The organism is Flavobacterium sp. TR2, from assembly GCF_025252405.1.
GTDB lineage: Bacteria > Bacteroidota > Bacteroidia > Flavobacteriales > Flavobacteriaceae > Flavobacterium.
Genome location: NZ_CP104307.1, coordinates 3,805,394 through 3,863,064, shown reverse-complemented (window position 1 = coordinate 3,863,064; position 57,671 = coordinate 3,805,394). Strand labels below are relative to the sequence as shown.

Annotated in this window: 35 protein-coding genes (2 of these 35 running past the window's edge); 19 read left to right on the top strand and 16 right to left on the bottom strand. The window is 36.5% G+C overall.

The window, feature by feature from the left end; genetic code table 11:
- Positions 1–2,407 carry the 5' portion of a molybdopterin cofactor-binding domain-containing protein gene (locus N4T20_RS16925; RefSeq protein ID WP_260670298.1) on the bottom strand. Its footprint begins 2,180 nt before the window's first position, so the window shows 2,407 of its 4,587 coding nt (coding positions 1–2,407); the start codon lies at positions 2,405–2,407; its stop codon lies off the left edge, out of view.
- Between the two features lie 651 nt (positions 2,408–3,058).
- Here N4T20_RS16925 and N4T20_RS16920 point away from each other — a divergent pair.
- The gene (locus N4T20_RS16920) at positions 3,059–4,036 is read left to right on the top strand and encodes an ornithine cyclodeaminase family protein (RefSeq protein WP_260670297.1); all 978 of its coding nucleotides are present in this window, start codon (positions 3,059–3,061) and stop codon (positions 4,034–4,036) included.
- Positions 4,029–5,096, top strand: coding sequence for a proline racemase family protein (locus tag N4T20_RS16915; protein WP_260670296.1), 1,068 nt, complete (start codon positions 4,029–4,031; stop codon positions 5,094–5,096). The genes N4T20_RS16920 and N4T20_RS16915 overlap by 8 nt, the downstream gene beginning before the upstream one ends.
- A gap of 77 nt (positions 5,097–5,173) precedes the next feature.
- On the opposite strand, the gene N4T20_RS16910 is transcribed toward N4T20_RS16915, so the two are convergent.
- A complete protein-coding gene (locus tag N4T20_RS16910) occupies positions 5,174–6,151 on the bottom strand; it encodes a GlxA family transcriptional regulator (RefSeq protein WP_260670295.1) in 978 nt (325 codons plus the stop codon).
- Between the two features lie 142 nt (positions 6,152–6,293).
- Between N4T20_RS16910 and N4T20_RS16905 the strand changes: the two genes are divergently transcribed.
- Together N4T20_RS16905 and N4T20_RS16900 are read left to right on the top strand one after the other, a co-directional pair.
- A complete protein-coding gene (locus N4T20_RS16905) occupies positions 6,294–6,605 on the top strand; it encodes an EthD family reductase (RefSeq protein ID WP_260670294.1) in 312 nt (103 codons plus the stop codon).
- Positions 6,606–6,845: 240 nt separating this feature from the next.
- A complete protein-coding gene (locus N4T20_RS16900; RefSeq protein ID WP_260670293.1) occupies positions 6,846–7,088 on the top strand; it encodes a hypothetical protein in 243 nt (80 codons plus the stop codon).
- 29 nt (positions 7,089–7,117) lie between these two features.
- Here the strand turns inward: N4T20_RS16900 and N4T20_RS16895 are convergent, their stop codons facing one another.
- The 6 genes from N4T20_RS16895 to N4T20_RS16870 form a co-directional block, all read right to left on the bottom strand.
- Positions 7,118–7,624: a DNA-deoxyinosine glycosylase gene (locus N4T20_RS16895; protein WP_260670292.1), complete on the bottom strand. Its 507-nt coding sequence runs from the start codon at positions 7,622–7,624 to the stop codon at positions 7,118–7,120.
- A 235-nt stretch (positions 7,625–7,859) separates the two neighbouring features.
- The gene (gene bioB / locus N4T20_RS16890) at positions 7,860–8,849 is read right to left on the bottom strand and encodes a biotin synthase BioB (RefSeq protein ID WP_260670291.1); all 990 of its coding nucleotides are present in this window, start codon (positions 8,847–8,849) and stop codon (positions 7,860–7,862) included.
- Positions 8,850–9,117: 268 nt separating this feature from the next.
- Positions 9,118–11,130 carry a hypothetical protein gene (locus tag N4T20_RS16885; protein ID WP_260670290.1) on the bottom strand — a complete coding sequence of 671 codons (2,013 nt, stop codon included), beginning with the start codon at positions 11,128–11,130 and terminating at the stop codon, positions 9,118–9,120.
- A gap of 59 nt (positions 11,131–11,189) precedes the next feature.
- Positions 11,190–12,626, bottom strand: coding sequence for a hypothetical protein (locus N4T20_RS16880; RefSeq protein WP_260670289.1), 1,437 nt, complete (start codon positions 12,624–12,626; stop codon positions 11,190–11,192).
- A gap of 87 nt (positions 12,627–12,713) precedes the next feature.
- A complete protein-coding gene (locus N4T20_RS16875) occupies positions 12,714–14,411 on the bottom strand; it encodes a RagB/SusD family nutrient uptake outer membrane protein (protein WP_260670288.1) in 1,698 nt (565 codons plus the stop codon).
- A gap of 20 nt (positions 14,412–14,431) precedes the next feature.
- Complete coding sequence (locus N4T20_RS16870; RefSeq protein ID WP_260670287.1) at positions 14,432–17,626, bottom strand: SusC/RagA family TonB-linked outer membrane protein; 3,195 nt, start codon at positions 17,624–17,626, stop codon at positions 14,432–14,434.
- A 929-nt stretch (positions 17,627–18,555) separates the two neighbouring features.
- On the opposite strand from N4T20_RS16870, the gene N4T20_RS16865 reads away from it, so the two are divergent.
- Positions 18,556–20,760, top strand: coding sequence for an alpha-galactosidase (locus N4T20_RS16865; RefSeq protein ID WP_260670286.1), 2,205 nt, complete (start codon positions 18,556–18,558; stop codon positions 20,758–20,760).
- A 532-nt stretch (positions 20,761–21,292) separates the two neighbouring features.
- Here N4T20_RS16865 and N4T20_RS16860 read toward each other — a convergent pair.
- The gene (locus tag N4T20_RS16860) at positions 21,293–22,138 is read right to left on the bottom strand and encodes an AraC family transcriptional regulator (protein ID WP_260670285.1); all 846 of its coding nucleotides are present in this window, start codon (positions 22,136–22,138) and stop codon (positions 21,293–21,295) included.
- A 179-nt stretch (positions 22,139–22,317) separates the two neighbouring features.
- Between N4T20_RS16860 and N4T20_RS16855 the strand changes: the two genes are divergently transcribed.
- From N4T20_RS16855 to N4T20_RS16815, 9 genes are all read left to right on the top strand, one after another.
- Entirely contained in the window at positions 22,318–23,232 is a 915-nt protein-coding gene (locus N4T20_RS16855) for a dihydrodipicolinate synthase family protein (RefSeq protein ID WP_260670284.1), read from the top strand.
- A gap of 199 nt (positions 23,233–23,431) precedes the next feature.
- Positions 23,432–25,015 carry an aldehyde dehydrogenase (NADP(+)) gene (locus tag N4T20_RS16850; RefSeq protein WP_260670283.1) on the top strand — a complete coding sequence of 528 codons (1,584 nt, stop codon included), beginning with the start codon at positions 23,432–23,434 and terminating at the stop codon, positions 25,013–25,015.
- Between the two features lies 1 nt (position 25,016).
- Positions 25,017–26,027: a 4-hydroxyproline epimerase gene (locus N4T20_RS16845; protein ID WP_260670282.1), complete on the top strand. Its 1,011-nt coding sequence runs from the start codon at positions 25,017–25,019 to the stop codon at positions 26,025–26,027.
- A gap of 433 nt (positions 26,028–26,460) precedes the next feature.
- Positions 26,461–27,696, top strand: a complete 1,236-nt coding sequence (locus N4T20_RS16840; RefSeq protein ID WP_260670281.1) for an NAD(P)/FAD-dependent oxidoreductase — start codon at positions 26,461–26,463, stop codon at positions 27,694–27,696.
- Positions 27,697–27,699: 3 nt separating this feature from the next.
- Entirely contained in the window at positions 27,700–29,001 is a 1,302-nt protein-coding gene (locus tag N4T20_RS16835) for an aminopeptidase P family protein (RefSeq protein ID WP_260670280.1), read from the top strand.
- 1 nt (position 29,002) lies between these two features.
- Positions 29,003–31,162: a S9 family peptidase gene (locus tag N4T20_RS16830; RefSeq protein WP_260670279.1), complete on the top strand. Its 2,160-nt coding sequence runs from the start codon at positions 29,003–29,005 to the stop codon at positions 31,160–31,162.
- 248 nt (positions 31,163–31,410) lie between these two features.
- Positions 31,411–34,617, top strand: coding sequence for a SusC/RagA family TonB-linked outer membrane protein (locus N4T20_RS16825; protein WP_260670278.1), 3,207 nt, complete (start codon positions 31,411–31,413; stop codon positions 34,615–34,617).
- 11 nt (positions 34,618–34,628) lie between these two features.
- Positions 34,629–36,089 carry a SusD/RagB family nutrient-binding outer membrane lipoprotein gene (locus N4T20_RS16820; RefSeq protein ID WP_260670277.1) on the top strand — a complete coding sequence of 487 codons (1,461 nt, stop codon included), beginning with the start codon at positions 34,629–34,631 and terminating at the stop codon, positions 36,087–36,089.
- Positions 36,090–36,351: 262 nt separating this feature from the next.
- Positions 36,352–40,203, top strand: a complete 3,852-nt coding sequence (locus tag N4T20_RS16815; RefSeq protein WP_260670276.1) for a M43 family zinc metalloprotease — start codon at positions 36,352–36,354, stop codon at positions 40,201–40,203.
- Between the two features lie 846 nt (positions 40,204–41,049).
- On the opposite strand, the gene N4T20_RS16810 is transcribed toward N4T20_RS16815, so the two are convergent.
- Positions 41,050–42,267 carry a M24 family metallopeptidase gene (locus tag N4T20_RS16810; protein ID WP_260670275.1) on the bottom strand — a complete coding sequence of 406 codons (1,218 nt, stop codon included), beginning with the start codon at positions 42,265–42,267 and terminating at the stop codon, positions 41,050–41,052.
- A 208-nt stretch (positions 42,268–42,475) separates the two neighbouring features.
- On the opposite strand from N4T20_RS16810, the gene N4T20_RS16805 reads away from it, so the two are divergent.
- The 5 genes from N4T20_RS16805 (at position 42,476) to N4T20_RS16785 (ending at position 48,747) form a co-directional block, all read left to right on the top strand.
- Positions 42,476–43,756, top strand: a complete 1,281-nt coding sequence (locus N4T20_RS16805; protein WP_260670274.1) for a S28 family serine protease — start codon at positions 42,476–42,478, stop codon at positions 43,754–43,756.
- A gap of 326 nt (positions 43,757–44,082) precedes the next feature.
- Positions 44,083–44,685, top strand: a complete 603-nt coding sequence (locus N4T20_RS16800) for a murein L,D-transpeptidase catalytic domain family protein (RefSeq protein WP_260670273.1) — start codon at positions 44,083–44,085, stop codon at positions 44,683–44,685.
- A 230-nt stretch (positions 44,686–44,915) separates the two neighbouring features.
- Positions 44,916–45,941, top strand: a complete 1,026-nt coding sequence (locus tag N4T20_RS16795; protein WP_260670272.1) for an NAD(P)-dependent alcohol dehydrogenase — start codon at positions 44,916–44,918, stop codon at positions 45,939–45,941.
- 416 nt (positions 45,942–46,357) lie between these two features.
- On the top strand, positions 46,358–46,864 hold the full coding sequence (locus tag N4T20_RS16790) for an acetolactate synthase small subunit (protein ID WP_260670271.1): 507 nt from the start codon (positions 46,358–46,360) through the stop codon (positions 46,862–46,864).
- Positions 46,865–46,962: 98 nt separating this feature from the next.
- Positions 46,963–48,747 (top strand): mechanosensitive ion channel family protein, encoded by a 1,785-nt coding sequence (locus N4T20_RS16785; RefSeq protein ID WP_260670270.1) that lies wholly within the window; start codon positions 46,963–46,965, stop codon positions 48,745–48,747.
- Positions 48,748–48,819: 72 nt separating this feature from the next.
- Here the strand turns inward: N4T20_RS16785 and N4T20_RS16780 are convergent, their stop codons facing one another.
- From N4T20_RS16780 to N4T20_RS16755, 6 genes are all read right to left on the bottom strand, one after another.
- Positions 48,820–50,175 (bottom strand): hypothetical protein, encoded by a 1,356-nt coding sequence (locus tag N4T20_RS16780; RefSeq protein ID WP_260670269.1) that lies wholly within the window; start codon positions 50,173–50,175, stop codon positions 48,820–48,822.
- Between the two features lie 81 nt (positions 50,176–50,256).
- Positions 50,257–51,330 carry a LuxR C-terminal-related transcriptional regulator gene (locus N4T20_RS16775; RefSeq protein WP_313771875.1) on the bottom strand — a complete coding sequence of 358 codons (1,074 nt, stop codon included), beginning with the start codon at positions 51,328–51,330 and terminating at the stop codon, positions 50,257–50,259.
- A 176-nt stretch (positions 51,331–51,506) separates the two neighbouring features.
- The gene (locus tag N4T20_RS16770) at positions 51,507–54,722 is read right to left on the bottom strand and encodes a TonB-dependent receptor (protein ID WP_260670268.1); all 3,216 of its coding nucleotides are present in this window, start codon (positions 54,720–54,722) and stop codon (positions 51,507–51,509) included.
- 300 nt (positions 54,723–55,022) lie between these two features.
- Positions 55,023–56,390 carry a sensor histidine kinase gene (locus tag N4T20_RS16765; RefSeq protein ID WP_260670267.1) on the bottom strand — a complete coding sequence of 456 codons (1,368 nt, stop codon included), beginning with the start codon at positions 56,388–56,390 and terminating at the stop codon, positions 55,023–55,025.
- Entirely contained in the window at positions 56,374–57,072 is a 699-nt protein-coding gene (locus N4T20_RS16760) for a response regulator transcription factor (RefSeq protein WP_260670266.1), read from the bottom strand. The genes N4T20_RS16765 and N4T20_RS16760 overlap by 17 nt, the downstream gene beginning before the upstream one ends.
- A 15-nt stretch (positions 57,073–57,087) precedes the next feature.
- Positions 57,088–57,671 carry the 3' portion of a bestrophin family protein gene (locus tag N4T20_RS16755; protein WP_260670265.1) on the bottom strand. The gene runs 334 nt beyond the window's last position, so 584 of the gene's 918 nt are visible here — the last part of the coding sequence; its start codon lies off the right edge, out of view; it ends in the stop codon at positions 57,088–57,090.

Sequence of the window (57,671 nt, the reverse complement as noted above, 5' to 3'; positions counted from 1 at the left end):
AAATGCTTCCTTTTGTGATTGCTTCAAGAAAATCGAAAATTGGTTCGCTCCAATCTCCCGTGTATGGGCTTCCTGGTTTTGTGTAGTTTACATATTTTTCTGAAACCTCTGCCGCAATTTTGATGGCTTCCTGCTCATTTGCGGCAAGCACCATAGCAATAGATTGTCCCACATAGTTTACTAATTCTTCTGCGAAAAGCGGTTGGTCATTTCCCATTCCCTGAAAATTACGCGCCCCGTTTTTAATGTTCTCATGGGTAATAATATCTGTAAAAGAAGGATATTCCTTTTTGAGATGCATTCGCAATTCCTCAATCTTGACTTTTTTACCATTTATTGAAAAAAAGTAATTTTTCAATGCTTTGCGGCTTTGCACAAATGCACCGTTTAAAGTTTGAGGTGGTACAGGAAGCTCATGTGTATAGTGAATCTGTCCTGAAGTTTGATACATGGCCGTAACCTTGATATATGGCTGTGCGACTGGAGCTTTGTAATTTTGCGTTTTATAATTTTGAACGCCATCGCTCACAGGCCAGTGTCCCCATTTGTTCTCTGACGCTGAGATTAAGTTTTCTGGAATTTTGACTCCCTTAGCAACTAGAGCATTTATAATGGATTTATAAAAGAACGAAACAGCCAATTGTGTACGGTATTCTGGTGTGAAACCTTCATCAGGAACTTCTTCCATACGAGCCTCCACTTCTTCGAGTTTTTGACGGACTTCTTCTGCCAGAATTATAGAAAGGCTATTCACATCTTCCAGTTCTAGCTTTTTATTTAGCATTGCTGCTTCGGTCTTTGCTGCTCTCCACGGATATGGCGCAATACCGCCTAAAGTAATTACGGCTGACTCAATAATGCATTCATCATTAATATTAAAATTGGTCGTCGCATTGACAATACTATGAGAGTTGACTTCACGAAGTGCCACTTTTTGCGCAAAAACAATAGCATTAGATTTTTTTACAGGAATCTCATAGGATTTCAAAACAATTTGGTCAGCAAGTTTCGGTTCTCCTATAATTGCTTGAAGAAGTTCTTCGGCTGTTTTGGTGTACGCTTTAAATTGGCCGTTTTTCTCCAAATAGTAGCTGATTTTTGTCTCTAAAGCATATAAAGTCGTAAAAAGATCCGAAGGGAATGGCTCGCCTGTGCCCTTTGGAATGTGCTTGAGAACCAGCATGGTATTACCGCCAATTGTTGCGGCATTACGCACAATGCGTCCAGCGGTTCTGCGTGCCATATAGTCTAATGCCTCTAGCGCTGTAATATTCAATTTGGATTTATTCTGACTGCCTACGCTGTCTCCAATTTCTTTAGAAAGCAATTCAATCAAGTCACTGTAAGTAGTGCTGGCTGATAATTGAAAATGATCATTTACTATTTCACTTTTCTCATTTAATTCTGGGATAAAACGAATATCAACATATTGGGTTTTTGGAAGATATTCATTTTTGTAAATTCCGTAAGAAGTGTTGGCGTGCACTAATCTAACGTCTTCGTTTTCATTTAGAATTTTTCCTAGTTCCTCCAATGTAGCTGGAGTTGTCCAGCGATTGATTGAAATGCCTTTAGGCGAATGCTCCGCTTCTTTTGGGAAAGGAATTTCTAGTTTGCCTGGCAGCTGCGCTTTACCAACAGGATCGAGCGTGCAGGACATTCTCTTTTTTTCGTCAGCAGAATCCCAATCGGAAGCAAAAGTTTTCATTCCGGTAAGGATGGATCGATAGCCTGTACATCGGCACAAATTGCCGTCAAAAGCCTGTTCGATTTCTTTCTTGGTTGCGTTTTTGTTGTTGATTATGAATTCGGACATATTCATCACAAATCCAACGCTGCAGTAACCGCATTGGCTTCCGTTGTTGAGCGCCAATTGATATGCGACTGGATTTATCCCTGAGTGGGTTTCTTCAGAAGGAAAATTAGAGACTTCCTTTATGAGTTCTATTTCTGCAGTGCAGGATCCGTCTTGAGTGTTTTTGGCAATGTTTTCGAAAACAGCAATACGTTTTTCGTCAGCTTTTTTTTCTGCTTCATCCAATACGGGAGAATAGTCTTCTCCAAGAGGGGCAGCCATACGTGTCGAGCTGGTCTTTTGCACAAAATGCTCTGGGTCAGGTTTACGAGCTGCGCCGGTTCCTTCAATAGTAGTGATAGAAAGTCCTTCTATGGCACAAACAGGTCGCAGGCAGGAGTTAATGGCCAGATGGCTGGTCTTTTTTTCTTTAGAGTCCCATTGCGATAAAATAACCGTGCAGCCGCCGCATCCGCCTTGTCCGCATGGTTTTTTGGGACCGCAGAGCCCTACTTCGGGAGATCTTAAATAATCAATTAAAAGCAAATCAGGTGATGGATTTTCTATAACCGCGGGTTTCCCGTTTAAAAAGAAATTTACCTTGTTTTTCATAGCAGTAGAATAGTTGATTTGGTTCTTGAATTTTTCTAAACTTTTAAAAAATGGAATAAGATTATTATGGAATTCAGATTGTTAAGAGCTGAAAACCCTGTAATAATTCATACAGATATTTTTTGGCGTAGAGGTTTTTCTGTGTAATTGAAATAGGAGTGTAGAAATGGGGATTTTAATAGGTTCTTTCCAAAGAAAATGACAATCTAGCTGATCAGGAAATACAAGATGCTGGAATTGGATATTAATCTGTAAATATTCTATTATTAAATCATAACAAATGTAATGTGGCGGTTTAAATTATCAGCAGGTAATAATACCTGTTTTTCTAAGATTAACCCTATAAATTGTTTTCTTGAATGCATTTGAAGGATAAATCCTTTACTGTTGGGTATTTTACAAATAGATAGTATAAAGACTAGACGGGTAAGTATAAAAAGCAGTGCCGAATTTTTTGAACCTAGATAAAGAACCCCAATAGGAGTCATTTTTTGAAAGAAGATGTGGTTTTGTAATGTAAGAAATTGCGGTTGCAAACTGAGATCAATTTGTACTATATTAACCTTAAATTGACCTATCTTATCTGATTACCGATGAAATAGTATTGCAATAAAATAATCTTCTATTTTTAATGAAATTTCAACAAAATACATGGAACCAATACAGTTTATTTCAGATCATTTCATTGAAGAAAAATGCAATTTTAAAGAACTTATAGAAAAACTCCGGACTGGTTTTTCGACCCCAGGCATTAACGTGCCTATGCGCCATCATCATGATTATCCTAACCCAGAAGAGGGCAAAGATTCTACATTGCTGCTTATGCCGGCATTTCAGGCAGGTAAGGATTTGGGAGTAAAAATAGTTACGGTAAGTCCCAATAATGGTAAATATGATTTGCCCTCCATTCAAGGAACTTATATCTACTTGGATGGGCACAAAGGAAATATCAAAGCAATACTTGAAGCAAAATCGCTTACAGGCAAACGAACTGCAGCGACATCTGCTTTGGCTAGCAGTTATCTATCGCGAAAAGATGCCTCGTCTATGCTGATGATTGGAACAGGAGCATTAGCTGTAAATTTAATTCAGGCGCACGCAAGTGTTAGACCCATAACAGAGGTTTATGTTTGGGGAAGAACGATCGAAAAGGCACAATTGGTTTGTGATGCCCTTGAAGGTTCTTCATTTGTCTGCAAACCAGTTTCAGCTATAGAAGAAGTCATTTCTCAAGTAGATATTATTTCGGCGGCAACTTTGTCACCCGTTCCGCTTGTTTTTGGAAAATGGCTGAGAGAAGGCCAGCATTTAGATCTTGTTGGGGCGTATAAAAAAGATATGCGTGAGGCAGACGATGAAGCAGTTCTAAAATCTAGTCTTTTTCTAGATACTTATCAGGGCGGACTAAAGGAAAGCGGTGATATTTTGATTCCGCTCACAAATGGAATCATCACGAAAGAGACCATCAAAGCAGATCTGTTTGAACTGTGCAGCAATGCAAAACAAGGCAGAACTTCTGATGCTGAAATTACCTATTTTAAATCCGTTGGACACGCTTTAGAAGACCTTGTTGCAGCTGGATATTTTTATGAAGAATATAATAATTTAACAACACAAAAAAATGTCTAATACCTACCAAAATATTTGTACTAATATAGATTATAAAGCTGATGATGCTGTACTGCAGATCAAAACGATTGATATGCACACAGGCGGCGAGCCATTGCGCGTAATTATTTCTGGTTTTCCAGAACTGAAAGGGAGCAATGTTTTAGAGTACCGAAGAGATATAAAAGAAAACTACGATTTTTTAAGAACAGCATTGATGTTTGAACCTCGCGGCCACGCTGATATGTATGGCTGCATTTTGCTTCCGCCAAATGATGAGGATGCAGATTTTGGGATTCTTTTCATGCACAATGAAGGATATAGCAGTATGTGCGGCCATGCCATAATTGCAATAAGCACATTGGCGGCAAAAATGAAATGGATAGAGATAAAAGAGGGAGAAAATGAATTGAAAATTGATGCTCCGTGCGGACGAATTTTCTCGTTTGTCAATGTTTTGAATGGCGAAGTAACAGGGGTTAGATTCCATTGCGTACCAAGTTTTGCTGTAGGACTTGATCGTATTGTAAACATAGACGGCATTGGCAAAGTTACCTATGATTTGGCTTATGGAGGCGCGTTTTATGCGTATGTCGATTTGAGAAAAAATACACATTTGAATTTTGGATTGACTGAGGAAAATTATAGAGCCATTATTCAGAATGGAGTAGACATCAAACACGCTGTAATGAATCAGGATAAAGAAATTCTTCATCCGTTTGAGGAAGATTTGAGTTTCTTATACGGAACCATTTTTATCGATGAGCCAATGAATACGGGCAATCACAGCCGAAATGTTTGTGTTTTTGCCGATGGCGAAGTCGATCGTTCTCCAACAGGATCTGGTGTTTCTGGAAGAATTGCTATAGAAAAAGCCAGAAATGCCATCAATTTGAATGAATTTATTACAATTGAAAGTATAACAGGAAGCACATTTATAGGTTCTCTCGTGAGGGAAGAAAAATTTGGACCTTTCAGAGCTGTGATTCCGCAAGTTGAAGGAACGGCTTTTGTAACAGGAGTAAACACCTTTTTAATAGATCCAAAAGATCCAATGAGAAATGGTTTTATACTGAGATAGTTTATCCATTTTATATGCAAAACTCTCGAAGAATGTTTCGAGAGTTTTGCTTTTTATAGCCAATAAAAAGCGTTGGACTAAGCTGCGCCTTTATGGTATTTCTTTTTATATTCTATTGGCGGAATTCCTGTAATTTTTTTAAATGCGTCGCGAAAGGCTTTTACATCAGAATAGCCTACTTCGTACATCACTTCATTTACCGTTTTGCGGTCTGTTTCAAAAGCTTTTTTGGCCGCTTCTATTTTTACTCTTTGCTGATATTCGCCAGGAGTATTTCCCGTAGCTTTTATAAATCTGCGGTCAAAATTTCTTCTGCTGACATTAAATTTAATGGAAAGATCATTCATAGAAAGCTTTTCTCCCAAATTTTGTTCGATATAAGACTGCGCATGGAGCACCATTTCGTCTTCATGTTTCTTTTGGCCGGAGAAAATAATAAACTGTGACTGCGTACTTCGGTTCATTTCGATCTGAAATACCTTTGCACAGTAGACAGCAGTAGTTCGGCCATAATATTTTTCGATAAGGTAAAGCATTAGATTCAGAAAAGAATAAGCGCCGCCATTGGTATAAATTCCATTCTCATCAGTAATCAGTTCATCAATCTGCAGATTTATTTTAGGAAACATCCTGCTGAAATTTTCTTTGACAGACCAGTGCGTAGAACAGCTCTTTCCGTCAAGAAGTCCAGATGCGGCTAGCATAAAGGCTCCCGTACAGATCGTGGCAATTTCAGCGCCCTTTACGTATTGTTTTCGCAGCCATTGCACAAGTTCTTCATTATGTTCAAGGGCTAGATTGTAATTGTGATTTAATGACGGGATAATAATAAGATCGTTTTTAACAACCTGCGAAATATGAACGTGAGGTTTTACCGTAAAGATTCCTTCATTAAATTCTACTTTTTCAGAAATTCCTGCCAGCTGGATATGAAACAATTCTTTTTTGCCATTTGCTTTATAAAATGCATTTGCCTTCTTAAAGATTTCGTATGCGCCAGATATGCTTGAGAGATTATTGTCTCCTTCAGGAACTAAAATGGTAAGCTGTTTCATTGTTTTTTTTACTTATAAAGGTACTAAAAGTTATTGTCCAAATGCACCACTAAGAATGTCTAGTTTTCATATCAGACAGTATGCTTTTTGCTTTTAATTTTACTGTTAAAAATGGTTTAATCTTATAAACAAATCAAATATTATGGCAAAAATGACTGTAATTTACAAAACACCAAAAGACATCGACTTATTCAATAAACATTATTTCGAAGTGCATATTCCATTAGCGAAGAAGCTTCCAGGATTGATAAGGTATGAAATAAGCAAAGGGCCGGTTTTTTCAACCACAGGGCATTCAGATGTCTATCGTGTGGCAAATTTATATTTTGAATCTTTAGATATGATGATGGAATCTTTTAAGTCGGATATTGGACAGCAATGCGCCGCTGACCGCAGAATTCTGGCCAGTGATAACGAGGTGCAGATTTATGTGTATGATGTAGAAAATACCTGATCTGCCATTGTTGCATTTTAACGGCTGCAAGGTTCATTTTACTATTTCTCGTTTCAGATTATAATCTGAAACCATTTCAGGAGGCTCAGATGGAAAGATTAAAGTTTTTCAATTTAATTTTAAGTATTCTTTCGACACCATTAATTTTTTATAGAAAAAGAGCTGATTATAATTGAGTATGTAAGTATATAATGAACCTGTAAGGTAAAATAAAGTATTAATTTAAATACAACCAGACCTATGGCCGCTATCCCTGACGAATTGTACAATGTTAAATTTGCAGCGTATTTTGATTCTATGAAAGAATTGTACATACTTGATCAAAAATTTAAGGTAATATGCGATGCTTACTGTGCAAGTACTGCTAAAACCGAACTTTACAAAGATAGGAGCGAGAAAAACCACCGTCGTAAGATGAAATTTGAGAATCTGTCAAGGGAATTGGAAGAAGAAATACTTTTCTACATCATGCGTAACAGGTAAATTGTCTTATTGCATCATTCAACTTGTAACTAATAGTTATTTTTTATAGAAAGCCTTATTTGCGATACAGCTTTCCACTGTTCCATTTTTTCTGCTGCTGTTAAACCTGCATTGAGTCCGCTAGTGGAGGGCAGAGTCATATAAGTCACATTTTTCTGCGGTACAGCATATTTTTGAAAGTATTTTGCGGCGGCTTTACTTTCAAAAAAGACATACTTTATGTTAGGAAACTGTTTATGCAGGTTCTCAAAATCGTTAATTGTTTCTTCTGTTATGGTGGCATCGCTGCTGCCTTCTCTTTTGCAGCTTTTAAGAACATTCCAAAGACCAATGTTGTGTTTTTTAAGCAATGCTTTTCGATCTTCGTAAGAAGTGCTGAATTCTTCCTCAAAAACAGCAAACAGAATTTTCCAGAAAAGGTTGCCTCTGTTTGCATAATATTCCTGCTTGGCAATAGACTGTTCGCCCGCCATAGTGCCCATAATTAGTATAACTGTAGCATTGTCTATCAAAGGCTGAAGGGCTTTTTTTAGCATAACTTTTCTGTTTCATTTTTTGCTTTGTAAAATTAGCGATAAAGATTTGAAACCAGCGCAATCAAATCATAAAGGCATTGCCAGTAAGGTTTTGCTTCATTTTTTTGTTTTGATTTTCTTGAAACCTTCTAAAATTAAACTGAAAAGATGTGCAAATCGCTTTGCACATCTTTTAATGTTTCTAAGATTTTTTGCCATTCTTAGAAGTTTCATGATGATCAAAATCCAGTATTTTTTAAATCACCGAACAGCTGCTTTTATTTTCTTTAACCAAAGGTTTTAGACCAAGATTCTGAAACATCTGCATATCTTCAGACAGCCCTGGGTTTGGCGTTACCAATAAAGTTTCGCGTTCTCCGGTAAAAATAGAATTGGCGCCCGCCATAAAACACCAAGCTTGTTCTTCTTCGGTCATTTCGATGCGTCCGGCACTTAAGCGCACTATAGAAGCAGGCATAACTATACGCGCAGTGGCGATCATACGAACCATGTCCCAAAGAGGCACTTTCGGATTGTTTTCTAAAGGAGTTCCTTTTACTCTGGCCAATGCATTTACCGGAACAGATTCAGGATGAACAGGCATGGTTGCTAAGGTTAGCAGCATCGAAATTCTATCGCCATCAGATTCTCCTAAACCAATGATGCCGCCCGAGCAAACTGTGATTCCTGCTTTTCTGACGTTATTTATGGTATCAAGGCGCTGGTCAAATTTGCGTGTGCTGATTATTTCATCGTAATAACTTTCTGAAGTGTCTAAATTATGGTTGTAAGCATAAAGGCCTGCTTCCTGAAGACGAATGGCCTGCTCTTCGGTAAGCATTCCGAGAGTGCAGCAAACTTCGAGTCCAAGATCGTTTACGCCTTTTACCATTTCTATCACACGGTCAAAATCTTTGTTATTTCGGACTTCACGCCATGCTGCAGCCATACAGAAGCGGGAAGAACCGCCTTCTTTTGCTTTTTGTGCGTGCGCAAGAACCGTTTCTGTCGGAAGAAGCGCTTGCACTTTTATATCGGTGTGGTAACGTGCCGCCTGTCCGCAGTAAGAGCAGTCTTCAGGACAGCCGCCTGTTTTTACAGAAAGCAATGTGCAAACCTGTATTTCTGATGGTTTATGCCAATTGCGGTGTACAGTCGCAGCCTGATAAACCAGTTCTAATAAAGGCTGATCGTAGATAGCTTGAATTTCTTCTTTTTTCCAGTCGTTTCTTACTTGCTTATTCATTTTTTATTTTGTTATACTTTATGATTTGGGTCAAATGTATTATTTTACTGTATCATCAAAATGTACCACTTTTTATATTATGGGTGGTCCGGTTAAAATGGCTTATCGATTTTATTGAAGCAAATCGCCTTAGAAGGTCTTTAATTTTGCGCTTGAAATTGGAGTGTGGAGCCTAGACAATTTATTTTGCTATAGATTAAAAACAACAAACCTCCAAGAAAAATATTCTGGAGGCTTGTTTCTAAAAACAATAATTCAAAAAAAAAAATTATAACTCAATGTTTATTGTACTGCCATCTTTGATGACCTTATTAATTATCAGCTTTTTTCCGTCCGTTATTTTTAACTTTAGATTTTTGCCAGCTCTTTCAACCGCAATATCAAAATCGCGTTCAAAAGCATGAATGTGGTTTAGTTTCATGCTCGGCCAAGATTTAGGAAGGCGAGGGGTAAGGTCAAAACTGCGCAAACCTGTCGGACGAATGCCAAATAATCCTTCTGTAAAAATTCGGCAATACAAACCGCTTTCAGCCGAAAGATGACGCTGATCGCCTTCTGGATAAGCTTCCACCGGATATGGCACGTGATCGCCCAATAAGCGTCGGTTCGAATAATAATGCAGGAAATCAAGCGCTTTGTCTGTTTCGCCAGCAGCTAGCACGCCTCTTAAGGCGTACAGAGTAGAACGGTCCCAGAATATTTTATCTCCTGCAACGCTTGCAAGACCATCTTTAGTCCATAATCTTGAAGAAAATAACGCGTCTATTGTTCCGTCTTTGCGATCGTAAATGCCCATAGTAAGAGGCGTACAGATCCAAGCTCTTAAAATGTCATTTCCATTATAGTATCTGTAGGTTTCAAAACCTTCAACTTTAGCGCCAAAATATTTTTCAATTGCCGTTTTTAGTTTTGCGGCTTCATTTTTATATTCTTTAAGCTGTGCTACATTTTTTCCTAAAACTTGGCCTAAATATATTGCCGAGTTTAAGGCATCGTAATATAGCGAAGAAGTATTAAGATTGGCTTTTCCTGCCGGAAGTCGTCCTTCAAGCTCGTCAGAATCAGAAGCAACCACACCATCTGAATTTATTTTTCTGCGGCAATATTCTAAGCACCATTCAATCAGTGGCCATAATTGTTTTGCTTCATCTGAATTTCCTCTCGAAAGCGCGTAGCGTGCAGCTCCATAAGCAATCATAGCGCCATCTCCGCGATCTCCTGCACCTGCCCAAATATCGGTTCCTTCGGCAACAATAGAACTCGGAATAGGTTTGTACTCCTTGTTCATAAATTTTGCAAACTGAAGATAAGCGTTTAGCGATGCCTGATTTCCGTATTCATATCCTAAATAAGGAAAGAATGGGCCAATATATTCTGCTTGATCATTTGCCCAAATGGCCGCATAATAAGATTCTCCGCCCGGGCCGTGCATTGGACCGCCTTTGGTTTCAAAAATGCTTTCGGCCGCTCTGATTTTAGCGAAAGCAAATTCGGTATTCAAAACCTGATCGGGCGTTTCCAGTATCAATTTGCTCCATATTTCAGCTATGAATGCGGTGCGTTTGTTTTTTTCTTCTTCGACATTTACAGTCGGAACAGATTCGTTTGCTTTAACGCCTGAATAGACAACAGAAAAGCTAACGGTTTCATTTGGCTTCAGATTAAAACTGCCATTATTAAAAAGGTCTGCGTGTATCGCATAACTTCCTTCTGTGCCTTTAGCAGGATCTGTAGCATAAATGGCGTTCGATTTTGGAATTTCTACGATACAGTTCTTTTCAGAGCTGTTCTTTATAGTATAGATTTCATTATAAACGGATAAAGCTGTAGAGGGAAAAAACTGTCTGGTAAGTTCCAGATTATTGCCTGTTTTACTTTTAACCAATAATGTTCCGTTAAGTGTCAGAGAGACTGTTTTTTCAGCAGGAATTGGCTTGTAATTTACGGTAACAAGGTCAAAAGCATCCTGCGCAAACTGACGTGTCAAGCTCGCGTGCGTATTGTTGGGAATGGTTCTCAGCATTGGCCAGACTAAACTTCGGGTAGCATGAAAAGAACCATCTGCTGCAACACCATATCTTAAAACACACGAGATTTTTTTACCGCTCATTTCGATATGGTCATCATGCGGAATAGTATTATTTATTTGCCACGTGATAGAACCGTCAGTATTGATTTGCCAGCGCTGGTCGTCCTGCGAAAATGCCTTATTTGTAACAAAACAAAAAGCAGTTAAGGCAAATAAAAAGGATTTAAGTTTTTTTCCAGAAGTAATCTTCATTGCGTTTATTTTTTAATTGTTTATTCATTGTATTAGTAGTACGCAGGATGAGTTGTTTTTTAGCGACAGGCTGCCGTTATTTTCTGTCCAGGATTAACACGGATTGTAATAGCAGTGTAGGGATTTCCCTTCTGATCCTTTTCATGAGTTACGGCAGCTTTTTTGTTATTTATAAAAATGGAAGCATAATTTCCAGTAAACATCGCTTTCCATTCTATAAAATTATCGCCTTTGTTGTGTAGTGTTGTTGTTGTTTGGTTTTGGTGTGCTACAGCCAATGTTGTATGTAACACGGGTAAATTATCGACCTCAGAAATGCTCTCTTTTTTTCCGCGATATAATGTTGTCACTGTTTTTTTTGATGCATCTGGCTCTATTCCCATACAGCCATGTACGATGCCTTCGATCACGCCGTATGAAACTTCTGGATATTCTCTTCTTTTGGTTTCAGGATCGGTTAGGTGCAAAATGTATTCGTATGCTTTATCTTCATGACCATATTTGTATAAAAGAAAAGGAAGATAAGAAGCATTTTCGACATTGCTTTTTTCTGAAAGAATATGCTTAATCGTTTTTTCTATTCTGTCAGCATCTTTCAAAGCATCGAACCATAATAAAAACAGTTCTCCAAAATCTTTGCTGAATTTGCCGTCAGCAGTATAAATTACATTGTAAGCCGAAGCTTTTTGATCCCACCAGATTTTTTCTATATGCTGCTGGTATTGAATGGCCTTTTTTTCAAAAAAAGCTGCTTTTTCAAATTCTCCTTTTTCTTTTAAAATAGAAGAGTAGGTGAGCAGTCCTCGGTAAATTGCCGCTACCAAATCGACACCCATTTTTAGGCCTGGAATGTCTTCAGAATAAGAAGCCAGTCCGCGGCATTTATGAAAATCGTCTTTGATGTTAAACGGAACAGGACTGTTTGCAAATTCTGGTCTGGTTAATAGCGAATCGACTTCAAGAACCCAGCGTTCTATGTATTGCGTTGAAGATTTTTCGAAGAAATTTTCAAACTCTGGATTTTTTATATAACCTTCATCACCTGTCCATAAATACAATCTCCAGCAGGCAAACATGACATCAAAATTGCTGTTCAGATTGTACCAGAATTCTTTATCATTTCTGTAATCTTCGGGAGCAGGTTTTCCGTATTTATTGATTTCCCAATACGAGCACCAGTCTTTGCTCTCTGAAATATTTTGGGCAAAAAGCGAAAGCATATTTTTGTTCTCCTTTTGCAATCCCAGTATTTCTGCGCCAATGCTTTGATGCGATACGTCGCGCATACAAAATGCTGCTCGCGCAGGAAGAGCCGCTTCATACCACGGTCCAACAGGATCTTTAGCATCTCCTTTATAACTCAAGGCCATACTTTTGGCACGGTCAAAAGCCAGCTGAAGCGCAGGATCTGTAGATTTGAAAGTAACGGTTTCTTGACTATATGCATTCAAAAAGAAACAGCAGTTAGCCAGTAAAACTATAAAATGATTTTTCATAAAGCTATTTTCGATTTGGATTCTTCTAGTTAAATTTTAAAAGCAAACCCATCCCCCTAGATGGGTTTGCTTAATTGGTTATAGTTTTTAATTATAACCTGGGTTCTGGGGTAAACCTGTTCTGTTAATTTCGTCTCTCGGAATAGGAAGCAGATAGTGTTGGGGTTTGAAAATCCTTTCCTGTACTTTGGAATAAGTGTACGTCTTAGAACCATCACTGTTTTTGGTAATAATAACTCCCATAAGAGGTTTATTTTCTGTTTCTTCGGCAATTTTCCAACGGCGCACATCATAGTAGCGGAATCCTTCAAGACATAATTCAACTTGTCTTTCGTTACGAATTTTATTCTCTAAAGCTGCTCCAGTCAAACCAGTTAAAGGATTAGTAATTCCAGCACGCTGTCTGATTAAATTAAGATATTGGATTGCAGTTGCTTCATGACCTAATTTAAACTCTGATTCAGCATAGTTCAAATAAATTTCTCCTAAACGAGATATAATCCAAGCTTTATTGGTTTGCGTTTCGTTGTTGTAATTGTAAGTTGTATCGCAATATTTACGGAAAGTGTAACGTGTTTTACTAGCGTTCCAAGTATCCCATCCTTGAGGAGAATCTAAACCGCCTTCGAAAAATTCGGCTTTATTGGAGCTTCCTGCATCGTAACGATCTTGAAAGAACTCAGGTTTTCCGTACGCGCGTCCGTCGTAAACGATATTTTTATAAAAACGCGGATCTCTGTTTACATAAGGCTTTTGAGGATCATAGCCAGAAGTTGGGTCAGTAATGTCTTTTCCGTCAGCAGTTCCATAAGCATCGATATGGCTTTGGCTTGGCGCAAAGTTTGCCCATCCGTGAAAACCGCTTGGCGAATTGAACATTTCTACACCATTAAAAGCACTCCATTGAGGATCTTTGCTAGATAAACGAGAGAAAATAACTTCTGAATTGTTGGTTGTAAACAAATCTTCGTACTTTTTATCGTAAAGCGAATAGATATTTAAATCCATAACCGCTTTTGCAGCGTCTGATGCTTTTTTCCATTTTGCCAAATCATTAGAAGGGTTCCATTGCGGACTTGCTGCATAAAGCAATGTTCTCGATTTAATGGCAAGAGCGGCACCTTTTGTAACTCTTCCCAAATCTTTAGCGGCTAAAGGAAGCAATTCGGCAGCTTTGTCTAACTCACCCACAATAAAGTCAACGCATTGGTCATAAGTGCTTCGGTCTACTTTAAAATTGCTATTTAATTCAAAAGGCTTCGTAACAAGAGGAACTCCTCCGTAATCGCTGATTAATTTGAAGTAAGCATACGCTCTTAAAAACAGCACTTCGCCTTTTAATCTGTTTCTCCAAGCTTCATCTCCTGGCACGTTATCGATTCGGGACAAAAAGATATTGCAGTTTTGAATGGTAGCATAAGTAGGTTTCCAAGTGTTGAAATCTCCTGCGTTATCTGGTGTAAGAGCACCAGAATTTAGATTCCATACATCATAATCGTTAAAATTATTGAACGCTTCATCACAAGCAGTAGATAGAATCCAGCTGCGGTTGGTTCTGTCATTCCAGTTGTGCTGCGTACTTGGCAATACGGTATATAGATTGTTGGCAAAAGCTTCTGTAAGTTTTAAGTCATTCCACACGTTTTCATCGGTGTAAGAATCCAAGGGAGCTTTGTCTAAAGGGTCTTCACTGCAAGATGTTGCAGCAAGAGCAATAAAAAGAGAAGCAGCGATAAGAGCTTTCTTTTTTATATTTATTAGTTTATAGATGTTATAATTTTTCATGTCTTGATCTTTTTACCTTGTTATAATTCAATGCTTACACCGATTCTGTAAATACGGGTCTGCGGATAATTTATTCCTGTTGTATTGTTGGTTTCAGGATCTAAATTGTACTGTTTCATGTGGTCGATAGAAAACAAATTGGTTCCTCCCGCATAAAATCTGGTGTTCACTACTCCGAATCTAGAAAGCAGTTTTTCTGGCAATGTATAGGAAACCTCTAAAGATTTTAATCTAAAGAATGAAGCATCTCTTAACCAGAAGTCAGCTGGAATATTGTTTCTCGGATCAGAATCATTGAATGCAACAGGGTATTTAGAATTTGGATTTTCGGCTGTGTATCTGTCTTCGTATAACCATCTTGGCGGTGCCACGATAGCGCCCTGAGCTTGCGGAAGAATCATTTGTCTAGCTTTTGCCTGCCCAGTCCAAAGCATATCTACAGAAAAACCTTTATATTCTGCTCTGATTGGAATACCGTAAGCAATTTTTGGAGTTGCAGATTCTGGAATTCTCACTTTGTCATTAGAAGTGATGTTTCCGTCGTTGTCAGTATCTTTTACCCAAAGATCACCTGGTTTTGCTCCTTCAAAGTGAGGCGAGTTGTCAACCTCTGCTTGAGTGCGGTAAATTCCGTTGGTTTGGTATACTAACCAAGAATCGATAGCTCTTCCTGTTGATTTTTGCCAAGCTGGAATGTTTTCTGCTTCATCACGAAACAATACTTCGCTTTGCGCATAAGTAAAATTAAAACCAACACTATATTTAAAACTATTAATATTATCAGCGTAATTAACAGACCAGTCAGTACCTCTGTTTACGGTCTTTCCGATATTCTCTTTTGGAAGAGATAATCCTGTGTACAATGGCACAGAAGCATTTCTTGCCGCTAAGATGTCCGATCTTTTATTGCTGAAATAATCAAAAGTTGCTGTCAATTTGTTTCCAAAGAATCCAAAGTCAAAACCAATGTTTTTAGAGTCTTGTATTTCCCAAGTAATATTTGGGTTTGGAGTAGAAGAAAGATAAATACTGTTGTTTAACGTATAGTCTGATCCAAAGTAGCTGTAAAGCTGCTGATCTGTAGTTAATTGATATCTTGTTAAGAAAAGATATTGATTAAGGTAGTCTACGCCATTAATAGTTTCTCTCAAATCATCATTACCCATTCTTCCCCAAGAAGCTCTTATTTTAAGCTGATCAATTGCTTTTATATTATTTTTAAAGAACGGCTCTTCAGATATTTTCCAACCTGCACTAATAGCAGGGAACATACCCCAACGAGTTGAAGATGGGAAATTGAATGATCCGTTATAACGAGCAGAAACTTCTGCAAAATATTTATCATCAAAATTGTACGCAACTCTTCCAAGGAAACTTTCACGTCCATCTTGATAAGCACCGCCCGTAGCATTTTGCCCTTTAGTGCTTCCTGTGAAAATCTGATCCAATTGATCGCTCAATAAATCTCTTCTGTAAGCATAGGTTTGAGTTTTGTCCATTGTAGTCTGCTCATATCCTACAAAAGCATTTACCGAATGTTTATTGAATTTACGATCGTACGCTAATTTTGCGAAATACGTATTTTGATTGGCAATTCGCTCATCCTGCATTACGCTTGTTATACTCGTGCTGTTTTTTACGTTATTATAACTATCGTTTGTTTTGTCATAAGAATAAGCATCCCAAGGTTTTGTGAATTTCTTTTCACTACGCACATTATAGTCAAATGCAGCATATCCGCTAAGCGATAATCCTTCAGTTATTTTTGGCAATTTCAGTTCAAATCCGATTTTTGGATTTACGATTAAGTTGATCACATGATCGTAACCTGCCGAAGGAGAAGACATTAAAATTGGGTTTCTACCATTTGTAATACCAGACGATGGGGAACCATTTTTCCAGTATGCTGGAATAAAAGGATACATACTAACCGTCTCGTGCATAATGCTTCCAATGCTTACTGCTGGGTAATTTCTATCTTCTTTACGAGTAGCAATGTCTAAGTTTACCTTAAAGTTTGAAGTGATATTAACGTCAATGTTTGATCTCAAATTGAATTGTCTGTATCTCTCGTCGCTGTATCTAAGGTTACTTTCTTGATTTAAGTATTGTCCAGAAAAGAAGTATTTTACCTGCTCATTACCTCCATTAACAGAAAGAGAAACGTTGGCTTGCGGAGCATCTTTTCTGTAAACCTGTTTCATCCAGTCTGTACTTGTGTAGTTAGGATCGTTTCCAGCTTTGTATTTGTCAATTTCTGACTGAGTATAAGGCAGCGTTGTTCCTTTGTGGGCATTAAGTTCGTTATAATACGTCATGTATTCCCAAGAATTAACTCTTTCGCTCATTCTCGTCAACTGCTGAATACCGTAAGAACCGTCTACTTTGATGGTTGGAGCACCTACTTTTCCTCTTTTAGTCGTTACCAGAATTACCCCATTTGCAGAACGAACTCCATAAATCGCTGCCGATGCATCTTTCAGAACCGTTACAGATTCGATGTCGTCAGGGTTAATCCTGTTCAAATCACGGTCAGGAATACCATCTACAACTACAAGCGGACTCGTACCTCCTCCAAAAGAGTTGAAACCTCTAATTAAAAGTGTAGAGCTATCATCTCCAGGTCTTCCAGAACGGTTGCTAGCGATTACTCCAGACATACGTCCCGCAATTCCGTTTGATACGTTTGCAGATGCATTTTGCGTTAAAACGCCTCCTTTAATCGAAGCAATTGCCCCAGTTGTAGAAGCTTTCTTTTGCGTACCGTATCCTACAACTACAACTTCATTTAAAGTCTGGTTTTGCTCTTCAAGCTTAATGCTTGCTGCTTGATCTGCTGGAACTTCTTTGGTTACAAAGCCTGTGTAAGAAAAAACAAGAATACTGTTGGAATCTGGAACCTCAATAGTAAAATTACCGTCAAAGTCAGTAGTCGCGGTTATTTTTGTTCCTTTTACAAGAATGTTTACACCCGGAAGCGGTTCTCCTTGCGGGCCAGTTACTTTTCCTTTTACAAGTTTTTCTACAAACAGTGATGCATTTTCGCCTTTTGTCAAAGTTAGATTGCTGGTCAGCTTAGTAGAAAATTTTGTTTCTTTTGACTCAGCGGCAAAAGAAGCTTGTAACGTAAGCGCCAATAGGGCTCCCGATGTTAGTTTGGTAATCTTCCATGTCTCAGAAGAAAGCCAATCTTTTGTTGGTTTTTGTTTGGTCATGTTTTTTAGTGGTTTTTGTTGGTTAGTAATTTATTCTCTCGTGGTCCGTTGTTATCTTATTTTCATTTTGAAAAAACAAAAGGCATTGAGCTCTAGCAGATTGTTTATGAAAAAAGAGATAAATGTGAATTCCAAAAGTATAAATGTTCTAAACTCGCACATACCAGTACCTACTAGTTTTTTACGCTATGTTTAAAAAACATGACTTATTTAAAATAATATCAAAATTAAAGTGGATAATATATGCATAAAATTCAAATCGCAGCGATTTTAGAAAATAAACAAATGTTTTCTTATAATTTATTGAAGATTTGTTCTAATTCATTTTTAAAAATCGATTTTTTTGAAATAGAACATAAATTTGAATGTTAAAATCGATTCTTTTGATTTTTGAAAGTGGGTAATATAGTATCAGAATTTTTTTTTCGTCTTAATTTCGGTTTTTTTGCTCCATTTTATTTTTTCAACCATACCAGTCGTTAATATAAGCTAATATGTAAGAGTAAGCTTGCAGATATTTTATCCTGTTTTACGATTAAGAACTTTTTTTAGGTAATAAAATATCAGAATCGATAAAAAATGATAAAAATTTTATCAAATGCCTATTTTTTCTGTTTTTGCGACTATAAAGAAAAGGCGGCAGCGAAACCTTTATTTCAATTATATTTTGCTATTTTTGGATTTCATTTCTTCATGACTGAAAATGGCTATTAGAGCTCAATACCATTTTTCTTGTGAATTATACACAATAGCGGCTTTTACTCTATTTATTTGACGGTATAATTAAATGGACTTTTTCTCGTGGTTTGATTGATAAATGTGATGTTCGGAGTTTTAGAACGAACTGCAATTCCAATTTGATGTGATTGTATTGTATTCTTTTTAGAATCTTCAAGAAAACATTTACTTATTATTAATTAAAAAAAATTATGAAAAAAGCACTTCTCCTATTAGTTGTGATCTCTTTCTTTTGGAAAGCTAATGCACAAAATGATCCCATAGCAATTGAAACCCAGAATACGGCATTAATCTTAAAAGTGGCTAAAAACGGATTGCTTTATCAGTCTTATTTAGGTGCAAAACTAGAAGCTTCTGCCTATAATACGCTTTCCAAAGAAACCGAAAGAACATTTGTTATAAACGACGGAAATCCACTGCTTAATCTTAGACATGAGGCGTATCCGACTTATGGTACAAACAATTTGTTTGAGTCAGCGATTCGAATGACTCATAATGACGGAAATCCTGCTTTGGAGTTAGTTTACGTAAGCCATCAGACAAAAAAAATAGATGGCAACACGACCGAAACTATCATAAAAATGAAGGACCCGGTTTATCCTGTGGAGGTGACATTGTATTATAAAGCTTTTTATAAAGAAAATGTTGTCGAGCAATGGACAGAAATTGTACATCGCGAAAAGAAACCTGTAACGCTCTACAACTATGCGTCATCTATGCTGCACTTTGACGCCAATCAGTATTGGCTGACTCAGTTTCATGGAGATTGGGCAAAAGAGGTTAGAATGCAGGAAAGCCAATTGACAAGCGGTGCCAAAGTAATTGATTCTAAATTGGGAGTTAGAACCAATATGTATCAAACGCCCGTTTTCTTTTTAGGATTGAATGAAAAAGCCAAAGAAAATACGGGAGAACTTGTTGCTGGAACTATTGCGTGGTCCGGAAATTTTAAGTTTACTTTTGAATTGGACAATAAAAATTCACTTAGAATTTCTTCTGGAATTAATCCGTTTGCTTCAGAATATAATCTTCAGCCAGGCGAAATATTTACGACTCCTTCCTTTATATATACTTTTTCAAACAAAGGAAAAGGGCAGGCAAGCAGGAATTTGCATTCTTGGGCGAAAAATTATGGCGTAAAAGATGGAGACAAGTCTCGTTTGACTTTATTGAACAATTGGGAAACCACTTTTTTTAATTTTGATGAAAACAAATTGACGGAAATGTTTGAAGATGCTAAAACATTGGGTGTTGATATGTTTTTATTGGATGATGGCTGGTTTGGAAATAAATATCCAAGAAGTGGAGACAAATCTGGTTTGGGAGATTGGGAAGCCACAAAAACAAAACTGCCAAACGGTTTAGGCTTCCTAATGCAGCAAGCAGAAAAAACAGGTGTTAAATTCGGAATCTGGATTGAACCTGAAATGGTAAACCCGAAAAGTGAATTGTACGAAAAACATCCAGACTGGGTTTTAAAATTGCAAAATAGGGAAGAAAGCTATTACCGTACGCAATTGGTTTTGGATTTATCGAATCCGAAAGTGCAGGATTTTGTGTTTAAAACAGTAGACGATATTATGCAGACCAATGGTGGAGTCGCTTTCTTTAAATGGGATTGCAACCGTATGATGACCAACGCTTATTCTACGTACTTAAAAAATCAGCAGTCACACTTATTTATTGAATACACTAGAGGTTTGTATAAAGTTTTGGAGCGAATTAAAACAAAATATCCGCATTTGCCAATGATGCTTTGCGCAGGCGGTGGCGGAAGAACAGATTATGCGTTCTTAAAATATTTCACTGAGTTTTGGGCTAGTGACAATACAGATCCGTTTAATAGAGTTTTTATTCAATGGGGCTATTCACAGTTTTTTCCAGCTTTTTCAATTTGCAATCACGTAACATCATGGGGCAATCAGTCTATAAAATTTAAAACAGATGTTGCTATGATGGGCAAATTAGGTTTTGACATAAATGTAAAAGAACTGAAAGAAAAAGAGCTAAAATATACTCAGGATGCAGTTGCCAATTATAAAAGATTAAGCCCTGTAATCTGGCATGGCGATATGTACCGAATGATTTCTCCTTACGAAGATAGTCGTGCGGTATTAATGTATGTTGATGAATCTAAAGACAAAGCCGTTTTATTTTCTTACACGCTTCATCCGCTTTATGATCCACAATATAATTTGGTTCGTTTTCAAGGTTTAGATGCCAATAAAACCTATAAAGTAGAAGAAATCAATTTAATGCCTGAAGCAAAGAAAACGCTCGAAGAATCGGGAGCATCTTTTACAGGAGATTATTTGATGAATGTAGGCTTGAGAGTTTCTTCTTCAAAAGTAGAATCGAGTGTTGTGCTTGAAATAACCGCAGTATCTGGTAATTAGAAAAAATATTTTCTAAAATAAATCAGCTGTTTGGTCTCGTTTAAACAATGAGATTAAACTGCTGATTTGTTTTTTTAACCCAAAACATATCCGTAGAGACGCACCGCAGTGCGTCTACGCAACGTATATCCACAATATGTTAGATAGAATAGGATTCATAATAGTTTACGCGAAATATTATAAAAAAAAGAAAATATCAAGCATATCTGTAGAGACGCACTGCAGTGCGTCTACGCAACGTATATCTGCAACGTTTGTATACGCTGGATCTATACAATGTGTATTCACAATACGTTAGACGCACTGCAGTGCGTCTCTACGGAATATTGGAAGGAATTTCATTTTTAAAAAAATCCAATTTAATCTGCTGAAATCTTTTTAAATCTGCGTGAAATATTTTTCCGCCTAGTTAGACGCACTGCAGTGCGTCTCTACGGAATATTGGGATGGAATTTCGTTTATAAAAAATCCAGTTTAATGTGCTAAAATCATTTTAATCCCGATAGCTATCGGGAGCATGAAATTACAAAATCTACAAATTCAGTTTTCTATACTGCAAAGGCGAAAGCTGTTTTAATTCTTTAAACTTTCGGTTAAAATTGGAAATATTATTAAAACCGCACAATTCGGCAATTTCCAAAACAGAGAGCTCTTCATTATTAGACAACAATTTTGCCGCTCTCTCAATACGCACTTCAATTAGGAATTGAAAAAAAGACTTGTTGGTCCGGACTTTAAAGTACCGGCAGAAAGCATTTTTTGTCATACTGGCTATAGAAGCAATTTCGTCGAGCGTAATGTTTTTATGAAAATTGGTCATTACATATTCAAACACAATCTGCATTCTTTTTCCCTCGTTATCCGTTATTTTCTTTTGATACAAATAATTAGAAAGCGGAGTAGTTTCTGATGTTGACAGCCATTTTAGAATATCTAGAAATAGTATAAAACGGGTATAGCTGTCAGCTTTTTTCAGCTTCTTAAAATATTTGACTACTTTTTTTGGCGCATTATGGATTACGAATCCATTTTTGCTGCTCTCAAGAATTGGATGGATATTTCGGAAAGTCGGCAATTCAAAAAAATCTCTGCCAAACGAATTGAAAGTAAAAAATAAAGTGCGCATTACAGAAATCACATTCTCCTGAACGTCGCTTCTAAAAACATGGGGCAGATTGCTTCCAATGACCAATATATCACCCTGGCGATATTGCGAAATAGTATCGCCTGCAAAAACGGCTCCTTCTCCTTTTTCTATAAAACTAATTTGAATTTCTTCATGCTGATGCAATTTGTCATAAAATGACACTTCGATATCTTCTTGATAAATAAGGGGATCTTCCCCAGATTTTGGGATTTTGAATGGGAAAACTTTCATATGTGGTTAGTTAGTTATAACCAAATATATTGCATTTGGATAAAAAAATGATGCTATAATGTTCAGTTTTTTAAAAAATACCACTATATAGGGTAATATAGTATTATTTTGTGGTAATTTTTAACGGGTGCGCTCTCCTGTTTCTAGATAATTTTGGCTTTCAATAAAAAATTAAAATTATGAGTATTCAATGGAATGGCGTGATGCCCGCAGTAACTACAAAATTTACTGCAGATGATAAATTAGACTTTAATATGTTCGAAGTCAATATGAAAGCACAATTAAATGCTGGAGTATCTGGAATTATTTTAGGAGGAACTTTAGGAGAGGCAAGCACGCTTTTAGAAGATGAAAAAAGAGAATTAGTAAAACATACTGTTGCATTAACAGAAAATAAAGTGCCTGTAATTATGAACATTGCAGAGCAGTCTACAAAAAATGCAATTTTGGCTGCCAATAAAGCTGAAGAAGATGGAGCAAAAGGATTAATGATGCTTCCTCCAATGCGTTACAAAGCATCAGATTTTGAAACAGTAGCTTTCTATAGTGAAGTGGCAAAAAATACTTCACTTCCTATTATGGTTTACAATAATCCTGTTGACTATAAAATTGAGGTTACGCTAGATATGTTTGAAGAGTTGTTGAAATACGATAACATTCAAGCTGTAAAAGAATCAACAAGAGATATTTCTAATGTTACTAGAATGATCAATAGATTTGGAGATCGTTTAAAAATATTATCAGGAGTAGATACATTAGCTTTAGAAAGCTTATTTATGGGGTCTGACGGATGGGTTTCTGGATTGGTTTGTGCTTTTCCTGAAGAAACAGTTGCTATTTACAAATTGGCAAAAGCAGGAAGATATGATGAAGCTCTTAAAATTTACAGATGGTTCTTACCATTATTAGAGTTGGATATTAATGCATTTTTAGTTCAGAATATCAAATTGGCAGAAGTTGCAACAGGAATTGGTTCAGAATATGTTCGTGCGCCAAGATTGCCATTGCAAGGAGCAGAAAGAGAAAGAGTTCTAGCTATTATCGCTGAAGGATTGCGCACTAGACCAACTTTGCCAGATTATAAAAATTTATAACAGCATATAAAAAAGATTGGCTTTGCTTTTTTAGTTTTCAGTCTCGGATCTCCATTTTCAGTCGCAGTCTCAGTTTCAGTTTCCATTTACAGTCAGGGTTTTCGGTTACTGTTTTTACTGGGGCTGCGACTGAAAACGGGGACTAAAGCCGCGACTGAAAACTATAACTGCACTTATTCATTTATAAGACAAAAAAAACATGATTACAGGAAAAAATTATATAGGTAGCCAGCTAAAAGCGGGCGGTACAAAAATACTAAAAACGTTTAATCCAATATTGAATACAGAAAATCCATGGGTTTTTACAGAGGCAACTCAAGATGAAATTGAGGAGGCAGTTACCTTGGCCAATCAAGCATTTGCGAGTTATAAAAATTATTCTGGTATTGAAAAAGCTAAATTTTTGAATGCGATTGCCGATGAAATTTTAGCATTAGGAGATGATCTTTTAGTTCAGTACTGCACCGAATCGGGTTACCCAAGAGGAAGAGCCGAGGGAGAGCGCGGAAGAATGATCGGACAGCTGCAAGCCTTTGCCAATATGCTTACAGAAGGCAGTTGGGTACAGGCCACAATAGATACTGCAATAATTGACAGACAGCCTGCGCCAAAAGAAGACTTACGCAAAATGTTAACACCTTTAGGGCCAATTGTGGTTTTTGGATCAAGTAATTTTCCTTTTGCGTTCTCTACAGGCGGAGGAGACACAGCTTCAGCTTTGGCTGCGGGTTGTCCAGTTATTGTAAAAAGCCATTCGATGCATATCGGAACAGGCGAAATGGTCGCTTCTGCAATTATTAAAGCGGCTCAGAAAACCAATATGCCAGAAGGTGTTTTTTCTAATCTTATAGGTGACGGAAGAACGCTAGGCACGAGTTTGGTTAAACATCCATTAGTAAAAGGAGTAGGTTTTACAGGAAGCATTAAAGGCGGACGCGCTTTGTGCGATTTAGCGGCGCAGCGCCCAGAACCAATTCCGGTATTTGCCGAAATGGGAAGCATAAATCCTGTGGTTCTGCTGCCTAACGCATTGAAAAAAAATAGCCAGAAATGGGCATCAGCTTATGCCGGTTCTATCACTTTAGGAGCGGGACAATTTTGCACTAATCCAGGATTATTATTAGCTTTAAAGGGAGAAGAACTAAATGAATTTGCTGAAAACCTTGATCAGGCAATTGAAAAAGTGACTCCAGGCTGTATGCTTCATCCTTCCATTTATACAGATTTTAATAATGGAATTTCAAAAATAGAAGAGCAGAACGGAGTTTCAAAAATAGCTCAATTTAAAGGAGAAACAACGGTAAATCATGGAGTTCCAACCGTTTTAAAAGTTGACGGAAAAGAATTTCTAGCAAATAAAGTATTGCATAATGAGGTTTTTGGTCCGTTCTCTATTTTAATTGAATGCGAAAACGAGGCCGAACTGATAGAAGCAATTGCTAAACTTGAAGGACAGCTTACGGGAACAATTATAAGTGAAGAAAATGAAATTGACACGCACAAAGGAGTAATTGCCGCCTTGCAGAATCGTGTAGGACGTCTGATTTATAACGGTGTGCCTACAGGAGTAGAAGTTTGCGCATCAATGCTTCACGGCGGACCTTATCCTGCATCGTCAGACTCTCGTTATACAGCAGTTGGTATCGATGCGGTTTACAGATGGGTACGCCCAATAAGCTTCCAGAATTGGCCAAATAATTTGCTGCCAGCTGAATTGCAAAATGAGAATCCGCTGCAAATTGTCCGTACGGTAAATAATAAACTAACACTATCTCAAATATAAAATGGTAAAGAAAACTTTTTTTTGCGTAGATGCTCATACCTGCGGGAATCCAGTTAGGGTTGTTGCTGGTGGAGGGCCAAATCTGCAAGGCAATTCGATGAGCGAAAAACGGCAGCATTTCTTAAAAGAATATGACTGGATCCGTAAAGGATTGATGTTTGAGCCGAGAGGGCATGATATGATGAGCGGCAGCATTCTGTATCCGCCTACCGATCCTGCAAACGATGTTGGAATCTTGTTTATAGAAACTTCTGGCTGTCTGCCAATGTGCGGACACGGTACAATTGGAACCATTACAATTGCTGTAGAAGAAGGTCTTATAACGCCAAAAACTCCAGGAATCATCAAAATGGAAGCTCCAGCAGGTTTAGTGCATATCGAATACCAGCAGACAGGCAAAAAGGTAGATTGGGTACGTCTGACCAACGTAAAATCATATCTGGCTGCTGAAGGGCTTACTATTGACTGCCCAGAATTGGGTGAGATCGTTTTTGATGTGGCTTATGGAGGAAATTACTATGCCATTGTCGATCCGCAAAAGAATTTTTCTGGTGTTCAGGATTTTACAGCAAGCAAAATTATTCAATACAGTCAGGAAGTGCGCAATAAGATTAACAAGAAATACCCAGATTATTTTATTCATCCTGAAAATAATACCATTAGAGACGTAAGCCATATGTTATGGACAGGAACGCCTATAGATTCAACTTCGTCTGGCAGAAATGCCGTTTTCTATGGCGATAAAGCAATCGACCGTTCGCCATGCGGAACAGGAACATCTGCCCGAATGGCGCAATTGCACGCTAAAGGAAAATTGAAAAAAGGAGAAGAGTTTATCCATGAAAGCTATATTGGAAGCAAGTTTATCGGAAAAGTGGTAGAAGAAACTTCTATCGGAGATATCCCGGCTATTGTTCCAAGCATTCAAGGCTGGGCAAAAGTGTACGGATATAATAATATTATAATTGATGAAAGTGACGATCCTTATGCATTTGGATTTCAGGTTATTTAAAAAAAATCAATTTATAATAGAATTAAGCTGTTGGTCAAATTAAATTGAACAAAAGGTTTAAGTTATTGTTTTTGCATAGTCCTTAGTTTTAACTAGAGGATTTTTAGAAATTGTAAATAGGATGGGCTTTAGCCAAATTAACGTGGTTGTTGTTTAAGCTAAAACCATCTTTTACAATTTTGATTATCACCCTCGTCATTAAATTAATGAGATTTTTGTATTCAAAGTATAGCCCGTGGTTTCAGCCATGGGTACATATAGATTGTTTTTTGATTGTGTTCCCGTGGTTGAAACCATTAGAAATGGATGCAGAAAAATAATTTATAAATAAAGACGGAGGCAATTGATTTTAGCTTAATGGAATATATAATTTCACCGAACAGGGTTACAATATAATTAGCAGTCTCAAAGGACTCTTAACGAATTAAAATTTATGAAAAAAGTTGCTGTTATTGGCGGTGGAATTATTGGTTTATGTTCTGCTTATTATCTCGCAAAGGAAGGTTATGAAGTAAGCGTATTTGATGAATCTGATATGGACAATGGCTGTTCATACGGAAACGCAGGTATGATTGTGCCGTCGCATATTATTCCGCTGGCACAGCCCGGCATGATTGCGCAGGGAATAAAATGGATGTTTGATAGCCGTAGTCCGTTTTATGTAAAACCGCGTTTAAGTAAAGATTTATTAGGATGGGGAATGCAGTTTTATAAACACGCCAATCTAGGCCATGTAGAAAAAGCAATGCCAGCCTTACGCGATCTTTCTCTTTTAAGTAAAGAGCTTTATCAGGATTTTGCCAAAGAAAACAATTCTTTTTTCTATGAAGAGAAAGGACTTTTAATGCTTTACAAAAGCGATAAAGTGGGGCAGGAAATGCATCATGAAGGAAAAGAAGCAGAACGCCTTGGGCTTGAAGTCGATTATCTGTCAAAGTCTGAAGTGGCACTGTTAGAAAAAGGAACTAATACCAATGTAATTGGAGGAGTTCATTATAAAAGTGATGCCCATCTGTATCCTCAAAAGTTTATGGCTTTTATTAAAGAAGAATTGGCTCGTTTAAAAGTCGAAATTCATTCTAAAACCAGTGTTAAGGATTTTGTTTTAGAAGGAAATAAAATAGAAAAAATTGTAACCGACAATGGGCTTTTTAGAGCTGATGAAATAGTTTTGGCATCAGGATCTTGGAGTCCTTTTTTGGCTAAAAAATTAAACATCTCCATTTCTATTTTACCAGGAAAAGGATATAGTTTTACTTTAAAAGATAAAGACCAAAAGCCAAGCATTCCATCTATTTTATGTGAAGGAAAAGTAGCCGTAACCCCAATGGCCAATGATATCAGATTTGGAGGAACTATGGAAATTACGCATACCAAAGACAATAAAATAAATGCGAACAGGCTTCAGGGAATTATAAACAGCATCAATGATTTTTACCCTGACATGAAAGTGGAAATGCCTAAAACAGAAGACACTTGGTTTGGCTTTAGACCATGCACGCCATCGGGAATGCCTATTATTGCGAGAGACAAAAAAATCGTAAATTTGACCTTAGCAACAGGGCACGCCATGATGGGATTAAGTCTTGCGCCGGCAACAGGAAAAATTATAACTGAAATTATTTCTGGCAAACCGACCTCTGTAGCTATTGACAGATTCCAAATATAAAATATGAGATACAACCAGATTCCGGTTTCTTTGTTTATAGAAAACCGAAAAAGATTTACCGATAAAATGTTGCCAAATAGTTTGGCTATTCTGACTTCAAACGATGTAATGCCCAACAATGCAGACGATGTGATGGGCTTTTCGCAAAACAATGATTTGTTTTATCTATCTGGAATTGATCAGGATGAAACCATTTTGATACTTTATCCAGACGCTTTTAAAGAAGAAAATAGGGCAATACTTTTTGTTAAAGAAGCAAGTGAACACTCGTTGCTTTGGGATGGTAATTTTTTAACCAAAGAACAGGCTACGGCCATTTCTGGAATCTCGAATGTGAAATGGATTCATGAATTTGAGAAAACCATACAGCTTTTTGCCTTTGAGGCAGATATTTTTTATTTAGGCCATAATGAGCATATCAAAAGGGTAACTGCCGAAATGCAAACCAGACAGGACCGTATGATTGCATGGTGCAGAGAAAAATATCCATTGCATCAATATGAGCGTGTGGCAAAAATAACCCGCGATTTGCGTCCAATAAAATCAAACGAGGAAATTGATTTAATTAAAAAAGCAATTGCAATTAGTGTTGAAGGTTTTCATAGAATTTTAGGCGCAATCCGCCCAAATATTAAAGAATACGAATTAGAAGCCGAGCTGTTGTATGCCACCGTAAAAAACGGAGGAACAAGACAAGCATTCAAATCAATTGTAGCATCTGGCGAAAATGCCTGTTCGCTGCATTACAACACCAATGATGATACTTGCCAAGAGAATGAAATGGTTCTTGTTGATTTTGGAAGCTGCTATGGCAATTATAACTCAGATACTACAAGATGTATTCCGGTTAATGGAACTTTCAGTCCGAGACAAAAAGCAGTTTATGAGTCTGTTTTGTATTGCTTAAAAGAAGGTTCAAAATTGTTGAAACCTGGAGTTTTATCAAAAGATTACGAACTTCAAATGGCTAAGTTAATTGAAATAGAATTGGTAAAGCTAGGGCTGATTACAGAAGAGGAAATTAAGTCTCAAGACCCAGAAAAACCTGCCTACAAAAAATATTTCATGCATGGAACCGCACATCACTTAGGTCTGGATGTTCATGATGTTGGCTTGTATTCGCGACCATTTGAAAAAGGAATGGTGCTGACTTGCGAACCCGGAATTTATATTAGGGAAGAAGGAATTGGCTGCCGTTTAGAAAACGATTATCTGATAACAGAGAACGGAAATATTAATCTGAGCGAAGCTATGCCAATTGAAATTGCCGAAATTGAAAATTTAATTAAAAATAAAAAAGAATAAAATGAGAAAGTATTTGTTGTTTCTGCTGTTTATCTGCACATCTGTTTTTGCTCAGCAAAGCATTGATCTTAATGATTTGAAGTGGCTGCCAAATTCGCATTCGTTTTGGGTCAGTAAAGATAATAATGTTGTCGTTTATGATGTTGATAAACTAGATAAACAAAACACCATTTTATCTAAAGCACAATTGGATGCAGCTGGGTTTGCCGGCAAAATTGAACAATTGGTCTGGAACGATTCAAAGACAAAAGTATTGATCTACACCAATTCAAAGAAAGTGTGGAGAGACAATACCAGAGGCGATTATTGGTATTTTGATCTAGCTACTGGAAAGGGAAAACAATTAGGGAAAAATCTCGATGCTTCATCTTTAATGTTCGCAAAATTTTCGAGCGATAATGAAAATGTTGCCTATGTTTCAAAACACAATATTTATGTTGAAAATGTAAATACAGGAAAAATTACGCCTTTGACAACAGATGGCACAGATAAAATCATCAACGGAACTTTTGATTGGGTTTATGAAGAAGAGCTTGCTGCACGTGACGGATTTAGATGGAGCCCTGACGGAAAAAGCATTGCGTTTTGGAGAGTCGATGCGACTTCTACCAAGTTTCATTTCATGATCAATAATACCGACTCATTGTATCCTGTTATTGTTCCTGTAGAATATCCAAAAGCAGGAGAAAAACCTTCTTCTGTAAAAATCGGAATCGTAAATATCGAATCTTTGCAAACCAATTGGTTAAATATTCCTGGCGAACCTGATAATAATTATTTAGCTCGAATGAAATGGATTAGCAGTGAATCTATTATGGTGGTTCAGTTAAACCGAAATCAGAATCAGGTGACTATGTACGATTGCAATGCAAAATCGGGAGAAGCGAGAGTAATTTACAAGGAAGAATCTGCTGCATGGATAGATGTATTTGATACTTCTGCAGGTGAGTATGATACTTTTCCGTGCCAGTTTGTAGACAACGGAAAAGCCTTTTTATGGAGTTCTGACGCAGATGGATGGATGCATATTTATAAAATAAGCCTTGACGGAAAATCAAAAGAATTAATTACCAAAACTAATTTTGATGCTTATTTTAAAGCTTATAATGAAAAGACAAAAACAATATATTTTATTGCCAGTCCAGAAGATGCTACTCAGCACTATCTGTATGAAACGAATTTAAGTTCGAAAAAAACAAAAAGAGTAACTCCAGCTATTTTTGATGGCACCAACAGATATGTTTTTTCGACAGATGCAGCTTACGCAAAACACACCAATTCTAGCATTTCTAGAGATAACAATCAGAGGCTGATTGCGTTGTCTGGGCATCAGAAGATTTATCCGAAAGAGGTAGATGTTTTTGCAGCTCCTAAACGAAATTATTCGATGGAGAAATTCAAAGTAAAAACAGCAGATGGAGTAGAAATTGATGGAGTAATGGCAAAACCATTAGATTTTGATCCTTCAAAAAAATATCCCGTTTTCTTCTTTGTTTATGGAGAGCCAATGGCTTCTGTAGCCAATGACAGACCGTATTTTAATCCATTCATCAGCCAGCTGATTCCAAAAGGATATATCGGAATTGCTATGGACAATAGAGGAACTCCTGTAATGAAAGGTACGCAATGGAGAAAATCAATTTACAAGAACATTGGAATCATCAATACGCGCGATCAGGCTATGGCGGCCAAAGAAGTCTTAAAATGGAATTTTATTGATTCTGACCGTGTTGCAATTCACGGATGGAGCGGAGGAGGAGCAGTAACTTTAAATCTGATGTTTCAGTACCCGGAGATTTATAAAACTGGTATTGCCATTGCCGCTGTAACAGACCAGCATTTTTATGATAACATTTATACAGAACGCTACATGGGATTGCCAGATGAAAATCAGGCCGCTTATGCGCAAGCTTCTCCTGTAACGCACGCTAAAAATCTGAAAGGAAATTTACTTTACATTCACGGAACTGGCGATGACAATGTACATTATAAAAATGCAGAAGTTTTAATAAATGAATTGGTGAAGTACGATAAAATGTTTGATTTAATGATTTATCCAAATCGTTCTCATAGCATTAATGAAGGTGACGGAACAACAAAACATCTGGTAGATACTTTTGTTCGATATATTGAAAAAAATTGTCCACCGGGAGCAAAATAAAAAAAATGTATATCATAAAAAGAGAAGAGAATTTCATCAAATTGAAATTCTCTTTTTTTTTGGATTCATCTCATTTTGGTGTGAGTTAAATGTTTGATTTTAAAAACTTTCCTAAAGGGTAATATAGTAATGGTGTAATTATGAAATTAATAATTATAGGATAATATAATCAGGTTTTTCGGTAATATATTATCAGAAAAATTATCTAAAAAGCAAAATATTTGCCACATTAATTATAAAACCATTTTATGAAATTGAAGATTAATTTTAGAAAAATTGCAGTACTCTTTTTTGTACTGTTAACTAAACTGACCTTTGCCCAAGATCGGGTAGTGTCAGGAATTGTTTCAGATGAGAATGGAGTGCCTTTGCCAGGCGTTAGCATACTGGTTAAAGGAACTCAAACGGGCTCTCAGACTGATTTTGATGGAAAATATTCAATAAAAGCCGATGCAAATGCTGTGCTTGTGTTTAGCTTTATTGGAATGCAGACTAAAGAAGTTCCAGCACGCGACAAAAGCGTAAACGTAAAAATGTCTGCAGGGTCTACACAATTGCAGGAAATCGTAGTTACGGCATTAGGACTTAAAAGAGAGAAAAAATCTCTGGGTTATGCAACACAAGAAATAAGCGGATCTGAACTTACTAAAATAAATACGGGTAACGTTTCTAATAATATTTCTGGAAAAATTGCTGGGGTGCAAATTAGAAGAAATAATAATATTGGAGGATCTACAAATGTTATTATTCGTGGTACTACCTCTTTGACAGGAAACAATCAAGCATTATGGGTTGTAGACGGAATTATATTAAACAATGACAACACTAATACAAACGAACAAAAGACAAGCGGTAATAAAGGAGGATATGACTATGGTAATGCTGCTTCAGATATAAACCCTGATGATATTGAGACAATGAACGTCTTAAAAGGTGCTGCGGCAACGGCGTTATACGGATCAAGAGCTTCAAATGGAGTTATTATCGTAACACTTAAAAAAGGAAGCAAAGCTAAAGGAGGTTTAGGAATAGATTTCAGCACTGGAATAAACGTTGGTGTGGTTGATAAGGAAACATTGCCAGAATATCAAAACCAATATGGTGGAGGATATGGATCTTTTGGATCGACGGTAGATTTAGGAAGTGGTTCTCATCCGTCTGTAAGTATTGAAGATGCTTCTTGGGGACCGAAATTTGATCCTTCGATATTGGTTTACAATTGGAATTCTTTTTATCCTAATTTACCAACTTACGGAAAATTGTCGCCTTATACAGCGGTAAAAAAGAATCCAAACAGCTTTTACCAAAACAGTTTGACTTACATTAATAATATTGCTATTTCGGGAGCAAATGAGCAAGGTGATTTTAGATTTGGATATACTAATTACAATCAGCAACAAGGAATTCTGCCTAATAGCGACAACAGAAAAGATAATTTTAATTTTTCTGCCAGCTATAAAATTGCACCAAAAACAAGAATTTCAGCATCATCAAATTATATGAAGTCGGACGCAATTGGTATGAATGAGACTGGGTATGGAGATGGTGGAAACAACTATTTGAGCAGTGTGAGACAATGGTATAGTACAAGTGCCGATTTTGGAGACCTTAAAGAAGCTTACGAATTGACAGGTAAAAACATAACATGGAACGTGCAATCGCCAACTAAGCTGACTGTTTTGTTTCATGATAACCCGTATTTTCAGCGTTACAACAATTACAACTCTATGAAAAGAGATCGTTTCTTTGGAAATGTAATCTTAAAAACAGAGGTAACAAGCTGGTTTGATATTATGGGTAGAGGTGCTGTCGATTTTTACCATCAGTTGCAGGAAGAGCGTATTGCTGTAGGTTCAAAAAGAACGTCAAATGGATTAGGGCAATACTCTAGATATGATAAAAACTTTCGTGAAATCAACTTAGATTTAGTTTTAAATTTTAAAACAGCTATCACAGAAGGCCTTAATTTTACAGGAATGTTAGGAGGAAACTCTAGACGTTCTGTATTAAATTCTATTTATGCTGAGACAAATGGCGGATTGGTTGTGCCAGGAATTTATGCTTTGACAAACTCAATTAATCTAATCAACTATCCAGGTGAGGCTGAACAGACTTTGGGAACAAACAGTATTTACGGAACAGCAAATTTTGCTTATCTAGATACTTACTTTTTAGAGGGAACATATAGAATAGATCAGTCTTCTACTTTGCCAAAAGACAATAACACTTATTCTTATCCTTCAATTACAGGAACATATATTTTTAGCAATCACATCAAAGCAGATTGGCTTTCTTTCGGTAAGTTGCGTTTAAACTATGCTGAAACAGGAAATGACGCTCAATTTGCAGTGACTTCTCCAAGATTTTCTAAAAATAATAATTTTGGACCTAACGGAATTCGTTTTTCAACAGAAGACAGCAGAAGTAATTCTGACTTAAAAAGTGAGTTGACAAAAGGTTTTGAGGCAGGTCTTGAACTTAAATTCTTCAAAAATAGATTAGGAGTTGATTTTTCTTACTACAAATCAAATACCACAAATCAGATTCTGTCTATTGAAACGCCTACTCAAACAGGTTATACAAGAGCATGGATTAATGGTGGAGATGTTCAAAACAAAGGATTTGAGTTAACAGTAAATGCTACTCCAATCAAAACAAACAATTTTACATGGCAAGCGACCGTAAACTGGTCAACTAATAAAAATGAAGTGATTTCTTTAGGAGGAGCAAATCAGATTTCATTAGGAGGTTTTCAAGGGGTAAGCTATGTGGCAGAAGTGGGCAAACCGGTTGGTCAGCTTGTGGGTTCAGGCTATACTTACTTAAACGGACAGAGAGTTGTTAATCCTGACGGAACTTACAAAAAGACTTCAGGAGCAGTAATCGGTGATGTAAATCCAGATTGGATTGGCGGTTTCAACAACGTGTTAACCTATAAAAACATTTCGTTTAACTTCTTAATCGATGTTAAAAAAGGAGGAGATGTCTATTCTTTAGATCAGCAATTCGGGCATCAGACAGGTATTTATGAAAGCACAGTGAGTAAAAATCACAATGGAGTTCCACAGCGTGAGCCTGTTGCAAATGGCGGTGGTGTATTGCTAAACGGAGTTAAAGCAGATGGAACGCCAAATGACGTGGTTGCAGAAATTGCAGATGCTGCAGGATACGATTTCTATGGTTCTATGCCACAGCAAGAATATGTTTACGATGCGTCTTATGTTAAATTACGTGAAGTTGGGTTAAGCTACAGATTCCCAAAAAGATTCTTAAACAATACATTCATCAATAATATGGTCTTTGCTGTAAATGGAAGCAACCTTTGGATCATCCACAAAAATCTTCCTTACGCAGATCCAGAAGCGGGAGCATCTTCTGGTAATTTACAAGGCTTTCAATCAGGGGTTTTACCAACAACAAAAGAGTATAGTTTTACATTGAAAGTTCAATTCTAAAAAATAAAGACATGAGAATTATAAAAACAATATTTTTTGCTGGAGCTATTCTATGCACAATAGCTTCATGCGATAACCTGGACAATATGAATCAGGACAAAAAAGGTTATGAAACAGCAGTGCCAGCAGCCTTAATGACCAGCGCTCAAGTAAATTACGCTTATTTTTTGACTAATGCTTCTGTTAATTCAAACAATTTCAGAGCTTACGTTCAGCATTGGTCAACTTCAACTTATACAGATGAAGCCAACTACAATCAGGCAAAAAGAAATTTAGGAAGCAATCATGCGGTATTGCTTTATAGAGATGTGTTGCAAGATTTAACTAATGCCCAAAAACAAATTAAAGCGATAAAAGCATTAGGTCCGGTAGAAGAGGCAGTGCAAAAAAATCAGCTGGCAATTCTTGAGATACAAATTGTAATGACGTATCAGACATTGGTTGATTTGTTTGGAAATGTGGCGTACACTGAGGCTTTGGATATTAAAAAATTCCCTCTTCCAAAATATGATGACGCTAAAACAATCTATTTGGATTTGGCTTCTCGTTTGGATGCGGCTATTGCAAATTTGGATACTGCAAACGCAAGTTTTGATAAAAAAGCGGAGTTAATTTTTCAAGGAAATGTTGCTAAATGGAAAGTATTGGCAAATAGCGTAAAGCTAAAAATGGGCTTGCATCTTGCTGATGTCGATCCTGCAAGAGCTAAAGCTATGGTAGAAAGTGCTTATAGCTCTGGAGTAATGAGCAAAGAAGCTGATACAGCTTTGTTTCAGTACTATTCTTCGGTTATAGATATGAATCCGTTATACGATAGTTTGGTGAATAGCAGTCAGATTAACATAGCAGAGTTTTTTGTTAATGAATTAAATGCTAAAGAAGATCCAAGACGTGATATTTTCTTTGATCCAGCTTCAAAAATAAATGGCAAGTACAAAGGAGCTCCATACGCTCAGCTAGTTAAATATGTTGATTACTCAAACACAGGACTTAGATTGCGAAAAGAAACAAATCCTGGAGTGATTTTCGATTATACAGAAACGTGTTTTTTATTGGCTGATGCGGCAAGCAGAGGTTTTAATGTTGGAGCCGATGCAGCGACATATTATACGAAAGGAATAGAGGCAAGCATGAAATTTTGGGGAGTTTCTGATGCGAATATTCAAACTTATCTAGCGCGCCCTGATGTTGCTTTCGCAACTGCGACAGGTACAGATAAACAAAAAATTGCGTATCAGCTTTGGATTGCTTACTACAATCGCGGTTTTGAAGCATGGACAGAATACCGTAGACTAGATTATCCGATATTGGTAGCGCCTCCTACAGCAGTGCAGGAAGCCAACGGAAAAGTTCCTGTTAGAAATATTTATTCGACATCTGACAAAACGCTGAACGCAGCTAATTATGAAGCGGCTGCAGCGGCAATAGGAGGAGATTTAATGACAACGAAGATTTTTTGGGACAAATTTTAATTTTGAGTTAGTTTAATTTGTTTTTTGAGCCAGCACCTTTTTAGGTGCTGGTTTTTTTTATAGCATTTACAAGGAAAGACGGTGCTTTTGCATATTGTAAGTTGATTTTGTTTTTAGTGTTTAATTGTGAATATTTTTTTATTATGTGTTTTTTTAAGGTTAAAAATATGATAATTATGTATTAATTCCGAGTAAAATACTATCAGAAAAATAGGAATGCCTCCAGTAACTTTGATCAATTACTAATTAAAAACCTAAACAAATGAAATCAAAATTACTAATCTGCTTTCTGATTTTCAGTATAATGAAAGTTAGTGCACAAGGTCTGCCATGTCGGACAAGCGAAGAAAATGAAAAAGTGTACCGGAACAACCCGCATGCACTTCAAGAGAAAAAGAACTTTGATGTTTTTAGTAAAAATTTTGCCGCCCAACGCAAATCTGCAACTTCAAAAATGGCTGCAGTTACTTATACCATCCCGGTTGTATTTCACATTTACGGCGACGTGCAAGGCGGGAAAACTGTTACATACGAAAAGATTGTCAATCATTTGGCGCAACTAAATGATGACTTTAATGGCCGTAACGCTGACTACCAGACAGTAGAACCCTTTTTTCAGGCTCGACGCGGAACGCTGAATATAGAGTTTAAACTGGCTAAGAAAGACCCTAACGGAGGATGTACGACAGGAGTTGTATTTCACCCGACAAAAAATGGCTACGGAAATGGAGGCGGCTATGATGATCAAATCGCTGCCGATGCTTGGGACAACACCAAATATATGAATGTTTACATACAAAATGATTTGTACAATGACGGAGCTACAAATAATTCGGGAGTTGCATGGTATCCTAACTCAGCTATGACAGCAAACAATACGGCTCGTGTCGTTTTTAACGGAGCTTATTTGTATGATAACTCCTATAGTAAAGAATTTTCTGCAACACTTACGCATGAATTTGGCCATTTCCTAAATCTGATTCATACTTTTGAAGGAGGATGTACTGGCACTGACGAAGTTGCCGATACTCCTGCCGAAGATGGTAAACATACTTTAGGTTGTACTCCAGGAACAAATTGCAGTGGAGATAAAGTAAATTTTGAAAACTATATGGGGTACAATGGAGCGCAAGGCTGTTACAAAATGTACACCCAAGGTCAGATTGACAGAATGCTGGCAGCTTTGGAACACCCTGCGAGAAAATCTTTGTGGCAGGCACAAAATTTAATTGATACCGGTGTTAATGCAACTGGAAGCACGCTTACTGCATCAGCTACAGCTTTTAAAGAAGCGGTTATAAATGACGGTTCTTTTGATACTTCATCAATAATTAAACTAAACGGAACCAAAACTTTTGCTGTTTCTTCAGGAACACTGACAGCTGGAACTCATTTTACGCACACTTTCCCAGCAGGAATAACTCCTGTTCTTACTGTAAATTCAAACAATCAAATTACGGTTACGCTAACAGGTAAAGCAACTAATCATGCTTTAGTTAATAATGCTTCAGGCGGCATCAGCTTTTTACCAGCTGCATTCACAGGAGGTACAATAGATTTATCTTGCACTTCTTTATTCTTTAATTTTAAATTCTCAGACCCATACGGAATCTTTTTTGTAGATATGCCAGATGTTACTGTTTCATCAGCATTGACATGGAAATATTTTGAGATTGCAAAAGGAGATGATCGTGCATTTGGCGGTTGGCGTTATGCTGCTAATGCCTTAAAAATAGAAACTTATGCAAAAAAACTTGTATGCGAGCCAGGCACTAGAAACATTTCATTGCTGAATTCAAATACTGCTGTTGGACCGACAAGCAATATGACTGCTCCGGGAGCATATCCGAACCAGTTAGATTTAAGAACCGCTAGTTATACAACATGGGATGGAAAAACAGGTTATGTAGGATTTGATTATTTAATGGATGGACTTACGTGTTACGGATGGTTTAAAATTAAAGTAAACGCTGACGGAGATGGCTATACCATTTTGGAATATGCTTATAATACTAAACCAAACACTCCAATTTATACAGGAATGACTGATAAAACAGCTACAACTTTATCGGCAGATACCTTGTATGAAGCTGAAGTTAATGACGGAAGCATAACCTCGACAGCGACAATTGCTTTGACTACCAATAATGGTACATTCACAAAAAGTACTGGTACTTTTACAGCAGGGACAGACTATACAATTACAGGCGTTCCAGCTGGATTAACAGCAGTTTTAACGATGGAAAGCAATACGAAAACCGTGCTTTCTTTTACAGGAAAAGCAACGGCACACAATACGACAAATGACGCTGTTGTTACAATTACGTTTAAAGATGCTGCCATAACTGGAGGAATTGCTACTTTGGACACCGCTTCTAAAACAATCAATTTGAAATTTGACGCGCCTTACGGAGTATTTTATGTAAACAATCCAGATTATACAGCCAACGCGGCATCAACTTGGCAATATTTTGATTTGGGTATTGGAGACAATACTGAGTATGGAGCATGGCAATATGCGGCCGCAGCTTTAAAAATTGAAACTTATGGAAAAAGACTGGTTTCTGAAGCTGGAACAAGAAACATATCATTCTTGAGCCAAGGAACTTCTATTGGAGCTTCGAGCAATTTTGCAGCGCCAGGAAATTATCCAAATCAATTGGATTTGAGAACGGCTTCTTATACAGCTTGGGATAACAAAACAGGATATGTTGGTTTTGAATATACAAGCAGAGGACGTACTTGTTACGGATGGCTTCACGTAAAAGTAGAAGCAGGCGGTGTAGGTTATACTGTTTTAGATTTTGCTTATAACACAAAACCAAACGAACCAATTTTAGCAGGAGTACAAACGACTAATACAGTACTGGCTCCAACAAACTTGACTGCGACAGCAAATGCAGCAAATTTAGAAACGGTGCTTAATTGGACAAATAATGCGACAAACGCTTCAAATGTAATTATAGAAAGAGCAGGATCAGATGATGTTTATGCAGAAATTGCTACACTAGCAGGCACTGCTTCAACTTATACAAATACTGGTTTAACTGTTGGAAGCACGTATAAATATAGAGCAAGAGCAAAATCAGGAACAGATTATTCAGCCTATTCTAATGTAGCTACTGTAACAATTCCGGCAGCTCCATTGTGTACTGCGCAAGGCACAAACGGTTACGAATATATAAGTTCTGTAGCAGTAGGAAGTTTTGTAAATGCATCAGGAAAAGAGGCTAATGGTTATGCCGATTATACTTCAAAAGTAATTACACTAAATCCTAATGCAAACACGAGCGTTACCCTAACACCTGGTTTTACAGGTTCTGCATACACTGAATATTGGGGAGTTTGGATTGACTACAATAAAAACAACCAATTTGAAGCATCAGAAAAAGTAATTAATAATATTTCTTCAAATGGTGCGGTAACAGCAAGTTTTACACCGATAGCATTTACAGGAAGCACTAGAATGAGAGTTGTAATGAAGTACAATGCAAACCCGTCTTCTACGTGCGGAAATCTTGGAGATGGCGAAATCGAAGATTATACAGTAACTGCAGGAACTTCTGTACCTCCAAATCCGGCAACTTTGACAATTCCTTCTAATCTTGGAAATGCAGGTGTGTACTCATCAGGATTTTATGCATCTTGGGCAACATCAACAGATGCAGCATCTTATGAAGTGCAGTTAAATACTTCATCAGGATGGACATCGGCTGGAACTTCTACGACATATTATTTATGGATTCCAAAACAAGGAACTCAAACAGTATATGAATTTAGAGTAAGAGCAATAAATGGACAAGCTTTTAGCGAATGGAGCGCTTCTCGCACCATTGATTTACAATCTGGAAGCGCTGGTTTAGCAGGTATAAATACAAATACGACAAAAGCATTCGCAATGTATCCAAACCCAGCGTCAGATGTTGTTAACTTTACTTTTGAAAACATAGATATAAGCAAAGTGAAAGTGTCAATTTACAATAGTACAGGACATCTAGTAGAGACAGTGCACAATACAACAGTTTATTCTCTTAAATATTTGAATAAAGGAATTTACATTGTTGTGGCAACTGATGGAAAATTTGTCGAAAAGAAAAAATTATTGGTTGAGTAATAGTTAATTTAGTTAAAATGAAAGGGAGCTGTCTATGAAAATAGGCAGCTCTATTTTTTTTAATTGTATTTGATGGAAATATTTCGCTCCTACGGAGCTTTCTCTAAGCGTGTAAAATTTATTTCTATAAATATTTTGCCCCGCTGGGGCTTTTGAAAGCCTACGCAAAATTTGATAAAGTTGTGTAAAAAAGCTTCGGAGAAGCCAAATATTTATAGAATAATCAAATTTCAAATTATGACAAAGTTTGAACAAAGGACAAAAGCTTCGGAGAAGCTAAATATTTATAGAAAAATTCAGTTTGCCAAAGACCAGAAGCTCCAGCGGAGCGACATATAAAACGAAATGCAAAAAAATATAGCCAATGGTTTTAACCATTGGTACGCAATGTGAATATTTTGTGTCTCTAAGATTGAAATCTTGGACTATGTTTATAATGATGCGTAAAAATACAAAGCTTCGGAGAAGCCAAATATTTATAGAATAATCAAATTTCAAATTATGACAAAGTTTGAATAAAAGACAAAAGCTTCGGAGAAGCTAAATATTTATAGAAAAATTCAGTTTGCCAAAGACCAGAAGCTCCAGCGGAGCGACATATATAACGAAATGTAAAAAAAATATAGCCAATGGTTTTAACCATTGGTACGCAATGTGAATATTTTGTGTCTCCAAGATTGAAATCTTGGACTATGTTTATAATGATGCGCAAAAATACAAAGCTTCGGAGAAGCCAAATATTTATAGAAAAATTCAGTTCCCAAAGATCAAAAGCTCCAGCGGAGCGGCACATAAAAAAAAGAGCCGTCTTTTATGACAGCTCTCTTATATAATCGCGGAATTATTTTAAACGTCTAATCCAAAAGGATTATCAATGCTCAGCATCGGTTCCGTAAACCATTTTGGTCCATCTGCAGTCATATAGAAATGATCTTCGTGACGAATACCAAATTGTCCTGGCATACAGATCATAGGCTCATTGCTAACGACCATTCCTTCTTTTAAAGTGGTTTGATTGCCTCGTACTAAATATGGATATTCATGGATGTCTAACCCTGTGCCATGTCCCACGCGATGTGGTAAGCCCGGAATTTCATAATCGCCGCTTAAACCAGCTTGTGCCAGAACTTTTCTAGCAGCATCATCGACAGAACCGCAAGTGGCTCCAATTTGTGCTGCATCAAAAGCTGCTTTTTGAGTTGCTTTTTCAAGATTCCAGATTTTTCGGTGTTCTTCATTTGGAGTTCCGTATACGTAAGTTCTGGTGATATCAGATAAATACCCTTCTAAGCGGCAGCCAGTATCGATCAGAACCACATCATTTTCTACTAAATTTTGAGGAGCAGTAACCCCATGCGGATACTGAGAATCTTCTCCAAAAAGGACAATGCAGAAATAAGAACCCGATGCAATACCCGCTTTGATATGTGCTTTGTGTATAAAATCTACTACTGTGCTTACTGAAATTCCCGGATGCAAAATGCGCGCCGCCGCTTTTTGCACAGTCATGGTTATGTCTTTGGCTCTTTGGATGATAGCAATTTCATTGGCTGATTTATGCATTCTGCATTCCGCAGTTATAGGTTGAGCATTTACAAAACTAAAGTTTGGATTTGCTTTTGAGATTCCATCAATAAGAAAAAAAGCAGCCGACTCATCTAACGCAATACCGCCATCAGTAATATTTTTATTTTTCAGAATATGTCCAAACAATTCAGAAGGACTTTCATGTTCTTCCCAGAAATTTAAGTTTCCTTCAATCTGCATAAAAGTCTTAAAAGTTCCTTCTTCAAATTTAGGAACAATATATTCAACTGTTTCATCTTCAAAAAGTATAGCGCCAACCATACGCTCAGACGGATTCCATTTTGTGCCTGTAAAATAATACAGATTGGTTCCTGCATTTACATAAAGCGCTTTACAGTTAAGTTCCTTCATTAAAGAAACCGCTTTTTTGATACGCTGTTTGTATTCTGATAACGCTATGGGCACCACGCCAAGCGTCATGTTTTGTATTTTTTCTAATTCGATAGCTATAGTTGATCCGCCAACTCCTATTGTCATTTTTTATTTTTTTTAGTTATTATTTAATGTGCTGTAATTTGCCAAACTGATGTAAAGTTTCAATTTTTCAATAAAATTAAAGGATTATTTCGATTTTGTTCTATGTTGATGTAAACTAGATAAAATATTACATTTTAAGGGTAATATAGTATCGGTTTTTGCTTTGTATAGCACTTACTTTTAAAAACTCAAAAATAACTTGATTAAAATGAATCGAAAATCCTTTATTATTGCGCTGTTCTTTCTTTGCTTAAACTACATTGCAGTTACGGCACAAGAATCTTCAACAGACTTGCAGCAAAAGCTGACCGAATTATTCCCAAAAGCCAGTATTACTCGAATTGAAAATTTAGAAAATTATACCGAATCTTACCAGCTCATTTTAGATGAGCCTTTAGATCATAAACACCCAGAAAAAGGAACTTTTCAGCATTACATTTACCTTTCTCACTTGGGTTACGATAGACCCACAGTAATTGAAACTCATGGTTATAATACCGAAAACATTAAAAGTGAAGTGAGCAGTCTGCTGCAAGCCAATCAGGTTGCTGTAGAATATCGCTTTTACGGAAAATCAAGACCAAATCCGATTCAGTGGGAATATTTAACCAATGATCAAGCTATTGCAGATTATCATGGAATTGTGACTAAATTGAAAGAAATATATTCAGGCAAATGGATTTCAACAGGAATTAGCAAAGGAGGAGAGACAGCCTTAATTTATAAATCTATATATCCAAATGATATTGATGTGGCAATGCCTTATGTTGCTCCGCTTATAAATACTTGTGAGGATCCTAGAACAATACAGCATACCAGAACAATTGGAACACCAGAATGCAGAGAAAAGATAACAGCGTTTCAAAGAGCTGTTTTGCAAAATAAAGAAGCAGTATTGGAGGCTTTTAAAGACTATTCGACAGCAAAAAAGATGTCATTTACTGAAGTTCCTTTCGCTGAAGCATTGGAATATGCCGTTTTAGAATTTCCCTTTTCGTTTTGGCAATGGGGAGGCAAATGCGATGAAATTCCGCCAACAAACGCCCCTGCAAAAGAGCTTTTCGATTATTTAAACAAAATAGTGGGTGTAGCCACTTATAACGATAAAATGTCTTTCGTCTATCTGCCGTCATATTATCAGCATTTAAGCGAGTTAGGCTATTATGGGTTTGATTTGGAGCCTGTTGCCGATTTGCTGACTATTGTAAAAAGCAGTTCTAACGCCCGATTTGCTCCAAAAGATGTTGTTATAAAATACAATCCAAAATACATTAAGAAAGTGCGTAAGTATGTAGAAAATAAAGGAGATAAAATTTTGTACATCTACGGAGGTTATGACACATGGTTCTCTTGCTCTCCAATGCCAAAGCCTAGTGTTGATGCATTAAAAATGGTGCTTCCAGGAGGAAGCCATTCCACAAGAGTAAAAGATTTTCCTGAGAAAGATCAAGCGCTCATAATGGACACGCTAAAAAAGTGGCTGGATTAGAAAGCCACAAGTAAAATAAAAATTACTAATGTGCTTATGTTTCTAATAATTTCTGTAAAGTGATATTTCACTTAGCAGAAATTATTTTTTTTTAGGCTCATTCGCAATAAATTAGAAGAAAAAAAGTTAGGTTGAGATAATGTTAACACGTTTTGTCATGAAATGTGGTAGGTTAATCGAATTTTAACATACAATGTTGTTATTTTCAGATAATTATAATAACTTTAACTTATGATATGGGAATTGTATAAACTTTGTGTATATTTTTGCAACATTAATTTATCAATCCCCCAAATTATGATTATTAACTTAACTGTCTGCCTGGTATGAGAGTATTTTTAGTGGCACTCCTTTTTTCCTTAAGTTCTTTCACGTCTTTAAATATGTGGGACGAGGATGATATTTTAAGCGAAGTTGAATTTGCTAGACTTACTGAGCACGTAAATGAGATTAAAGCTTTTACGGCATCAAATCATAAGTATAGCAACAAAATTGCTTTTCTTGTGGATATGAAAATTAAATCGGGAAGAAACCGTTTTTTTGTTTACGATCTAGAGAACAATCAAATTCTTGATCAGGGTTTGGTAGCACACGGAAAAGGTTCTGAAACTGGAATAAAAGGAGACATCTTGCAATTTAGCAATGCTCCAGAATCTAACTGCACTTCGCTAGGAAGATATTCGGTAGAAAAACCATATAAAGGAATATTCGGAAAAGCTTTCAGACTTGCCGGATTAGACGAATCGAATAATAATGCCATGAAACGTGCCATTGTATTGCATTCTTACAAAGAAGTTCCTTCTGATGAAAAAGAATACTATATCATCAATAGTCATGGCTGCCCAATGGTTAATCAAGAATTTTTAGGCAGACTTTCAAAATATATAGAGAGTTCAAACTCTAAAATCTTATTGTCAGTTTACTATTAAAATCAATAGTTAAAACATTGATTTAGATAAAAAAATTAAAGAGAGCTTAGGTTCTCTTTTTTTATATCCATAAACTAGATTTTTACTATCCCTTTCTCCAAATGATAGCCGTTTTTGGCTAAGAATTACCTGCTGTGAGCAATAAATTAGGATAAACTTAACTGGTCTGATAAACCTGATAAAAAATACAAGTTGTAAATTAGTAGAATAGTAATCTAAAAGTTTATTTTATGAAAGCAGTACGTTTTTTTGGGCATAAAGATGTCCGTGTGGTTAATGATATCGAAAAACCTGTTCCTAAAGGTGATGAAGTGTTATTAAAGATTGGCGGTGCTGGTGTCTGCCACTCAGACCTGCATATTATAGATGAAGGAACAGTGGTTGGAACCGTTTTTACGCTAGGACATGAAAATGCTGGATGGATTGAGGAAATTGGTGAAAATGTTGAAGGATATAAAAAAGGAGATGCCGTTTTGGTATACGGTCCTTGGGGATGCGGACACTGCAAGCCTTGCCAGCAATCCAAAGAAAATTATTGCGATCATCAATCTGAGCAGGCTTACGGTGGCGGTTTAGGTTTAGACGGCGGTATGGCCGACTATATGCTGGTGCCATCTTCTAGACTTTTGGTGCCAATATTTGATTTAGACCCAGTTATTGCCGCTCCACTGACAGATGCGGCACTTACGCCATATTCTGCCATAAAGCGTTCTCTTCCTAAATTAATGCCCGACGAATATGTTGTCGTAATTGGTGTTGGAGGATTGGGTCATGTGGCATTGCAAATATTAAGAGAAATAAGCGGCGCAGCCATTATTGCCTGCGATGTTACCGAAGATAAATTGGCTTTTGCCAAAGAACTGGGAGCAGCTTTTGCAATTAATTCTAAAGATGCTGATGCAGCAGAACAGATTTTGAAAATCACAGGAATCAAAAAAGCAAAAGTGGTTCTTGATTTTGTAGGAGCAACTTCAACAATAGATTTAGGCACAAAGGTAGTAAGTCTTGATGGAGATCTTACAATTGTCGGCCTTGGCGGAGGGCACTATCAGTACAGCATGAACGGCTTGCCTTTTGGCGTAAGCATGACCAATCCGTATTGGGGATCTCGAACAGAACTGATGGAAGTTGTGGGTTTGGCAAGACAAAAGAAAATTCATATAGAAATTGAAAAACATAAACTTGATGATGCCAACGAAGTTTATGAAAGAATGAGACAGGGAAAAATAAAAGGCAGAGCTGTTTTAATACCTTAAAATTCAAAAGCAAAAAAAGTCCGTTTCAGAGAACGGATTTTTTGTTTGCCATAATTAATGTTTGGAGATTAAAAAATATCAATATATTTGTGCTTCCAAATAAGCAAATGAAAAATATAATTAACATCGCTTCAATTATTATCACAATTATCATTCGATAGTAGTGAAGGGATGTTATATAAATAAGTAAAATTTACAATTTAGAAAAACCTCCCCTCAGCGGGAGGTTTTTTTGTTTATGGCAAGTATGAAAATTTCAGTTCAGAATAGCATTATTATTTCAATTATCATTATTCGTATCACATGACGAGTCAGGATGCTATTGTCTATTCAAAAAAAGCCTTTCTCAGTCAAATGTGAAAGGCTTTTTTTATTTCTCCTTCAAATCCCTTCAAAAACACAAATAAAAATCAGCAATGAAAAAAGAATTTACCCTTACCATTTATTCAGAAGATCAGATAAGATTAATCGCTAAGTTAAGCTCAATGTTTATAAGAAAACAAATAGAGATTTTGAGCCTTAATATTTCTATTTGTGAAATTGATAAAATGTACAGACACACTATTGTGGTAAATGAAACATTGGATACGATTACAAATTTAGCGGCGCAGATAGAGAAAATTATAGAAGTTTTTAAATGCTATTACTCGTTAAACGAAGAAATAGCTGCAGTGCAGATCGTATTATTTAAGATTCCAACAGCACTATTTATGACAGATGCAAAAATGGAAGGCCTGCTTCGTGAAAATGATCTTAAAGTTTCAGAGATTCAAAAAGACTTCACCATACTGCAGGCAGCAGGTGCAGATGAGGAAATAGAATATTTAACTGAAACATTTAATCGGTTAGGGGTAATTGAATTTGTAAAGAGCGCCAAAATTGCCTTGATAAAGTCTCCAGAAGGTTTTTGCGTAGATATTTAGAAAAATGTTCGGTAAGAAAGCTGTTTTCTTGCCGAAACGTTTTATTTTTCTGCTATATTTCTTATTTTTAAAAGACCAAGTTTCTAAAGCAAAAAAATATGATGGTAGATGCTAAACGTTTATTATCTTTTTTACTGTTCTTGTCAGTATTAATGATAACCCCTTGTAAACTAGAAGCACAGCTTTTAGGCGGAGCAAAAACTACGACCGAAGAACCTGTAAAAGTTCCGGATGATTCATTAGGAAGAAGAACGCCTCAGGGAACTGTAAACGGATTTATAAAAGCAATTGGAGATCAGAATTACCTGCGAGCCAGCCAGTATTTTATGCTCAGCAAACGTTCGTATCGCAAAACGGCTGAAAGAATACAAATTGCAAAGACTTTTCAGCAGCTGTTGGATCAGGGCGGTAATTTTTCGCCATCATCAATTTTAAGCAGTAAAGAATTAGGGCGAGTAGACGATAATTTGGCAACAGGCATAGATTTGGTTGGAAATATATCTACAGACAAAGTCGATATACAGCTATATTTAGAAAATCAGTCAGATGACAGCCAGCCTGCTTTGTGGCTTTTTTCTGCTGAAACAATAGAAGCGATTCTGGCGGCAGATGTTAGCGGAGAAAAGACGTTTCTAGACCGGGTATTGCCAAAAGTTTTAATAGAAAAGAAGTTCGGAAATGTTCCTATTGGACATTGGGGAGTAGTGGTTATCATGACTGTTGTTACTTATCTGCTGTCAAGACTGCTTATATTTGTCTTTATATTTTTGCTTCAAAAAGTATGGAAAAAAGCCGATAGCGAGAAAGGAAACGCAATTATTGAAGCTTTCACGCTGCCCGTTCAAATGTATCTTACGGTAATTTTGTTTGTGGCATTTACGCAGCGCATGGGAATCTCGATAATTGTTCGCCAGCGATTTAGCATTATCATAATGACGATTGGCATTGTAGCGTTTTTAATTCTGCTTTGGAGAATGACCGATTTTGTGAGTATGTTTACGCGAAGCAGAATGACTAGTCGCGGACGTGCTTCTGCAGTATCGGCAGTATTGTTTTTAAGCCGTACGATGAAAGCGGCAATTGTTGTAATCGGGATCATTGCAATCTTAGGAATTATAGGAGTAGATGTTACAGCCGGACTTGCCGCACTTGGAATTGGGGGGATTGCATTGGCTCTGGGAGCTCAAAAAACTATAGAAAACTTTGTCGGAAGCGTGAGCCTTATTGCAGACCAGCCGCTGCGTGTTGGAGATTACTGCCGAGTTGATGATATCAAGGGAACTGTAGAATCTATCGGTATGCGTTCTACTACGTTACGTACGGCAGCGCGAAGCATTGTAACCATTCCAAATGGCCAATTATCGGCTAGCAAAATAGAGAATTATGCCCACCGAGATCGTTTTATATTCAATCCGATATTAGGGTTTAGAATGGAAACGACTCCAGACCAGATGCGTTATCTGCTTGTAGAAATAAAATCGCTGCTGTATGCGCATCCAGCTGTTTTAAATTCAACGCCAATAGTCCGTTTTACGGGAATTACTGCAGATTCTTTAAAAGTGGAAATTACAGCTTATATTGAAGCTATAAATTTTGAAACCTCACAAGAAGCTCAGGAAGATCTTTTATTGAGAATGATGGACATTATAGAAAAAAGCGGTACCTCATTGGCTTATCCGTCACAAACATTATACATGGCGCGCGATACACCTGTTTCAAGCGAAAAAAGCAGTGAAATTACCAAAACAGTAAAAAAATGGAAAGAAAATAATGAATTGCAGCTGCCTAAATTTGATCCAAAAAAAGTAGAAGAATTAAAAGATAGCATACAATATCCTGCAAAGGGCAGTTTTAATCCTGATAATCAGGAGACGTTATTGTAAAAGAACAGTCTGTTTTAAAAAGTCGAGATAACCTCTTAAGACAGACTGCTTTCGTTTTATAAGAGCTGTTAGTTAGCTTTTGGAGATTTTTGCAATTTCCATATTTCCATCATTTTGCTTTACAATTTCCCAATCTGCATTCAGCTCTATTTCGTAAAACTCGCTTATAATTTTTTTGCCTTCAATTTTTGAGGGAATCGGAAAAACAAAATAGGTTTGTCCGTTTTTTTCATAACTTAAAATACCGGCTTTTCCCAATTGATTTTTGCCTTCAATAGTAGTAAAATTTCCAAAGTTTTTGCCTGATTTGTCTCGTCCCTTAATGCTGGAATAAACAATTTCTTTATCATTTAAAGTCAATGTGCCATTCATGTTAAATGTGCGGCCGTAATGGTCAATATCCGTAAGCGCGACTTTTAGAGTTGGCTTGTTAATTAATAAATCAGCGTAGTAGGCAATTAGCTTTTTTTGTTCTTCTTCACGGGTAATTTCTTGTTTGCGTATTGCAGCAAAATTATTTCTGGATTTGGCTGATTCTAATTCTGTTTCGGTAATAGTTAATTTTGATTTTAAAACCATAACTTCATAAATATCAGTAAAATTATATGTTTTATCTAAACCATTTCTCCAACTTATATTTAGATAATCAAAAACCAATCCGTAGGCTGGACCAGTGGCATAAGGAAAAGGTCTGGTATATGTTTTAGCTTCTTCTCGCTGGTTAATTTCTTCAATTGTTTTTTCGTATTTATTGTCATTAGATGATAAAACAAAACCGGTATAATTGGCCAAACCTTCTAATGTTTCTATTTCCAGTTCATCATTCAGATATTTGGAATATAGCTGTTGCCTTTCTTTTCTAAAAATGACAGCATCTTTTAAATGGTTTTTAACCTCATCGGTTTTTCTTTTTTCAATAATGGCTTTCAAAGCGTTTTTTAATGACTGATATTCCAATCGCAGTAAAATACGGGCATTGGTTTCGTCGAGATATTCAATCGGATTTCCGTTAAATTTTCGAGATTTCATTTGCAGCAGATGGAATAATTCATGGATAATAGTAGCGCTTTTGTCGTCCAAGTAATTATTGAGAACCGTTGCATATTCTTTCCCTTCATATTTTTGAGTTGTATTGACAAAAACCAGCGAATTGGGTTCCATAATTTTAGAATACAAAATGCCGTTGTCAGTTTTGCTATTTTGCAGTTTTATTAAACTATAGATGGAATTGTCAAAATCGATTACGATGATGCTGTCGTTCCAGATTGGTTTTCCCCAAAGTTTTCCGTTATCCTTTTCCAAAAGCGCTTTTGCTTCTAAAAGACTCGTTTGAATATTTTGTCTGTTTTTTAATGCTTTTTCTGTGTTCTGTGCAGTGGCAAATTGCAGAATTGTGCCGAAGATTATCAATAAAAGATTCTTTTTCATTTCCGATTAATTTTAAGATTTCGGAGACAAAATTAGGGTTGGGGATTTTGAAAATCAGTTAAGCAAAGGCTGAAATTGGGACTAATCCCAAGGATGATTTTTCAGTTTTTCTGCCAATTCGTGGCGGTTTGCTACATCCAATTTAGCATATAGATTTCGAATATGCGTTTTTACCGTACTTAGGGAAATGAAAAGCGCATCGGCAATTTCTTTGTTTGATTTGTCTTCCAGAATCAGTTTGGTAATTTTCTCTTCCTGATTGGTCAATGTCAGATTTGAAATTTCTTGTATTGCTTTTTTGGGTTTTAAAGCTTTTAATTTTTTGAATTGAAAAATGGAAGTAAGCACCAAAATGAAAACCAATATACCCAGCGTATAATTCAGCTTTTTTTGAAATGCATATTGCTGCTGCAAAATAGCATGGGAAATTTTTGAAATTTCATCTTGATACTGAAGGTAATAAGAGGTTTCTCCGTAGTAGTTTTTCAGAGAATTTGAAATGGCCTCATAAAACGCCCCATTCTTTTCAAAATCTTTTTTGATATTAAAATCATTTCGTTTCAAGTCTGAAAAAGCCAAAAGCTGCAGCAACGGATGCTTAATGCTCTTTTCGCTATACGATTTTACTTTTTCGGCAAAATCATTTACAGCTTGGAGTTGTGCTTCTTTGTTTTTGATTTGAATATTATCTTTTTTTAGTTGATCCTCAAAAGATTGAAGTTTTCTCCATTCCTTATCGGCCAAATTGCTGTTTTTGGATTGGCTAAACCAAGTGTCTCCAGATTTAGGAAAATAGATCGAATTTCTGTTTGAAAAAATAAAATTATAATAATTGTTTTTCTCATGATCACGCACTAATTGCAGTCCATTGATTGTATTGATATTAGAATGAATTCGGTAAAGTTTGTCTTTTTCAGACAAGAGCTGTCCTTTAAATTCAAAATACCCCGAGCTATTGGTTTGAGTCGAAAAAAGAATCTGATTTTCAGTAATCATATTTTCTTCATCATATTTCAGCAGACTTAGGTAAACGGTTTTGTTTGGCTGTTCGGCATCAATATAACCCGAAATCTTGTATTGTCCGTAGCAAGTCGGAATAGAGAAAGTTATAAAGATTGTCAAGAAGAAAATCTGGAATGTTTTTTCTTTTAGCATTTTAATCAAGTAATAGAAGCAGCTTGTAAAGGATTAAAAATACAAAAAAAAGATTCATATATTACGAATGCCGTTTTTTGAAATATGGTTTTAGATCAGTCCATTAAAATGAAAAATCTCCCAGTTTCATGAATCAGAAACCAGGAGATAATCAAAAAATAAAAAAAAACACATTTTTAGAACGAATACCTTAAGCCAAGCTGACCTTGGAATCTTGAAGCTAATTGATCTACAGTATAAGGTGCAGAGGTTGGTTTTTGGAAAGTGTAAGTAGGGTCGCCTGTTGCAACTCCTCCTAAGTTTCCAGATTTTGTTAAACCAAGGCTTGCTGTTGAATTGTAAGTATTAGGAACAAAATAACTTCTTCCCCAATCTTTATTGATAAGGTTTCCGATGTTGGCCATGCTGAATGAGATTTGGAATGTTCCAACTTTTGTTACCTGAATTTCATCCATAAATTTTAAATCGGCTTGAATGTTCCAAGGTGTAGTGTCTCCATTTCTTTGTGTGAATGTTCCTCTACGGCTTTTCAAATAATCGTTTCCGTTTATGAATGCTTCATAATCTGCAACTTGCTGTGCAGCTGTAGCAGAAGGAACTCCTGCAGCGTTTACTCCAATATATTTTGCTGCTTCTGCTGCGTCTTTAAAGATGTACGCTAAACCGGCAGCTTGTCCTGTTCCTGCAATGGTTGAGTTAACAAATCCCCAAGAAAACGGATTTCCTGATTGTGCATTAAAATAGACATTAGCAGAAAAAGTGTTGTTTGGAGCCAATTTTACACCATAACCTACATTTGAAACAATTCGATGTTTGATATTAAAGTTAGAAGTGGCCAACTGAGGGTTGTTTGGTGCCAACGACTGGTTCATCTGAAAATTGCTTTCCATAGAGTTGCGAATTCCGTTTGTGATGTCTCTAGAATCTCCATAAGTGTAAGCCACCATAAAGTTGAAACCAAAATCGTAAGTTTTAGAAATCATTTCGGTAATGCTGTAACGATATCCTTTATTCGTGTTTGATAACAAATAAGCATTTGAAAAAGCTGGATTTATGTTAGCGGCATAAATTGGCATTTGGTGGTTTGTATCATAAGAGAAATAATATGGATTGTCGGTTTTATTTACTTGTTGGAATTCTAAATCGCGAATTACTTTAGTATAAATACCTTCAACAGTAAATTTATATCCGTCAATTGTTTTGTCAAAAGCCAATGAGTTTCTTAAAACAGCAGGCATTTTAAACTTATTGTCAACTAAATCGGCCTGTACTTTTGGAGTAGCATCATGGTAACCGTTTAAACCTCCAGTTGCCAGAGGATCTCCTGCCGCAGCAACCTGAGCTGGAGTTAGATTGTTTTTGTCATAACTTCCGTATCCAACACCGTCATTGTAATAAGCATATCCTAACCATGCAAACGGAATTCTTCCTGTAAATACTCCCGATCCACCTCTTATGACAAATGTTTTATCTTCGTCAACATTATAGGTAAATCCAATTCTTGGAGAAACCAATGCTGTGCTAAAGAAATTGTTTTTAATCTGATTTAATGGAGTATACGTATACGTTGTTCCGTAGTTTGGATCTTCAGGCGAGTTTTGCACCTGTTGGCTTAATTTTGGTTTGTTTGGCAAATCAGTATAATCTACACGAACACCTGGAACTACTTTTAATTTGCTTCCAACTCTTATTTCGTCTTGAACGTAAGCGCTGTAAAGGTTTATTTTGAATTTAGCATAAGGATCATTAAAGATTTCATCTCTAGTTGAACCATCAAAAGGATAAGTTCCGCGAACACGAGTAGGCAATTTGTTGAAGAAATCTGCTAGAGATTTATAAGAAACTCTTCCGTTAAGCGCATTTACAAAACCATAGTTAATGTCGTAAAACTCATTGTGCGTACCAAACAACAAAGTATGATTTCCTGTTTTATAAGTAAGGTTGTCTGTAATCTCAGTTGTATTTTGCTTCATATTGAAAACAGTTGCCTCACGGTCATTTCCTAAGAAAATAGTTCCTCCGTTATACCCAATTTCGGTTTGGGGAAACATGATGTTGCTTGATTTTGGGTCACGATAATCTTTTATTGCCGAATAACTTGCAATAAATGAATTTGACCACTGGCTGTTGAAGTGTGTTTTTAATTCTAAAACAGTGCTGATTGCTTGATTTTTCTGAGTAAAATCCATGCTTGCAAATCTAAAGTTTGCGGCATCGCGTTCTAAGTTTGTCGCTTGAGAAATTACAGTATTGTTTCGTATAGAAAGTGAGTTTTTCTCGTTGATTTTCCAGTCGATCTTATTGAAGAACTTTTGGCTTTTAGAGAAATTGTTATAAGCACCGTAAGTTCCGGGATCAAATCCATAGTTTGATTTTACAAATTGTGTAATCTGTTCTGCAGTTGCATTGTCAACCAAAGAAGTCAATTTTCCGTTAGAATCGGTCTGACCAGCGTTGTAGAAAACAGGATCTGTTCTTTCTGCATATTCCATATTGGTAAAGAAGAACAATTTGTCTTTAATGATTGGCAATCCTAATCTAAAGCCAACTTGATAATCTCCAAAAGAATTTGGCATTTTTGAACCATCTCCTGCGTTGTTTGGACCTGTAAGCGCAGCATTTCTTCCGTAGCTGTAGATAGATCCACTAACAGTATTTGTTCCGCTTCTTGTCACGGCATTTACGCTTCCTCCTAAAAAGTTTCCTAGTTTAATATCGTAAGGAGCAATATAAACCTGAATATCTTGTATCGCATCTAAGCTGATAGAATTAGAACGTGTGCTGCTTCCCGGCATTCCAGAAGTCCCTGATTGTCCTCCTAAAGATGGGCTAAATCCAATGGCATCGTTATTTATAGAACCGTCAATTGTAACGTTATTGTATCTGAAATTGGTACCTGCAAAAGAATTGTTAGAACTTTGAGGAACAAGTTTTGTAACATCTTGAATTCCTCGGTTAATGATCGGTAGCGAATTAACTTGTTTTTCATTAATGCTTGTGCCATTATTTTTAGAAGAAGGTTTAGAGCTTGTAATAACAACTTCTTCCAATACATTATTATCTGATTTTCCTACTGTGATAGCTGGCAGATCATTATCTCCAAGGGCTAAGTGTATTTGTGCGTTTGAATAATCTTTGGTGTCTGCACTTTTTATCTCTAATTCGTACGGTCCGCCGGCATTTAAGTTTTCAAAGCTAAAACGGCCTTGCTTGTCTGTCGTCGTTTTATAAACCGCATTTGTAGGCAGGTGTGTTAAGGTAACATCTGCATTAATAACTGCACTTGTTCCATCATTGACTTTTGCAGACAAAGATGAAGTTGTAATTTGGGCAAAAATGCTTCCAGCGGTAAGGAGCATTAAAGCCGAAAAAAAGAGTTTTAGTTTTGTCATGTTATTTATTAGTTTTTATTCACGACAAATAAAATCCCTTTCCTTTGATTGGATTTAAGGCTTATGTTAACGTAAAATCAAAAAACAATTCTTTGTTAACTTAAAATGACGAAGATGTTATTTATTGAAAAATTGACTATCTCTTTAAAATCAAGCAGTTTGTGTCAGATGCCATAAAACAAGGCATTAGAGGTAAATTTGAACAAGATTAGAGATAGATTAGAATATTATGCCAATGTTACCAATTGCAAAAAATGGCTTTCTGAAATTGAGAAAACGGCTTAATATTTTAATCAAAAATCAAGGGAAAAGAAGTGAAAAAACAGTTCCTTTTTCAAGTTCAGAATCCACAGTCAAAATGATATTATGACGCTTGAGTATTTGAGTCGTAATGAAGAGACCTAATCCTTGACCTTGAATATGTCTGGTGCGGTCACTTCTAAAAAATAAATCAAAAATAGATTCAATATCTTTTTCTGCAATTCCAGCACCTTGATCTATTATTTTTAAAAGAAGTTTTCCATTTTTTTCAGAAGCGAGAACATTAACCTGCAACGGAAAAGAAAATTTAATTGCATTGTCTATAATATTATAAAGTGCAATAAAAAGCAGATGTCTATTAGCCTGCACAGACAATAAATCTTCGTTGTTGGCAATAGCATCCAAATTTAGAGCGACTTTGACTTCAGGATATTCGATTGCTTTTTTTTCGAAAATATTCCACAAAATTTCATCAATTCGAATCGTTTCCATCTGGTCAGGTTCTGAAAGTTCCAATCCAGACAGAATAAGCAATCCGTCTAGAGTCGATTTTAAATGGAAAGTATCTTTTCTGAGCGATTTTAGAACCTCTTCGTATTCTGCATTGGTTCTCGGGTGCTGTAAAGAGACATCGATGTCGCCAATAATAAAAGTCAGCGGAGTCTTGAGCTCGTGAGAAGCATTTTTCAGAAAATTTTTCTGTATCGTAACACCGCTTTCAAGCCTTTCTAAAAGATAATTAAAGGTTGCAATAAGTTCTTTTATTTCATCTTTTCCGCTTGCAGCAGGCATTTCAAGTCTCGAATGGAGATTTTCTGTTGTAATCGTGTTTACTTTCGAAATGACGTCTTCAAAAGGTCTGAAAGTCTGTCTGGCCAAAAACCGCCCTAAAAGATAATTGAGAGCGATCCCAGCGAGATAAAAACAGAAAAAGACTAAGGCAAGAACTTCTAACTGCCGATTTCCAACATCGTCAATTCCAGAAACAACTATAATAAAATCACCTTGATTGTCTTTGTAATACAAACCGCAAAATTGCCTTTTGTCTATAATAAAATGCAGTATTTTGTTTTTTGAAATCGCTTTTAATTTTCGATCGGTTAGTTCAACAGGAACATCATCTTGCAAATACAGCTTTTTTGTTTTTGCATTATAAATTCTGATGGACTGGTTTGCAATTTTATTGTATTTCGATTCTATTTCTTGATAGCTTACACTATCAATTTTTTTAATTTCATCTTTTTCAAAATAGAAAAAAGCGGTTATTAAGGCATTGTCTTCAAGCTTTTCATAATACAAATCTTCTCTATGGCTTTTAAAAAGCAAAAAAGACCCAATAAGGACAAATCCTAAGATAAACGCAAATAGAAGAGTCGAATTTATGGCAAGTTTATTCTTGAGATTCATGAACCTTATTTTTAAGCATATATCCGGTGCCTTTTATGGTATGTATAAGCGGAAAAGGAAAGTTCTTGTCGACTTTATTTCTTAAATAATTAATATAAACATCAACCGTATTGATGCTCATATCAAGATCCATATCCCAAACAGCTTCTGCAATGGCAATTCTAGACAAAGCTGTTTCTCGGTTTTTCATAAAAAAGATCAGAAGTTTTAGTTCTCTGGAAGAAAGTTTCAAATCTTTACCATCTCTAGTGGCGCTTTGTTCTTTCATATTGATTTTGATTCCAGCATAAGATTGAAAATCTAAAACACCAGAGCTAAATTCAGTACGGCGAAGCTGAGCGTTGATTCGGGCAAGAAGTTCTTCAAATAAAAAGGGTTTGGCCAAATAATCATCGGCTCCAGCTTTTAATCCTCTCACTTTTTCCTGCGGAGTGTCAAGAGCGCTTAAAATAAGAATAGGAACAATTATTTTTCGGTTTCTCAAAACTTCGCAGACTTCAAAACCAGAAAGGTCAGAAAGCATAATGTCAAGAATGATAATATCATAAGTATTCTCCATTACTTCATTAATGGCATCAAAACCCTTGCTGACATTTTTTACCTGATACAACTGTTCTTCGAGGCCTCTTGTAATAAAAGATGCTACTCTAGGATCATCTTCAACTAATAAAACTTTGTTCATGGCTTTTGAAGTAAATTAGGTAATATAATATTCATTAGAAGTTTTCTTGGCAATTGTTTCCTGATTGTTTAATTCTAAAAGTGTATTTTCGATCATAAGAGACATAGCATCTAATGCAAGATCATTTGGCTGAACGCCAAAAGGTTCTTCCAATTCGTCTGCAATTGCTTCTAACGCAACAAAAGTATAGGCAATAAAAACAATTACGAATGGTGTAATCCATCCTAATGTTTCAACAAAACCAAATGGAAGCATAAAGCAATAAATGTAAACAGTTCGATGTAATAATACACTGTAAGTATACGGAATAGGAGTGCTGGCAATTCTTTCGCATCCGCCAACAATGTCTGAAAGTTTATTCAAATTTTCTTCAAATGCCAATTGTGCCAAACCATCAATCTTGCCTTCTTCTTTTGCCTTTTTTACCCAAAGTCCCAATTCTTTTAGAATAATGATTGGCTTAAAATGGACATCTTTTAACCTATCCCTAAAATCTGAGGAAAGCAGGCGATTTAAATCTTCACTAGCATCAGTATCTCGCAATTGATGTTTTAAAGCATACACAAAAGCAATCAGCAAATTGATAAAATTTTGACTTT

Coding starts and splice junctions, on each gene's coding strand:
- N4T20_RS16875 (WP_260670288.1), bottom strand. CDS start 14,411: ATGAAAAATTATAACATCTATAAACTAATAAATATAAAAAAGAAAGCT.
- N4T20_RS16870 (WP_260670287.1), bottom strand. CDS start 17,626: ATGACCAAACAAAAACCAACAAAAGATTGGCTTTCTTCTGAGACATGG.
- bioB (WP_260670291.1), bottom strand. CDS start 8,849: ATGAATAAGCAAGTAAGAAACGACTGGAAAAAAGAAGAAATTCAAGCT.
- N4T20_RS16835 (WP_260670280.1), top strand. CDS start 27,700: ATGAGATACAACCAGATTCCGGTTTCTTTGTTTATAGAAAACCGAAAA.
- N4T20_RS16785 (WP_260670270.1), top strand. CDS start 46,963: ATGATGGTAGATGCTAAACGTTTATTATCTTTTTTACTGTTCTTGTCA.
- N4T20_RS16825 (WP_260670278.1), top strand. CDS start 31,411: ATGAAATTGAAGATTAATTTTAGAAAAATTGCAGTACTCTTTTTTGTA.
- N4T20_RS16760 (WP_260670266.1), bottom strand. CDS start 57,072: ATGAACAAAGTTTTATTAGTTGAAGATGATCCTAGAGTAGCATCTTTT.
- N4T20_RS16895 (WP_260670292.1), bottom strand. CDS start 7,624: ATGCTAAAAAAAGCCCTTCAGCCTTTGATAGACAATGCTACAGTTATA.
- N4T20_RS16865 (WP_260670286.1), top strand. CDS start 18,556: ATGAAAAAAGCACTTCTCCTATTAGTTGTGATCTCTTTCTTTTGGAAA.
- N4T20_RS16850 (WP_260670283.1), top strand. CDS start 23,432: ATGATTACAGGAAAAAATTATATAGGTAGCCAGCTAAAAGCGGGCGGT.
- N4T20_RS16810 (WP_260670275.1), bottom strand. CDS start 42,267: ATGACAATAGGAGTTGGCGGATCAACTATAGCTATCGAATTAGAAAAA.
- N4T20_RS16780 (WP_260670269.1), bottom strand. CDS start 50,175: ATGAAAAAGAATCTTTTATTGATAATCTTCGGCACAATTCTGCAATTT.
- N4T20_RS16770 (WP_260670268.1), bottom strand. CDS start 54,722: ATGACAAAACTAAAACTCTTTTTTTCGGCTTTAATGCTCCTTACCGCT.
- N4T20_RS16790 (WP_260670271.1), top strand. CDS start 46,358: ATGAAAAAAGAATTTACCCTTACCATTTATTCAGAAGATCAGATAAGA.
- N4T20_RS16900 (WP_260670293.1), top strand. CDS start 6,846: ATGGCCGCTATCCCTGACGAATTGTACAATGTTAAATTTGCAGCGTAT.
- N4T20_RS16840 (WP_260670281.1), top strand. CDS start 26,461: ATGAAAAAAGTTGCTGTTATTGGCGGTGGAATTATTGGTTTATGTTCT.
- N4T20_RS16845 (WP_260670282.1), top strand. CDS start 25,017: ATGGTAAAGAAAACTTTTTTTTGCGTAGATGCTCATACCTGCGGGAAT.
- N4T20_RS16860 (WP_260670285.1), bottom strand. CDS start 22,138: ATGAAAGTTTTCCCATTCAAAATCCCAAAATCTGGGGAAGATCCCCTT.
- N4T20_RS16855 (WP_260670284.1), top strand. CDS start 22,318: ATGAGTATTCAATGGAATGGCGTGATGCCCGCAGTAACTACAAAATTT.
- N4T20_RS16905 (WP_260670294.1), top strand. CDS start 6,294: ATGGCAAAAATGACTGTAATTTACAAAACACCAAAAGACATCGACTTA.
- N4T20_RS16795 (WP_260670272.1), top strand. CDS start 44,916: ATGAAAGCAGTACGTTTTTTTGGGCATAAAGATGTCCGTGTGGTTAAT.
- N4T20_RS16820 (WP_260670277.1), top strand. CDS start 34,629: ATGAGAATTATAAAAACAATATTTTTTGCTGGAGCTATTCTATGCACA.
- N4T20_RS16805 (WP_260670274.1), top strand. CDS start 42,476: ATGAATCGAAAATCCTTTATTATTGCGCTGTTCTTTCTTTGCTTAAAC.
- N4T20_RS16815 (WP_260670276.1), top strand. CDS start 36,352: ATGAAATCAAAATTACTAATCTGCTTTCTGATTTTCAGTATAATGAAA.
- N4T20_RS16915 (WP_260670296.1), top strand. CDS start 4,029: ATGTCTAATACCTACCAAAATATTTGTACTAATATAGATTATAAAGCT.
- N4T20_RS16830 (WP_260670279.1), top strand. CDS start 29,003: ATGAGAAAGTATTTGTTGTTTCTGCTGTTTATCTGCACATCTGTTTTT.
- N4T20_RS16920 (WP_260670297.1), top strand. CDS start 3,059: ATGGAACCAATACAGTTTATTTCAGATCATTTCATTGAAGAAAAATGC.
- N4T20_RS16775 (WP_313771875.1), bottom strand. CDS start 51,330: ATGCTAAAAGAAAAAACATTCCAGATTTTCTTCTTGACAATCTTTATA.
- N4T20_RS16885 (WP_260670290.1), bottom strand. CDS start 11,130: ATGAAGATTACTTCTGGAAAAAAACTTAAATCCTTTTTATTTGCCTTA.
- N4T20_RS16910 (WP_260670295.1), bottom strand. CDS start 6,151: ATGAAACAGCTTACCATTTTAGTTCCTGAAGGAGACAATAATCTCTCA.
- N4T20_RS16800 (WP_260670273.1), top strand. CDS start 44,083: ATGAGAGTATTTTTAGTGGCACTCCTTTTTTCCTTAAGTTCTTTCACG.
- N4T20_RS16765 (WP_260670267.1), bottom strand. CDS start 56,390: ATGAATCTCAAGAATAAACTTGCCATAAATTCGACTCTTCTATTTGCG.
- N4T20_RS16880 (WP_260670289.1), bottom strand. CDS start 12,626: ATGAAAAATCATTTTATAGTTTTACTGGCTAACTGCTGTTTCTTTTTG.